42 protein-coding genes and 2 pseudogenes are annotated in these 41,479 nt (G+C 38.3%); 24 read left to right on the top strand and 20 right to left on the bottom strand.

Annotated elements, in window-relative coordinates:
• The first annotated feature begins 359 nt into the window (after window positions 1-359).
• From leuC to FJR38_RS14680, 6 genes are all read left to right on the top strand, one after another.
• Window positions 360-1,763: a 3-isopropylmalate dehydratase large subunit gene (gene leuC / locus FJR38_RS14705; RefSeq protein WP_168537874.1), complete on the top strand. Its 1,404-nt coding sequence runs from the start codon at window positions 360-362 to the stop codon at window positions 1,761-1,763.
• A gap of 106 nt (window positions 1,764-1,869) precedes the next feature.
• Window positions 1,870-2,619, top strand: a complete 750-nt coding sequence (locus FJR38_RS14700; RefSeq protein ID WP_168537872.1) for a hypothetical protein — start codon at window positions 1,870-1,872, stop codon at window positions 2,617-2,619.
• Between the two features lie 59 nt (window positions 2,620-2,678).
• The gene (gene leuD, locus FJR38_RS14695; protein ID WP_168537870.1) at window positions 2,679-3,287 is read left to right on the top strand and encodes a 3-isopropylmalate dehydratase small subunit; all 609 of its coding nucleotides are present in this window, start codon (window positions 2,679-2,681) and stop codon (window positions 3,285-3,287) included.
• Window positions 3,288-3,363: 76 nt separating this feature from the next.
• Entirely contained in the window at window positions 3,364-3,822 is a 459-nt protein-coding gene (locus FJR38_RS14690; RefSeq protein ID WP_168537868.1) for an EVE domain-containing protein, read from the top strand.
• A gap of 281 nt (window positions 3,823-4,103) precedes the next feature.
• Window positions 4,104-5,366 (top strand): YcjF family protein, encoded by a 1,263-nt coding sequence (locus FJR38_RS14685; protein ID WP_168537866.1) that lies wholly within the window; start codon window positions 4,104-4,106, stop codon window positions 5,364-5,366.
• A 118-nt stretch (window positions 5,367-5,484) separates the two neighbouring features.
• Window positions 5,485-5,934 carry a thioesterase family protein gene (locus FJR38_RS14680; RefSeq protein ID WP_168537864.1) on the top strand — a complete coding sequence of 150 codons (450 nt, stop codon included), beginning with the start codon at window positions 5,485-5,487 and terminating at the stop codon, window positions 5,932-5,934.
• A 182-nt stretch (window positions 5,935-6,116) separates the two neighbouring features.
• Here the strand turns inward: FJR38_RS14680 and FJR38_RS14675 are convergent, their stop codons facing one another.
• From FJR38_RS14675 to menA, 3 genes are read right to left on the bottom strand one after another with little or no spacing between them, the layout of a single operon-like run.
• The gene (locus tag FJR38_RS14675; protein WP_168537862.1) at window positions 6,117-7,442 is read right to left on the bottom strand and encodes a 2-succinylbenzoate--CoA ligase; all 1,326 of its coding nucleotides are present in this window, start codon (window positions 7,440-7,442) and stop codon (window positions 6,117-6,119) included.
• Complete coding sequence (locus FJR38_RS14670) at window positions 7,427-8,404, bottom strand: o-succinylbenzoate synthase (protein ID WP_168537860.1); 978 nt, start codon at window positions 8,402-8,404, stop codon at window positions 7,427-7,429. The genes FJR38_RS14675 and FJR38_RS14670 overlap by 16 nt, the downstream gene beginning before the upstream one ends.
• The gene (menA, locus tag FJR38_RS14665) at window positions 8,404-9,303 is read right to left on the bottom strand and encodes a 2-carboxy-1,4-naphthoquinone phytyltransferase (RefSeq protein ID WP_168537858.1); all 900 of its coding nucleotides are present in this window, start codon (window positions 9,301-9,303) and stop codon (window positions 8,404-8,406) included. Before menA ends, FJR38_RS14670 begins: the two co-directional genes overlap by 1 nt.
• 301 nt (window positions 9,304-9,604) lie before the next feature.
• Here menA and FJR38_RS14660 point away from each other — a divergent pair, with 301 nt between their 5' ends.
• From FJR38_RS14660 to patX, 3 genes are all read left to right on the top strand, one after another.
• Window positions 9,605-11,020, top strand: coding sequence for an isochorismate synthase MenF (locus tag FJR38_RS14660; RefSeq protein WP_168495304.1), 1,416 nt, complete (start codon window positions 9,605-9,607; stop codon window positions 11,018-11,020).
• A gap of 135 nt (window positions 11,021-11,155) precedes the next feature.
• Entirely contained in the window at window positions 11,156-12,904 is a 1,749-nt protein-coding gene (locus FJR38_RS14655) for an FAD-dependent oxidoreductase (protein WP_168495302.1), read from the top strand.
• A 101-nt stretch (window positions 12,905-13,005) separates the two neighbouring features.
• Window positions 13,006-13,233: a heterocyst-inhibiting protein PatX gene (gene patX / locus FJR38_RS14650; protein WP_168495300.1), complete on the top strand. Its 228-nt coding sequence runs from the start codon at window positions 13,006-13,008 to the stop codon at window positions 13,231-13,233.
• Between the two features lie 498 nt (window positions 13,234-13,731).
• Here the strand turns inward: patX and FJR38_RS14645 are convergent.
• Window positions 13,732-14,349: pseudogene (locus tag FJR38_RS14645) on the bottom strand (class I SAM-dependent methyltransferase); the annotation flags it as partial.
• Window positions 14,350-14,692: 343 nt separating this feature from the next.
• Complete coding sequence (locus FJR38_RS14640) at window positions 14,693-15,169, bottom strand: hypothetical protein (protein ID WP_371418216.1); 477 nt, start codon at window positions 15,167-15,169, stop codon at window positions 14,693-14,695.
• 134 nt (window positions 15,170-15,303) lie between these two features.
• Between FJR38_RS14640 and FJR38_RS14635 the strand changes: the two genes are divergently transcribed.
• The 3 genes from FJR38_RS14635 to hetR all read left to right on the top strand — a co-directional run bounded on the left by FJR38_RS14635 (window position 15,304) and on the right by hetR (window position 20,667).
• A complete protein-coding gene (locus tag FJR38_RS14635) occupies window positions 15,304-16,548 on the top strand; it encodes an inorganic phosphate transporter (RefSeq protein ID WP_168537856.1) in 1,245 nt (414 codons plus the stop codon).
• Between the two features lie 392 nt (window positions 16,549-16,940).
• Window positions 16,941-19,349: an EamA family transporter gene (locus FJR38_RS14630; RefSeq protein ID WP_168537854.1), complete on the top strand. Its 2,409-nt coding sequence runs from the start codon at window positions 16,941-16,943 to the stop codon at window positions 19,347-19,349.
• Between the two features lie 418 nt (window positions 19,350-19,767).
• Window positions 19,768-20,667 carry a heterocyst differentiation master regulator HetR gene (gene hetR / locus FJR38_RS14625; RefSeq protein WP_168495292.1) on the top strand — a complete coding sequence of 300 codons (900 nt, stop codon included), beginning with the start codon at window positions 19,768-19,770 and terminating at the stop codon, window positions 20,665-20,667.
• Between the two features lie 90 nt (window positions 20,668-20,757).
• Here hetR and FJR38_RS14620 read toward each other — a convergent pair whose 3' ends face one another.
• Window positions 20,758-21,186, bottom strand: coding sequence for a hypothetical protein (locus FJR38_RS14620; RefSeq protein WP_254449474.1), 429 nt, complete (start codon window positions 21,184-21,186; stop codon window positions 20,758-20,760).
• A gap of 419 nt (window positions 21,187-21,605) precedes the next feature.
• On the opposite strand from FJR38_RS14620, the gene rpsD reads away from it, so the two are divergent.
• Window positions 21,606-22,214, top strand: coding sequence for a 30S ribosomal protein S4 (gene rpsD / locus FJR38_RS14615; protein WP_168495288.1), 609 nt, complete (start codon window positions 21,606-21,608; stop codon window positions 22,212-22,214).
• A 67-nt stretch (window positions 22,215-22,281) separates the two neighbouring features.
• Here the strand turns inward: rpsD and moaA are convergent, their stop codons facing one another.
• Complete coding sequence (gene moaA / locus FJR38_RS14610; protein ID WP_168538248.1) at window positions 22,282-23,268, bottom strand: GTP 3',8-cyclase MoaA; 987 nt, start codon at window positions 23,266-23,268, stop codon at window positions 22,282-22,284.
• Between the two features lie 188 nt (window positions 23,269-23,456).
• On the opposite strand from moaA, the gene FJR38_RS14605 reads away from it, so the two are divergent.
• Window positions 23,457-23,690, top strand: a complete 234-nt coding sequence (locus FJR38_RS14605; protein WP_168537852.1) for a hypothetical protein — start codon at window positions 23,457-23,459, stop codon at window positions 23,688-23,690.
• A gap of 31 nt (window positions 23,691-23,721) precedes the next feature.
• Here FJR38_RS14605 and FJR38_RS14600 read toward each other — a convergent pair whose 3' ends face one another.
• The 3 genes from FJR38_RS14600 to rpe form a co-directional block, all read right to left on the bottom strand.
• Entirely contained in the window at window positions 23,722-23,940 is a 219-nt protein-coding gene (locus FJR38_RS14600) for a hypothetical protein (RefSeq protein ID WP_168537850.1), read from the bottom strand.
• Window positions 23,930-24,370 (bottom strand): PIN domain-containing protein, encoded by a 441-nt coding sequence (locus FJR38_RS14595; protein ID WP_168537848.1) that lies wholly within the window; start codon window positions 24,368-24,370, stop codon window positions 23,930-23,932. The genes FJR38_RS14600 and FJR38_RS14595 overlap by 11 nt, the downstream gene beginning before the upstream one ends.
• A gap of 209 nt (window positions 24,371-24,579) precedes the next feature.
• Window positions 24,580-25,287 carry a ribulose-phosphate 3-epimerase gene (rpe, locus tag FJR38_RS14590; protein ID WP_168537846.1) on the bottom strand — a complete coding sequence of 236 codons (708 nt, stop codon included), beginning with the start codon at window positions 25,285-25,287 and terminating at the stop codon, window positions 24,580-24,582.
• A gap of 107 nt (window positions 25,288-25,394) precedes the next feature.
• Here rpe and FJR38_RS14585 point away from each other — a divergent pair, with 107 nt between their 5' ends.
• Window positions 25,395-26,987 (top strand): S8 family serine peptidase, encoded by a 1,593-nt coding sequence (locus FJR38_RS14585; protein ID WP_168537844.1) that lies wholly within the window; start codon window positions 25,395-25,397, stop codon window positions 26,985-26,987.
• Window positions 26,988-27,010: 23 nt separating this feature from the next.
• Here the strand turns inward: FJR38_RS14585 and FJR38_RS14580 are convergent, their stop codons facing one another.
• From FJR38_RS14580 to acsF, 4 genes are all read right to left on the bottom strand, one after another.
• A complete protein-coding gene (locus FJR38_RS14580) occupies window positions 27,011-27,148 on the bottom strand; it encodes a hypothetical protein (protein ID WP_254449473.1) in 138 nt (45 codons plus the stop codon).
• Window positions 27,117-27,509, bottom strand: coding sequence for an addiction module protein (locus tag FJR38_RS14575; protein ID WP_168495272.1), 393 nt, complete (start codon window positions 27,507-27,509; stop codon window positions 27,117-27,119). The genes FJR38_RS14580 and FJR38_RS14575 overlap by 32 nt, the downstream gene beginning before the upstream one ends.
• 265 nt (window positions 27,510-27,774) lie before the next feature.
• Entirely contained in the window at window positions 27,775-28,239 is a 465-nt protein-coding gene (locus FJR38_RS14570) for a DUF29 domain-containing protein (RefSeq protein ID WP_168537842.1), read from the bottom strand.
• A 421-nt stretch (window positions 28,240-28,660) separates the two neighbouring features.
• The gene (gene acsF / locus FJR38_RS14565; RefSeq protein ID WP_168537840.1) at window positions 28,661-29,737 is read right to left on the bottom strand and encodes a magnesium-protoporphyrin IX monomethyl ester (oxidative) cyclase; all 1,077 of its coding nucleotides are present in this window, start codon (window positions 29,735-29,737) and stop codon (window positions 28,661-28,663) included.
• A gap of 182 nt (window positions 29,738-29,919) precedes the next feature.
• Here acsF and FJR38_RS14560 point away from each other — a divergent pair, with 182 nt between their 5' ends.
• The 3 genes from FJR38_RS14560 (at window position 29,920) to surE (ending at window position 31,114) form a co-directional block, all read left to right on the top strand.
• Window positions 29,920-30,066 (top strand): hypothetical protein, encoded by a 147-nt coding sequence (locus FJR38_RS14560; RefSeq protein ID WP_168537768.1) that lies wholly within the window; start codon window positions 29,920-29,922, stop codon window positions 30,064-30,066.
• Complete coding sequence (locus tag FJR38_RS14555) at window positions 30,063-30,317, top strand: hypothetical protein (protein ID WP_168495268.1); 255 nt, start codon at window positions 30,063-30,065, stop codon at window positions 30,315-30,317. Before FJR38_RS14560 ends, FJR38_RS14555 begins: the two co-directional genes overlap by 4 nt.
• 116 nt (window positions 30,318-30,433) lie before the next feature.
• Entirely contained in the window at window positions 30,434-31,114 is a 681-nt protein-coding gene (surE, locus tag FJR38_RS14550; RefSeq protein ID WP_168537838.1) for a 5'/3'-nucleotidase SurE, read from the top strand.
• Window positions 31,115-31,124: 10 nt separating this feature from the next.
• On the opposite strand, the gene FJR38_RS14545 is transcribed toward surE, so the two are convergent.
• From FJR38_RS14545 to FJR38_RS14530, 4 genes are all read right to left on the bottom strand, one after another.
• Window positions 31,125-31,418 carry a hypothetical protein gene (locus FJR38_RS14545; protein ID WP_174763543.1) on the bottom strand — a complete coding sequence of 98 codons (294 nt, stop codon included), beginning with the start codon at window positions 31,416-31,418 and terminating at the stop codon, window positions 31,125-31,127.
• A 222-nt stretch (window positions 31,419-31,640) separates the two neighbouring features.
• On the bottom strand, window positions 31,641-32,312 hold the full coding sequence (locus tag FJR38_RS14540) for a HupE/UreJ family protein (RefSeq protein ID WP_168537836.1): 672 nt from the start codon (window positions 32,310-32,312) through the stop codon (window positions 31,641-31,643).
• A gap of 76 nt (window positions 32,313-32,388) precedes the next feature.
• On the bottom strand, window positions 32,389-34,140 hold the full coding sequence (locus FJR38_RS14535) for an ABC transporter ATP-binding protein (RefSeq protein WP_168537834.1): 1,752 nt from the start codon (window positions 34,138-34,140) through the stop codon (window positions 32,389-32,391).
• Between the two features lie 224 nt (window positions 34,141-34,364).
• On the bottom strand, window positions 34,365-35,051 hold the full coding sequence (locus FJR38_RS14530) for a hypothetical protein (RefSeq protein ID WP_168495258.1): 687 nt from the start codon (window positions 35,049-35,051) through the stop codon (window positions 34,365-34,367).
• A gap of 546 nt (window positions 35,052-35,597) precedes the next feature.
• On the opposite strand from FJR38_RS14530, the gene FJR38_RS14525 reads away from it, so the two are divergent.
• The 5 genes from FJR38_RS14525 to FJR38_RS14505 all read left to right on the top strand — a co-directional run bounded on the left by FJR38_RS14525 (window position 35,598) and on the right by FJR38_RS14505 (window position 38,606).
• The gene (locus tag FJR38_RS14525; protein WP_168537832.1) at window positions 35,598-36,503 is read left to right on the top strand and encodes a DUF2382 domain-containing protein; all 906 of its coding nucleotides are present in this window, start codon (window positions 35,598-35,600) and stop codon (window positions 36,501-36,503) included.
• A gap of 94 nt (window positions 36,504-36,597) precedes the next feature.
• Window positions 36,598-36,780: a CsbD family protein gene (locus FJR38_RS14520; RefSeq protein ID WP_168495254.1), complete on the top strand. Its 183-nt coding sequence runs from the start codon at window positions 36,598-36,600 to the stop codon at window positions 36,778-36,780.
• Window positions 36,781-36,837: 57 nt separating this feature from the next.
• Window positions 36,838-37,479 carry a general stress protein gene (locus tag FJR38_RS14515; protein WP_168495252.1) on the top strand — a complete coding sequence of 214 codons (642 nt, stop codon included), beginning with the start codon at window positions 36,838-36,840 and terminating at the stop codon, window positions 37,477-37,479.
• A gap of 266 nt (window positions 37,480-37,745) precedes the next feature.
• Complete coding sequence (locus tag FJR38_RS14510) at window positions 37,746-38,216, top strand: BON domain-containing protein (protein WP_168495250.1); 471 nt, start codon at window positions 37,746-37,748, stop codon at window positions 38,214-38,216.
• A gap of 195 nt (window positions 38,217-38,411) precedes the next feature.
• Window positions 38,412-38,606, top strand: a complete 195-nt coding sequence (locus FJR38_RS14505; protein ID WP_168495248.1) for a heavy-metal-associated domain-containing protein — start codon at window positions 38,412-38,414, stop codon at window positions 38,604-38,606.
• A gap of 309 nt (window positions 38,607-38,915) precedes the next feature.
• Here FJR38_RS14505 and bchM read toward each other — a convergent pair whose 3' ends face one another.
• Together bchM and FJR38_RS14495 are read right to left on the bottom strand one after the other, a co-directional pair.
• The gene (gene bchM / locus FJR38_RS14500) at window positions 38,916-39,602 is read right to left on the bottom strand and encodes a magnesium protoporphyrin IX methyltransferase (protein ID WP_168537830.1); all 687 of its coding nucleotides are present in this window, start codon (window positions 39,600-39,602) and stop codon (window positions 38,916-38,918) included.
• Window positions 39,603-39,672: 70 nt separating this feature from the next.
• A complete protein-coding gene (locus tag FJR38_RS14495; RefSeq protein WP_168495244.1) occupies window positions 39,673-40,170 on the bottom strand; it encodes a DUF937 domain-containing protein in 498 nt (165 codons plus the stop codon).
• 648 nt (window positions 40,171-40,818) lie between these two features.
• On the opposite strand from FJR38_RS14495, the pseudogene FJR38_RS28560 reads away from it, so the two are divergent.
• Window positions 40,819-41,479 (top strand): annotated as a pseudogene (locus FJR38_RS28560) (SulP family inorganic anion transporter); the annotation flags it as partial.

The following is a 41,479-nucleotide window of genomic DNA, read 5'->3' as shown; positions in this document are numbered from 1 at the left end:
CCGTTCTCGCAGAAGTTGTGGACAAGCTGATTTTTAGTGAGAAATGTCAGGTAATTTTATTGTCTGAATCAAGATTTCGAGGATTTCAGCATTTTCAAGATGACAATGAATATTCATCAGGACTTACGCACAAGTCTCGAAGAAACGTTCGCAAAGCGTGTCGAAGACATACCACGAAGAAACGAACCACGAAGGAACGAAGGAAACGAAGGAAAGAGGGTTTCAGAGATATTTTGCGTAAGTCCTATTAATCAACAATTGTCATCTGCTTTTTTAACTTTTAATTACTAAATTTTGATTCACAAGTGCCATTTTCTGATAAGATCAAAAATCCGACTCCTTTAACATAGTATTGATATATGAGCAAGGGTACACTATTTGACAAAGTTTGGGACTTACACACCGTTGGTACACTGCCATCAGGATTAACACAACTATTTATTGGACTACATCTTATTCATGAAGTTACGAGTCCCCAAGCCTTTGCTATGCTCAAGGAACGGGATTTAAAAGTATTATTCCCAGAACGGACAATAGCCACAGTTGATCATATAGTCCCTACAGAAAACCAAGCCCGTCCCTTTGTGGATAGCATGGCTGAAGAAATGATCCAGGCATTAGAAAAGAGTTGTCAAGAAAATGACATAACTTTTTACAATATTGGTTCAGGAAATCAAGGTATAGTTCACGTCATCGCCCCCGAATTGGGACTAACTCAACCGGGGATGACGATCGCTTGTGGAGATAGCCATACATCAAGTCATGGTGCATTTGGAGCGATCGCCTTTGGTATCGGTACAAGCCAAGTTAGAGACGTACTCGCCTCTCAAACCCTATCATTATCTAAACTCAAAGTCCGCAAAATCGAAGTTAACGGTAACTTAAAACCCGGAGTTTACGCCAAAGACGTAATTTTGCATATTATCCGTACCCTGGGCGTAAAAGGTGGCGTAGGCTACGCTTACGAATTTGCAGGAACAACCTTTGCACAAATGAACATGGAAGAACGGATGACCGTTTGTAACATGGCCATAGAAGGTGGTGCAAGATGCGGATACGTCAACCCCGACCAAATTACCTACGACTACCTAAAAAATAGAGACTTTGCCCCCAAAGGTGCAGACTGGGAAAAAGCCCTTGCTTGGTGGGAATCTCTCAGTAGTCATACTGATGCCAAATATGATGACGTAGTAGTATTTAATGCCGAGAACATCCCCCCCACAGTCACATGGGGAATTACACCAGGACAAGGAATAGGCGTAGATGAAAAAGTCCCTACAGCCGCAGAACTCCTAGAAGAAGACCGCTTCATAGCCGAAGAAGCATATAGCTACATGGATCTATATCCAGGTCAACCCATTCAAGGTACAAAAATTGACGTTTGCTTCATCGGTAGCTGCACCAACGGACGCATAAGCGACCTTAGAGAAGCCGCCAAAATCGCCCAAGGTCGCCAAGTTGCAGCCGGAGTTAAAGCCTTCGTAGTCCCCGGTTCAGAAAGAGTTAAAAAAGAAGCCGAAGCCGAAGGACTAGATAAAATCTTCGTTGCAGCCGGCTTTGAGTGGAGAGAACCAGGATGTTCCATGTGTTTAGCCATGAACCCCGACAAACTCCAAGGAAGACAAATCAGCGCCTCCTCCTCCAACCGCAACTTCAAAGGAAGACAAGGATCATCCTCCGGTCGTACCCTCCTCATGAGTCCCGCAATGGTAGCCACAGCAGCCATAAAAGGCGAAATCGCCGACGTGAGAGAACTGCTGTAACCCCACCCCCAACCCCTCCCCGCAAGCGAGGAGGGGAGTGAAAAAAAGGCTAGGCTAGAAACCTGTCCCATAGGAAAAAAGCAAAAAACAAAGACAAATAAATCAAATGGTACCACCAGAATATGATTTTGATATTGCAAAATTTTGTGGTTTGAAGGGAGGAGAAATGTTGTCTCATGCCTACCAAGCAGTATGCGAAGGAAAACAACTCATTGAATATAATTACAACGCATTAGATTACCAAAGTGTTTCCATTGAATTGGCATCTAAACGTAAAAATGAGTTTCAATTTTGCATACAAGCTGTAATTTTATTTCAAGTAAGTATGGAAGCCATTATTAATCAAGTAATCCCTACACAACCAGACACCAAAGCATTTATAGAAGCTTCCTTGAAAAAGAAAAAGAAATGGTATAATGCGACATTTAAAGATAAATGGTGTAAAACACTTGAAAAACAAAAGATTGAATTAGAAAATTTTGAAAAATACCATGAAAATATTTATCAGACTTTAAGAAATAATGTAGTTCATCCCAGCCATAGATATTCAGGTGAAAAGCCTGAGGAACTTATTTCTTCAGATGAGAAATTTATTTTTTCTGCTGATAAATTTATTTTCTCAAATGTTTATTCTGGGTTTAAAAATGGATGGTTAGCATTTGCATCTTTATCTCAAGCAGTTGGATATCCGCATGATAATAACTCTTGGGATATTTATTGTGATATCTGTCATCTACCAAAATCAGTGGTTCCCGAAGAATATCCTAATTTGACCGAAAAATCAAACTTTTTTTTAAACGAATATATGAATCATATAGCAACGATAAATAATATCCGAACTGAAACCTTTTTGTAATCAATTTGGTAGGTTTTTAGAGTTAAAATGTCCTTCGTGTCCTTGGTGGTTTATTAATTATGGTAAGTGAAGTAAAACAAATATCTGGTAACGCCGTTCCCCTCATCGGTAACGACATAGATACCGACCGAATTATACCCGCCCGCTACTTAAAAGCAGTCACCTTTGACGGCTTAGGAGAAGGGGTATTTATTGACGACAGAAAAGCCTTAAACGGTCAACACCCATTTGACCAAATCCATTATCAAGGCGCGAAAATCCTCATAGCGAACCGTAATTTTGGCTGTGGTTCATCAAGAGAACACGCACCCCAAGCCCTAGCCAAATGGGGAATAAAAGCCCTGATTGGTGAAAGCTTCGCGGAAATATTCTTTGGTAACTGCGTCGCCATGGGGATACCATGCGTAACTGCTGACGCGGAAATAGTTAAACAACTGCAAGAAAGAGCGATCGCTAATCCCCAAGAACCCTTTACCATAAATTTGGAAAAATTGCAAGTGCAAATTGGTGATTTAACAGTCTCAGTTGTCATGAGTGAAGGGACAAGAAGCGCCTTTATTGCCGGAACTTGGGACGCTTGCGGACAGTTGGTAGCGAATGCAGAACAGGTAAAAGCAACAGCAGCGAAATTACCTTACATTGGTTGGGGTAATTTAGCCGCGATTTAGAGGATATCCCGTAAAAAAGTAGAGACGTTCCATGGAACGTCTTTACATTCATGAAATTAATTATTAGATAAAAATAATGAATTATTGGTTAATGAAGTCTGAACCATCAGTATATAGTATTACTGATTTAAAAAATCAAAATCAGACAATTTGGGATGGAATACGTAATTATCAAGCACGTAATTTTCTGAGACAAATGCAAATAGGAGATTTAGCATTTTTCTATCATTCCAATGCTGAACCTCCGGGTATTTTTGGCTTAATGCGGATAGTGGAAACAGGCATTGCTGACCCGACACAATTTGATATAAATAGTAAATATTATGATGCTAAATCAACTCCTGAATCCCCACGTTGGCAAACTGTAAAAGTGGAATTTTTGGAAGTTTTTAATAATCCCCTTTCACTATCAACACTCAAAGCAAAATTTAGTGATGATGAATTATTAGTAGTCAAAAAAGGTAATCGTTTATCAGTAACCCCTGTAATCGAATCAGTCGGAAGGAGGATTTTAGAAATCGCTAGAGATATTTAGAGATTGTAACTTAGAAAAGATGGTGTTGCTGATTAAGAGTATGATTTTGTTTCACGCAGAGGCGCAGAGTCTACAGAGAGTAAGAGTTTGAAATCATTGATTCTTGAATTTCATACCCTAATTCAGCAACGCCGAAACGATATATAGCAATACTAAAAAAAATATCTCATCCTTCTCCATCTCTGCGTTCTCTGCGCCTCTGCAGTTCGATAAAAAGGCAGTAAAATGGTATTATAAAAGCAATAAAAATATTCTCTATCAAATTGTAGGGAGTGCAGTTTATGGCTGAACAAAGTGATGATAATTCCTGGAAAACAAAGGTTACTGGGGTTTTTAATCAAGCCACTGGTAAATTAACCCAAATTTTACCTCTAGAACAAGTAACGCAAACAGTAGGACAATGGTTTAGTGTCAGTGATACTCAAGTTGCGGAAATTCTCGCAACTATTCGCGCTGAATTACCAACTACAGAAGCTTTACTTTTAGGAAAACCCCAAGCAGGAAAAAGTTCCATTGTTAGGGGTTTAACTGGAGTATCTGCGGAAATTATCGGCCAGGGTTTTCGTCCCCATACCCAAAATACCCAACGTTACGCATATCCCTCCAATGATTTACCATTACTGATTTTTACAGATACAGTCGGGTTAGGAGATGTTAGTCAAGATACTCAAGCAATTATTCAAGAATTAATAGGTGATTTACAACAGGAAACAAATAAAGCTAGAGTGCTGATTATCACTGTCAAAATTAATGATTTTGCAACTGATACTCTGCGGCAAATTACTCAAAAATTACGTCAACAATATCCAAATATTCCCTGTTTATTGGTAGTAACTTGCTTACATGAAGTTTATCCACCAGAAATTATAAATCATCCTGATTATCCTCCAAATTTCACAGAATTAAACCGCGCATTTATCGCTATCAAAGAAAACTTTGCAGGTTTATATAATAGTGCCGTTTTGATTGATTTTACTTTAGAAGAAGATGATTATAATCCTGTTTTTTACGGTTTAGAAGCATTACGAGATAATTTGGCTGAATTACTCCCGGAAGCAGAATCAAAGACAATTTATCAATTATTAGATCAACAAGCTGGAGAAAAATTAGGTAATATTTATCGAGATGCCGGCAGACGTTATATTTTGCCATTTTCGATTATGGCTGCGACTTTAGCCGCAGTTCCTTTACCTTTTGCCACTATGCCCGTTTTAACGGCATTGCAAGTGTCAATGGTGGGATTGTTGGGTAAATTATATGGACAAACATTAACACCATCTCAAGCTGGGGGTGTTGTGAGTGCGATCGCAGGTGGTTTTTTAGCCCAAGCCGTAGCACGGGAGTTAATTAAATTTATCCCTGGTTTTGGTAGCGTCATTGCAGCCTCTTGGGCAGGTGCTTACACATGGTCTTTAGGTGAAGCTGCTTGTGTCTATTTTGGTGATTTAATGGGTGGAAAAAAACCCGATCCTCAAAAAATTCAAACAGTGATGCAAGAAGCTTTTACAGAGGCAAAAGAACGGTTTAAGGGGATGAAAAATTAACTTATCTTACAATATGATTTTTATGCTAAAATAGTCTTTAAATAAACGACTAAAAGCTAAAGTTAGCTTTGTCCAACTGGGTGGAAAAATTGAACCAGTTTGAGAGGAATTTTAGCAAATGTGTTTTCATTATCATCGAACTGTCAGATTTCAAGATACTGATGCGGCTGGAGTAGTTTACTTTGCCAATGTTTTGGGAATATGCCATGAAGTCTATGAAGAATCATTAGCAAATTCAAACATTAATATCAAAGCTTTTTTTACTAATCCATCTATGGCTTTTCCTATCGTCCATGCAAGTGTTGATTTTTTACGTCCTATGTATTGTGGTGACAATTTAGTAATTAGTTTATCTCCACAAAAAATAGGTTTAGAGAAGTTTGAAATTACCTATAAAATTACCATAGATAAGGTGATAGTTGCAAAGGCAATTACTCGGCACGTTTGTATTGATGCAAGTAGTAGAACTAAGCAGGAATTACCCGATTATATGCACAATTGGTTGGAAACGAACCACAGAGACGCAGAGATCACAGAGAGAAGAAAGTCAAGGGAGGAGGTTATGTAATTTAGGCGTAGGGGCGAAGCATTCGGGCGACAAATTATCCATTTTTGTCCAAGGCTATTGTCCGAATGCTTCGCCCGTACAGTTCAGGAAGAAAGAATAATAATATGTAATGAAAAGTAAAATATCCCAAAATCTCTTCCTTGTTCCCTTGTTAGTAACGACAATTTTTAATGCCAACCTAATTAATTATTGATCAAAAAATCTTCAGCTATTTGTTGGAGTTGTTGACGGTTAATTTTACCTTGGGCGTTACGAGGTAAGGTTGGTAGGGAAATCCAATATTTGGGAATTTTGAATTTACTAAGTTGATTTTTTAGTTGAGTTTGAATTTCTAAGGAAGAAATATTTTTATTATTAGGAATATAAATAGCGGTTAATGCTTGTCCCCAATGTTTATCAGGTATTCCAATTACACAGATATCAATTACCATCTGAGTTTTTCTAATTGCTGTTTCAATTTCTGGGGGATAAACATTTTCACCACCTGTAATAATTTTATCGCTATTCCGTCCCACAATATGTAAATAGCCTTGATTGTCTAAAAAACCAATATCATCAACTGTAAAATTTTCTCCATTTTCCCACAGTTGGGGATAATAACCTAAAGCTAAAGATTGACTTTGGATATTTATATTTCCTGATTGATTATCAATCATAATTTGGGCGTGGGGAAGAATTTTTCCACTATTAAATTTACCTTGTAAAAATTCATCAGGTTTGAGGGTGGCAATTTGAGAAGCGGTTTCTGTCATTCCATAGGTAGGTGCTAATCTAATCTGATGAAATCTGGCTTTTTCTAATAATTCATCCCAAGGTGGCGCACCTCCTAAAAGAACAGTAGAAAACTTTGATAACCATTGGGTTAATTCGGGATTTTGGAGGATTATTTGTAATTGGGTAGGAACTAAAGATATAAAAAATTCGGCTGGATTAATATGGGATAATTGGGAAGATGCTAATGTTTTATATGAGGTAATTACTAATTTTCCACCTGTTGTTAAAGAACGCATAAATTGCATTAATCCACTTACATGATATAGCGGTAATACACAAAAAGAATTAACTGAATTTATCGAAAAATATTCTGTAAAACCTTGCACAGATGCGGTTAATGTTTGCCACGTATGAATAGCAAATTTAATCTTTCCTGATGAACCACCTGTAGGAATCATGATAGAGTTGGGAATTGTAGTTTGGGAATTGCTAATTGGTGATTTTGGCAAGTTATGACTAATTCCTAAAACTATATCTGGTTGAACTAAATTAAAAACTTGTTCCCATTCATCTTGACTCCAATCTGGGTTACATAAGAAAACTGGACATTTAGCTGCACAAGCAGCAATAAAACTTGCTAAAAATCTCACTTGTGATCTTTCCGCAATGATAATTTTTGGGTTTGATAATTGAGTGAAGTTTAAATATAATTCTATTGCTATTTGTGGTAATTCTTGGCTATAATCACAAATTAGCCAATCACGATTTTGTAAATTATTTAATAGGTTTTCCATAGATTTTCTAGCCAGTTTGATTCTTGCTGTTTAAATAAGTGGTTAATTCCAAAACCCATAGCGCGATTATTTGTAGATAGTTCTGCTGCTAGTTGTAGTGCTGCTTTTCTACCAATTTCGGTTTCAAATACAGATGAAAATACAACGTCAATTTGATGTTTTTTACAAAACTCTCTTAACCGAGATGGTGAACCCATTATTCCCGGTTTAATCACAAAAATTCCGCGCCAACCTTGCTGAAAACAGGTTTCTAATTGTTGGAGATTGGCGATCGCTTCATCTAAGGCTATTGGTGTAGAATAGGAATTACTTAGTTTCTGAATTTGTGTAAATTTGTCTGGAGGTAATGGTTGTTCGATAAATTCAATTTTGGGTAAAAATTGATCACACTTTTTTAACCATAATTCTGCTTCTTGATCACTAAGTCCACCATTAGCATCTAAACGTAATTTTGCTGATCCTGGTAAACTGGAAATTAATAAATCAAATATTTCTAATTCTTGATTTATATCATGAACACCAATTTTCCATTTAAATGTTTTATATCCTTGTTCCCATAAATTACTCCATTGATTTAACGCTGATTTTCCAGATGATAATAAGCCGCTGTAAGTATCTGGCGACTGTAAGTCACGGCTACACAAACAAAACCCACCTTCGTGGGTTGAAGAACTTTCTAAGGCTGATTCAAAAGCAAATTGACAAGCTGGTAATTTATCGGGAATTGTGAAAATTATCTCTTGGGTAATTGTTTCTGGGAGTTGATGACAAAAATCTAAAGCTTGTTGGATGGTTTCTGAACCAAACCAAGAAATAGGGGGAATTTCCCCCCAAGTAACGTTATTTTTGTCATCAATCAAGCGGATAATGATACTTTCTCTAAGTTCCCAAATACCATGATTAGTAATAATGGGATTGGTGAATTTTTGACTAAAGTAACGAAAAGAAAATTGATAACTCATTAACCCAAGATAAATCCTAAGCCTAAAAATAAGCAACTGAGAAAATGAACATTGATAGCGATGAATTTAGAATTACTTACTTTGTCTGGTAGGTTGTGATTTTCTAAGACATGACGACATAATTTAAAGGCAAAAGGTAAACTTAGGAAACTGAGTAAAGTCCAAATTGGGAAAATATTCAAAATTACAAATAGCAAAGTTAGGGGATAAATACTGATAGTAAACCCAACTAAAACTTTTGCCCCTGTACTTGTTCCTAAACGCACAATAGGCGATCGCTTTCCTGCCGCTATGTCATCTTCAACTTGATGAAAATGGGAGCAAAATAGCACTAAACTGGTAACAATGCCCAAAATTACCGAAGCTGCTAAATTAGTGATAGACCAAGTTTGAGTTTGGCTATAATAGGCTGCACCCATACCCAACGGTCCAAAGGCAAAAAAGCAGAGAATTTCCCCTAAACCCTGATATCCTAAACGGAAGGGAGGACCTTGGTACATATAGCCCAAACCGCAGCATAGTAAAATTATACCGATAACTGTAGGATCTTTTTGCAAAAAGGCGATCGCCATTATTCCCAGCAACCCTAAACCTAAACACAGGTTTCCTATCCAAAACATTAACTTTTTATTACCAGTTAAATTTACCAATGAATGATGTTTATTTTTATCAATTCCTGTTGCAGCATCAAACACATCATTGCTAATATTTTCCCAAGCTAAAATTAAAATCGCCGCAGCAATAAAAACTGAAAATATTGTTGTATTAAAAATCTTTGTTTCTGTAAATGCTACCGCAGAACCTACCCATATAGGCATAATAGCAACACTGTACATTGGCGGTTTAATAGCCGCTATCCATAATTTAGTTGTGGGTGGTGAAATCTGAGTTTGTGTCATCAGCCTTGATGAGTTAAATTAGCAGAACTTTAGTTATCAGTTAAATTTTATAATTTTCCGTGACACTTAATGATGGTAAATTACAAAAAAATTCCCATTTCGTCTTCTCCAGTTTGTCTCCTGATAATAACACCTCAAGGGACGGCCAAAACAGGATAAAGCTTCTCTATCCCCGGAGAAACCCAGAATTAAGACAAGTTTATGCTGGTGAATGGTGACTAAATTATGTTACCTATAGAAATATCACCATGACTTATTACATTTTAGGAAGATAACTTAAGAAAAATTAACTTATACATCCATGACAATTTCACCATGTCGCAGCCACACCTTTGTAGACTACAAATACCTCAATCAATTACTGTTAGAGGTTCAGGAAAATTGCCGCCGCAACAATAGCAGTCAAATTGTCAGTATCCCCTTGGAAATTGGCTTAATTGATCCTTTGTTGATTTTAGATAAATTCAATCAGGAAAATTCCCTAAACTTTTATTTTGAAAATAGAAGTAATGGTGAAGCAATAGCAGCAATGGGAACATTAGATAAATTAGAAATTTTTGGTCAAGACAGATTTATAAAATCAGAAGAGTTTATCAAAAATTGTCTCAATAACATTATTACTATTTCTCACCAAGATCAAATTTTTTCATCTCCGCGATTCTTTTGTACTTTCAGCTTTTTCGATCAACACAAAAAAGTCAATTATCCATTTCCCTGTGCCACAGTTTTTTTACCTTCTTGGCAAGTAACTCTCAAAAATAATTGTTGCACATTAGTAATGAACACAATTATCAATTCCACTATTAACATTACCAAAATATTAGATGATTTAGAACACCATTTAGAAATTATTAAATTCTTGAATAATTGTTCCCTAAATATTGATAATTTACCTTTAAATTTATATACAAAAATAACTAAAAATGCTGATAAATTCCCAGCTTCCGTTGCCTCAGTATTAGAAATAATCCAATCTAATTATCTGAGTAAAATTGTTTTAGCGGATACCTTAGATGTCAGTGGCAATCATGATTTTAATTTACTACAATCTTTAAATAACCTGCGGCAACTACATCCTAACTGCTATATATTTTCTACAAGTAACGGTAAAGGGCAAAACTTTATTGGCGCTAGTCCAGAACGGTTAATTAGTATTCACAAACAACATTTAATTACTGATGCTTTAGCAGGTTCAGCCCCCAGAGGTAAAACACCTAAAGAAGATGCCACAAATGCTAACAATTTAATAAACAATACTAAAGAAAAACATGAACATAAATTTGTCCTTGATTTTATTACTTACAATCTATCCCAACTAGGTTTATTACCCCAAGTTTTAGCCCCAAGACTACGACAATTATCTAACATCCAACATTTATGGACACCAATCAGTGCTGTAGTTCCTAACAACATTCACCCTTTACAAATTGTGGCTAAACTACATCCTACACCAGCAGTAGCAGGTGCAGCCAGAGATATTGCTTGTACAGAAATTCGCCGTTATGAAAATTTTGAAAGAGGTTTATATGCCGCACCGTTAGGTTGGGTAGACGGAGAAGGAAATTGTGAATTCATTGTCGGAATTCGTTCAGCTTTAATTAATGGTAATTATGCTAGACTTTATGCGGGCGCAGGCATTGTTGCTGGTTCAGATCCTCAAAAAGAATTTGCAGAAGTGCAACTTAAATTGCAAGCATTATTAAAAGCATTAGTTTAAATATAGTGATCCTATTTGAGTTGAGAACTTATCTGTAAGGGAATAGGGAATAGGGAATAGGGAATAGGGAATAGGGAATAGGGAATAGGGAACAGAAAGTATTGTATTCATTAATCATTTAGGATTGCTATTACGATGAATCAAATCTACACAACCGATGTCTTAGTTGTCGGTGGAGGCACTGGCGGAACTGCTGCGGCTATCCAAGCAGCGCGAAGGGGGGTAAAAACCGTCCTTGTGAGTGAATTTACCTGGCTAGGAGGAATGTTAACCTCTGCCGGCGTATCAGTACCAGACGGAAACGAATTACAAGCTTTTCAAACCGGGTTATGGGGTGCTTTTTTACAGGAATTGCAACGTAGACAACCAGGAGGATTAGATCATAGTTGGGTGAGCTTTTTCAGTTATGATCCGCGTATAGGCGCAGAAATATTTGCTGATTGGGTGAGAGAATTGCCTAATCTCCAATGGATTTCGGGAAAAGTACCTTTAGAGGTTTTACGAACACAAGACTGTATCACAGGTGTACGCTTTGCAGATTTCACAGTTAACGCCAAAATAATTCTTGATGGCACAGAATTAGGAGACTTATTAGCTTTAGGGGAAGTACCTTATCGTTGGGGCTGGGAATTACAGTCAGAATGGGGAGAACCCAGCGCCCCAGCACAGTTTAATGCCCTTACCCAAACATATCCAGTGCAAGCACCAACATGGGTAGTAGTAATGCAAGATTATGGGGAAAATATCGCCGCAGCCATTCCCCCAGCCCCCAACTACAATCCATCCCAGTTTACAGGAGCTTGGGATAACTATGGGACAGAAAAATTTTTGAACTATGGGCGCTTGCCAGCAGATAGATTTATGATTAACTGGCCTATAGCGGGCAACGATTACTGCCAAAATGCCAATCGGTTGGTAGAATCAGGGGTGAAAAAGCGCGAATTTGTGCAAGAATGTTGTTGGCACAGTCAGAACTTTGCCCATTACATTCAAACTCAGTTTGGTAGGCGTTATGGATTAGCAGAAAACCTTTTTCCTCATGCTAATACCGCTTTTGCCCTCCATCCCTATTATCGGGAAAGTCGCCGCCTAGTAGGTTTGAAAACTGTTTTTGAACAGGATATCTTGCTTTCAGCAAACAGTAACACAGCATCACCATTTCATGATGCAGTAGCTGTCGGAAACTATGCCAATGATCACCATTATCCTGGTGTTGAGTTTTCACTGCAACCAAAATCCATCCGTTGGGGTGGAAGATGGACAGGAACGCCCTTCACTATCCCTTATCGCTCATTGATTCCTGCCACTACAGATGGTTTGTTAGTCTGTGAGAAAAACATTTCCGTTTCCCACATTGCGAATGGGGCTACCAGACTTCAACCTGTAGTCATGGGAATTGGTCAAGCCGCAGGTATGGCAGCTTCTCTTTGTGTTGTGTTAGAATGTCAGCCCAGGGATTTGCCTGTAAAGACTTTGCAGGCTGCATTACTAACAGATGACTATGCACCCACGGCAATTGTTCCTCTGTTTAACTTATTAACTAATCATCCCGATTGGTTGCACTGGCAAACTTATTATTTAGACCACCCAGAAGCTTATCCAACTAGTGGTTATTGTCCTGGTATTTTGGTTGAGGAAGATAATAAATTAAACCTTAACTACTTTATTGGCAAATTTCAACGGCTGGATCAGCAAAACTACCAATTTAATATTATAGAAAACACCAATTTAACTAAGACAAATTGGCAGCTTGTAACGTTGCGATCGCATATAGATGAAGCACTACAAGCTTTTCCCCCAGAAACAATGCTCAAAATTTGGGGGCGGCCAAATCTGTCTGGAAATTGGTTACTTGTTGAGCATCTTGAAGAAGTATCAAATTAACTTTTATTCAGTAAAATACAATACTTTTTCGCAAATTTTCCGGACAGACATATCAAAGTTAAGTATTAGTGAAGTAGAGAGTTCTAAAATAGACATCTACTATGCGTGCTGCCATTTCACTTTTAGTATCGAGTCTGGTATTTGGCTCCTTAGCTTTTAACTGCGAAGCAGTACAGACTCGTTTTTCCCTGCTGTTGATGGCTAAGTCTGATTCCCAGCAACTACTCGCTGATAACCCGAAACCTAGCCCTAATCAACCAGAAAAGCCCAATCCTCATCGAGGTAGTGGTCGTAGAGGTTTGGATGGATATCTTGGTAATGCGGTTTAAGTTATTTAAACTTTGGAGGATCATTCCTACCAAGCCAAAAATGATATTACCGGATTATTGGATATTTCACATCCTAGATACCACTTCTTGAATCGAGACGACATAGACAGTTACAGCACTACACTTGTTTGATTCATCGTTCAAAAGTTTTCTTTCACTGACACTAGATATAGATAGTTACAGCACTATATCTCTGCTCAGTCCTATGGCTATTGCGTCACCACGCAAGCTATCAGTATTTCAATTTCTCTGCCACAAACATAAACAGTTACAGCACTTCATCTCTCGAAAATTGTTCAGTATTTCATCAAAACATCCGGTAATTATTCAAACTCTAAGTGTATTGGTGACTAGATCACTAATACACTTACTAAAAACCGCCTTTAGTAATCGCTTCTCGTATACATTAGGCATGAATCAGTAGGAATAATCACCGGAATTAAGGGAAAAGAGAACTTTTGTTTGAAGTTATTAACCTTCATTTTGAATTGTGAATTTCTAGTAACTGGGCTTGTGAGCAACCAAATATTTGCTCAGAAAGTGGACTTGGGTTTCTATCCGCTCAAATCCAGCCTTTTCTAACCGTTTTACCAAATCATCTGTACTGTAATGCTGGTAATAAGGTTCATGAAAAGTCTGAGAAAAGTTCTTGACTGCTAACTCCATTTCCGGCGCATCATTTACCTGAATAGAATCACAGATGATCAAAATTCCCTCTGGTTTTGTCACCCGAAAACATTCTTCCATAACAGTTTGACGAACTGGGGCTGGTAACTCATGAAAAAGGAAAACACAAGTCATAGCATGAAAATAATCATCTCGATAGGGCAATTCTTCCGCATTACCTTGGATGAGTTGCGGTAATTCTCCAGGAATTTGCAATAATAGTTCATTTGCTTTTCGCAAATAAGCCGGGGATAAATCTATACCAAACAAAGATACTTGAGGCAAAGCTGCTCTAATTAACTTCAGCGTTCGTCCAGTACCACAAGCAACATCTATGACTCGGAGTTGTCCTTGAGGAAGATGGTCAAAAGCTGCAAGTTGAGATTTGAGAGGAGAGAGAATGCGTCTTCGCATAGCATCAGTTGAGCCACCAAAGAGAATTTCTACCTTTGACACTCTCAGGGCTAAAGCCACTGAGATTCTTGGTTCAACGAGTCCACTTAACTTAGCACCCTTGCAGTATCTAAGCCAGAGGTGGTTCTCTCCCCAAGCGTTAACTTTCCCTCCGCCCGAAGGTAGTTGCATTACTGCAAATTTTGATTGAGTTTATAATTCTGTGTCGTGTTTCGACTACTTCGACTACGCTCAGTACAAGTTCGCTCAACACAAGTCTAGCTCCCATGAAGATTTTACCTATTCCTGGGCAGGAACTAGAACTATGGAATAGAACCCCATATCTTCAGTTGTCAAGGTACAGATTGCCGTTAGGCAGTTAGGTTTTTATACAGGTTGATTACCATTCCTGTTGTGAACAATATAACACCAGTAAGTCATATAAATTGGCTGACAGTTCACTCAAATAGCCATCTGTTTGGTAATGGAAATTCTGTAAATAGTAGTTGGGATAGATATCTGTGGCTATTTCCTGGGAAAAATCTTGATATCTACGGTTTTTAATTCGTTCCCAAATATTGGGTAGGTCTAACCATACTAATGGATAGTAGCGGAAGAAATCTTCCCAAGGATTATCAAATAATAAATTTTGGGGATATACACCTGTTTGAGCATCTTGCCAGTCTGTTTCCCATAACTGATTCAATCTGTCTTGGAGTTGTGTGATTAATTCCTTGGAAAGGGGGGCGACATCTGGCTGGAGTGATGGATAGAGCAGGTTTCTAATTTGTGTACTTAGGGTTTTGTGAGCAAAACCAAAGTAATTCTTACCTTGTTGAAAGGTTTGATAGCTTAACTTGGTGAAAATGTCAGACATAAATAAAATTAAGTTTTGTTAACCACTTTGTCGAGCTTACTAGCTTGCACTAATTTTTTGTAACCAAAAAAATGGAAAATAGAAAGCATTCATAGCAACTTTTACCTCTGGTAGAAGTATCAATGGTTTATTTGATGGAAATACAAACTGCGATAGTAGCCTTCTTAGCCTTCTATTTAGCCTGGAATTTGGGTGCAAATGATGTTGCTAATGCCATGGGAACTTCAGTCGGTTCTCAGGCGATTACCCTCAAGCAGGCAATCATTATGGCTGGGGTATTAGAGTTTCTGGGTGCTGTTTTGTTTGGGCAAGAGGTGACATCTACCATTGGCACAAAAATTGCTAACCCAGCTTTATTTGCGAATGCACCACAAACTTTAGTGATGGGGATGATTACGGTACTGCTGACGGGTGGGATATGGCTACAAATTGCCACATCCAGAGGTTTACCCATATCATCGTCTCATGCCATTGTGGGAGCGATCGCGGGCTTTAGTTGGGTAGCTTTAGGAATAGAAGCAATAGATTGGTCATCCATTGGTTTAATTACCATCGGTTGGATTTTAACACCATTAATTAGTGGGGCGATCGCTGCTGGTTTTTATAGTTTGATTCAACATTGGATTTTTAACCAACCTGATCCTCTATCACAGTTACAGGAATGGATTCCTTGGTTAAGTACATTACTATTAAGTGTATTTGGAATTATCGTTCTCCCAAAACTCACTCAACCTGTGAGCCAGTTTTTACTAGAACAGAGAAATTTTCCGCTTCCCTCCCATGACATTACCCTATTCATAGGGGGTATAGCCGCCATCAGCCTCACCTTGATTAGTTGGCGACAATTAGCAAATAGTCAAATTGAAAATCAAATTCAAGGTTTATTTGCTAAATTTCAAGTTCTGAGTGCAGGATTCGTGGCCTTTGCCCATGGTTCTAATGATGTTGGTAATGCGATCGCCCCCCTAGCAGTCATTTCCTACATCAATCAACAAGGTAAAGTCCCCAGTGATCAACTCACCATTCCCTTGTGGATTCTAGTTCTGGGTGCGATCGGAATTGTGGCAGGTTTGGCAGTTTGGGGTAAAAAGGTCATCGCTACCATTGGCGAAAATATTATTTCCTTAGAACCTAGTAGTGGATTTTGTGCCGAACTGGCCACCGCCAGCACAATTTTACTAGCTTCCCGTTTAGGTTTACCCGTTTCCACCTCTCACGCCCTTGTCGGTGGAGTTGTGGGTATTGGACTGGTACAAAATATGCGATCAATCCAATTTTCCACTATCCAAAATATCGCAGCCGCCTGGTTAATTACAGTCCCCATCAGTGCCGCTCTCAGTGCTGCCATTTTTAGCATCATGGCAATTGTTTGGCAATAAATGAATTAAATGCTTGAATTTTGTTATATCTTCTCTAGCCAGAGAGGATTTTTGCATAAATTCTGCCCATTAATTACAATGATCTATAGAAAGAGACATAATTGATAGTCTCTCATCATCATGACAACTATATAAGTAAGATACATTCCACACTGATTTGGTGCTTGTAGTTAGGTAGTCATCTATAAAGCTGTCACAATGATTATTCCCTAACGAAAAAATAGGTAATAGTTTTGTATAGGTTAATTAAATTTATAAGTTCGGTGAAATTGTGCAGTTTCCTGTCTTTTCTCAAGGAAACTTAGTATAAGTGTTGTTCGCGCAGCATACCGTAGACAATCCGGTATCCGGAGCAGCTACTTGATCATCAAGGTGTTAGAGGCTAGAAACTGATGGGGCGATTTGAGAAACGACCAGAAAACCCACGTATTAGAGGTGAGCTATCCAGAGCCGCTGAAAATGCCCTATGGGACGTTGTTGAGGATTTAGAAAATCTTCAACAAAATCTGTTGAGGTCGTTGCAGGAAGATGTCAAACGGCTCGAAACTGAAAAAAACCGATTATCTAACGACATTCAAAAGTTAATTGAGGAAAAGGAACAGTTACAGCAATCACGGCAAATCACGGAACAGCAAGTGTTAATCCGTCAATTAGCAGAAGTTTTAGCCAAGCATATATCTTCCCAATTACAGTCCTCACTAAAAACTTTAGCTACCCAAGCAGTAGAGCATGAACCGGCTGATCGAGTTGCGCTCAAAGATGCTCAATTAAGTAATAATGCGGCTCATGAAATCAATCAGAATGTCAATAACATGATAGACAGTCTGGATGATACTGTTACGGTTGCGTTTAGTTCACTATTACAAGAACTCAAAAACTATCAAGGTGATCTTTCTCAGCAGTTGTCGCGGATGTATAGCCAACAACAACAAGGGGAAGCGATATTAGCAGAGTTTGTAAATCGTCTGCGAGGTGAATTAGAAAAAAATAGAGACACAAACTCTCTGAAGGTAGTAACAGGTGGCGCACCTACAGTTTTACAACTGGCTGAAAGTCATCAAAATGGGACTGCGGACAAATCCCCCAACAAAATCGTTGTGGAATCGCTGTCTTTAGTTCCTCACGAATCACCACAGGCTGATTCTACATCGGTAACAACAGGAGTTATTTTTTCTTCACCGGAAAATAAAGCACCAGAACCCAGTTCGTTTATTAATCCTGATACTTCACCGGAAAATAAAGCACTAGAACCCAGTTCGTTTATTAATCCTGATACTTCACCGGAAAATAAAACACCAGAACCCAGTTCGTTTATTAATCCTGATACTTCACCGGAAAATAAAGCACCAGAACCTATTTCTGTTATTAATCCTGATCCTTCACCGGAAAATAAAGCACCAGAACCCAGTTCGTTTATTAATCCTGATCCTTCACCGGAAAATAAAGCACCAGAACCCAGTTCTGTTATTAATCCTGATACTTCACCGGAAAATAAAACACCAGAACCCAGTTCTGTTATTAATCCTGATACTCCACCAGAAAATAAAACACCAGAACCTAGTTCGGTCTTGACTTCTAACGTATTAACAGCACCATCTCTAGGAGAAACAACACCAGAACCACGTTCTGTTTTAACTCCTAATTTATCAACAGGACGACCTCCTTCACCAAAATTAAGACGAGAAACGACATCCAAGCAAAAAACAACAAATAACACCCAAACAACGCCTAAACAACAAACAACGCCTAGACAACAGAGATCCCGAACCTCTGCAAATTGGTCAGAGTTGCAAATAGGTTTCTTTTTGATTGCTTTATCTACAGTGGTTTCTTCCCTTTACAACGTGGCCATTAAAGCGATATTTTACACAGCTTCTAATTCCTTGGGAGGATTGTCAACACAGCAATTAATTTTGCCGACATTGGGTAATATTTTCTTGATTTTAATGCTCCGTTTATTAGTCGTTGTACCACTAATGTTACTTTTGTCACCAATATTACATCCTCCTATTTGGGAAGATTTAGAAAATTTATTTGCTTCATTACGGGCAAATGCAACTCCTAGCCAGAAAAAAACTAAACAGGTGTTATTTTTATCGGTAATCAGCGGTTGTTTCTTGTTTTTATCACAGGTACTTATTTATGTGGCTATTGGTGAAGTCACAACGGGAATGGCGATCGCTCTCTTCTTTATCTATCCAGTTTTGAGTGTGTTCCTGTCATGGTTTCTATTTCGAGAACGTCCTAATTTCTTAGTTACTGGTGCGATCGCGGCTATCTTTTGTGGTGAATTGTTGATTTTAGGTAGTGAGTCTGTAGGGGTGAAGAATACCTCTTTAGGAAGCACCACAGCACTGATGTCTGGGCTGGCATTTGCAATTTATGTCATTCTGACGAGAGTATGCGCCACTAAGCTGAAATTACATCCCGTCTCTTTGACTTTAATTAACTTCACTACCATGTTGTTATTAAGTTTTCTCTGCTTAATCATCCCTTTACCCAGTAATTCAGGTTTAGTCATTAATGCCTCCAATGCCCTAGAACTGGTTCTCAGTGCTTTTATCTTAGGTGTTTTAACTCTATGCGGGTACTTATTCAATAATTTTGGTATTCGTAAACTAGGCGCTCCTCTATCATCCATAATTGGGGCTACAGTACCAATTTTGACGGTAATTTTCGCTGGCTTAATGCTGCAAGAATCCCTGAATATGATCCAAATCATAGGAGTTCTATTTGTGACTGTTGGCGCAGCCAGTATTAGCTGGAAAAAAACGCCCCAGCCATCCCAGCCTTCTAAATAGAGACAAGACAAATCAACCTCTTACCTATTCCCTATTCTCTCCTGGTATTAAAAGTGATCTGAAATAAATCTGTAGAAAAAATTTTTGTAAAATATATAGATATTTCAGCAATAGAAAGTTATACTAGTTTCTTAGATACAAAATACGAATCACTCTACATTCCTCTGTCATCCCCTATACCCCTGCATCACAACACCCTGGACATCTAAAGTTTTCTAGTCACACCAGGGGGAGGGGTTAGTTAGTCTGACACGAGAAATTACCAATTTACACCCTAAACATTTACCACCTAAAAACTTCCGAGTCAACCAGTAATTTTAGGTTAAGAATTAAAAAATTTATCTCCAAATGGGTGTATAATTAGTAGTTTGATTTAAATATCACACTTGTAAACGAGCCATTCATCTGTCTGTAGAATATGACCAACGACATAGATCTGATCAAGCGTCTTGGCCCTAGTGCGATGGATCAGATCATGCTTTATTTAGCTTTTAGTGCCATGCGTACAAGTGGCCACAGGCATGGGGCGTTTTTAGATGCAGCCGCAACAGCAGCCAAGTGTGCAATTTACATGACCTATCTAGAGCAGGGGCAAAACCTGCGAATGACTGGACATTTGCATCACCTTGAGCCGAAACGAGTTAAAATTATTGTCGAAGAAGTAAGACTAGCTTTAACTGAAGGCAAACTTCTAAAAATGCTGGGTTCTCAAGAACCTCGCTATCTGATCCAACTTCCCTATGTCTGGATGGAAAAATATCCTTGGCAACCAGGAAGATCCCGTGTTCCCGGTACGAGTCTGACCAGTGAAGAGAAAAAGCAAATTGAGCAAAAGCTACCTAATAATCTTCCTGATGCCAAGTTAGTCACCTCATTTGAATTTATGGAGTTAATTGATTTTCTCCATAAGCGATCGCAGGAAGACTTACCCCCTAACCACCAGATGCCCTTGAGTGAAGCATTAGCAGAACATATCAAGCGCCGTCTACTTTATTCAGGAACGGTAACACGCATTGATTGTCCTTGGGGAATGCCCTTTTATGCTTTAACTCGTCCATTTTATGCTCCAGCCGATGATCAAGAGCGCACATACACAATGGTAGAAGATACGGCTCGGTATTTCCGCATGATGAAATATTGGGCAGATCGGAAACCAAACACTATGCGTGCGGTGGAAGAACTAGATATTCCCAACGAGCAGATTGAGCAAGCAATGGAAGACTTAGACGAAATCATTCGGGCTTGGGGGGATAAATATCACCAAGAGGGAGGAGTGCCAATTATCTTACAAATGGTTGTTGGCAATAAAGATGAATAGGAAACACAATTTTTACATTGTGTAGGGTGGCGTACTTACCAGCCCTACAGTTACGTCAAAGAGAATCAAAGATAAGGAGCAGTTATTAATCTATTTACTCATGGGAGTTGATGGGATTGGTGTCGTCTCTGAGTTGGGACTAAATTCCAAAGGCTTTGTAGACACTCCTCCAAAACCGCTAGATCCTTCACTGGCATCAATACAAGTATCTAATGCCTGAGTAGGACTCAAATCAATTTCCCGACGCAAGCCAACCACACACTCTGCAAAGGTTACTGGTAACAAACTGCGACCACAGGATGTTAAAGTAGCTGGGTTTGCTGACCCTTGATAACTTTTACTAATGCTAACTACACAGGTTGCTAGATCCTGTGGACGGCGAGCCTGCTGACAAGAATAAAGGGCATCCACAGGGGTGATTTGTGTAAGCTTATGAATTTTTGCTACACATGAGGATAACTCTCGTGGTCGAAGTGCAATGGCACAACTTTGAGCCGCTTGGTTTGCTGTAACACCCACACTCAATAGTTGAGCAGCACAAACCCGATAGTCGTTCCTATAGGAATCGGTAACAGCCAGAGTAGGTAAAATACTGGTTAGTAATCCACCTATAGTTATAAATGATGCTGTAAATGCCCTGAAGGAATAATTGGTTTTTTGTTCCCAAAGTTACTCATTTTTTTTCGCTTTTTAACATAACCGTTTTCGATTCAACCAAGGTTATGCTACCCTAGAATTTGATTCCCAATCTTCTACCATCAAGGAATGTCGGTGCAATCACCAGAAATCTACCGAAAATTGGTGAATTTAACTGATTGATTTCTCTGAAAATTAACGGTAAATAAAAGACAATTTAGCCGTAAATGTCTATCCTTTTGGGAACTATGCCATAATGGTAGGTCTGAATAAAATTTAAGAAGGATTAATTAAGGAAACTCATGTCCCGATATAGAGGACCCCGCCTCAGAATTGTCCGTCGTTTAGGCGAATTACCAGGCTTAACTCGAAAGAGTGCTAGACGTGCTTATCCCCCAGGACAGCATGGACAAAACCGTAAAAAGCGATCTGAGTATGCTATCCGTCTAGAGGAAAAGCAAAAGCTCCGCATGAATTACGGTTTAACCGAAAAACAAATGCTCCGCTATGTTCGTAAAGCTAGACGAGTATCTGGTTCTACTGGACAGGTGTTGCTGCAATTGTTAGAAATGCGCCTGGATAATACCGTTTTTCGGATGGGTATGGCTCCCACAATCCCAGCCGCCCGTCAATTGGTGAATCACGGTCACGTAACTGTTAATGGCCGAGTAGTAAATATTGCCAGCTATCAATGCCGTCCTGGTGAAGAAGTTGCTGTGAGAAATAAGGAAGCTTCTAAGAAGTTGGTGGAAGCTAACTTGCAATATCCTGGTTTAGCTAACCTTCCCAGTCATTTAGAGTTTGATAAAAACAAATTGGCTGGTAAAGTCAATAGTGTAATTGAACGGGAATGGGTAGCACTACAAGTTAATGAACTACTCGTGGTGGAATACTACTCACGTCAAGCGTAGTAGTCAGTGGTCAGTGGTCAGTGGTCAGTAGTCAGTGGTTATTAAACAACCAACAACTGACTAATGACTAACCACCAATCTGCGACATGGTACGGGTATATGTGCCGACAGTACCAGAGTCGCGTTGTTTAAAGTTTATTTCTGATTTAATATTTAAAATTTGTCTAACTTTTTCTTGGAGTTCGCTGGTGCTAATACCTGCTCGTAAAGCTGTTTTTAAGTCAATTTGACCTGTTTCGTTTAATAAACAGGGACGTAGCCAACCATCGGCGCTCAGACGCATTCGATTACAGCGATCGCAAAAACATTCTGACATCTGACTAATAAATCCTAGTGTTCCCTTCGCTCCAGGAATTTGAAATACATCAGCCGGTCCATTACCACGAATTTGGGATTCTGTCAAGCACCAACGTTCACGAATAGATTGACGCAAATCGGCTGAAGATATCCAACCGCGATCGCCAAATAGGTCTCCATTCCCAATCGGCATAAATTCAATAAATCGGACGTGCCATTGTTTATCAATAGTCAAAGCAGCTAAATCTAAAATTTCATGGTCATTAACGCCAGGAATTACCACTACATTTAACTTTAATGGGTCAAATCCCACATCATAAGCAGTCTGGATACCTTGCCATACTTGTTGCCATCGTCCACGTCCATGATTACCGATAATTTCTTCAAATATATGTGGATCTAGAGAATCTAAACTAATATTAATGCGTCGTAAACCTGCATCATAGAGATTTTGGGCAATGGGAGCGAGTAAAAACCCATTTGTAGTCATTGCTATATCTTCGGTTTGGGGAAGATGAGCAATTTTTTCAACTAAATCTACTACATGGGGACGGAGTAAAGGTTCACCACCAGTTAAGCGAAAGCGGGTAAAACCGACGGGGATAAATACTTCTTGAATAAGGGTAAGCAGTTCCTCATCCGTTAATAATTGCTGCTTGACGATATAATCAAGTTCTACACCTTCTGGCATACAGTATTGACAACGAAAATTGCAGCGATCAATTAAACTGATGCGGAGGTAGTCCACTTTGTTTATAGTTGCGCTAGTTGTCATATTTAAAGAAGGGGTGACAGATCAAACAATTCTATTATAGAATCTATGATTGCCGTAAGGGAGACAAAATTCAAAATTTAAAAGGCAAATTCCACAAGCATTTTAGAAATTTGTGAGAATATCTTGAGAAATCCGAGAATTGTAAACTTTATTTTACTGGATTTGAAGTTATGAATACCGAACAAATTTTATTAGAAAAATGGCGCATTTTACCTTCTGAAAAACAACTTCAGGTATTGAATTTGGTTAATACTCTTATTGAAGAAAATCAAGATCAGCTAACTCTATCTTCCTATCAACCTAAAACACCTTTAGGGGCAAAGTTGTTGGCAATTCGTAAAGAAATTATGCAAGAACAATCTCCGCTAGAATCTTGGGAAGAATTAGAACAAGAAATAGCGTAAATCTTTGTCAGATTTTTAATGGTTGCTTGACTTACGCTTTACCAGTAGACTCTTGATATTCTTGAATTTTGGCATATAAGCTATCAACTGTTTCTTCAGAAAATAGGCTTTCTTTAAGTTGTAAGTAATCCCCTTCACCTATTTTACAAGCTGCCCAAAACTTCATTACTTTTGCCGGTTCTAGGTGAGCAAGCAAAACCTGCATCACTTCTTGTAAATTTTGTTGTTCGTTAATAACTTTAATAGTCATCTTCCATCTCCAAAATCAAATCTGTTGGGTTAATTACTTTGAGTAATAAATCTTGACAACGATTAATTAATCTTCTGTCACAAGTGATGAAATAATTACTTTGAGATGCTTCTGCAATAGCTACATGAAGTGCATCAATAGGTTTAATGCCTTGTTTTTCTAATTGCTTGGCTCTAGTTCTAATATTTTCGTCTACTAATACTCTTAATGAGGCTATTTGTAAATATCGAGCCATTGATTGCTGATTAAGCGTAAAAGGGTTACGGCTATTTTCATATTCTAGAACTGAAGAACTTACTAATTCTAGTAATTGAACTTCTACCATTTGTAAAATTAAAATTACCGCCTGTGTTTCTAGAAATATTTTGGGCTGTGTTTGATCGTCAAATGGACGATTATAAATACTGGTATCTAGATAAACCCTGATCATATAACTATTTTTGCATATTTCTTTAGTGTACAGGTAAAATAGCCCTAGTACCGCAGGGCGGAATTAAAAATTAAAAAAGCATATTACACAAGCTTCTTGAGAATTCTTAATGGTTGGTTGACTTACGCCGTACTGTACTAGTCCCCAGTCACAAAAAAAGTAGAATGAATATTCATCACCCTACTTTTTTCTAAATCACAAGTATTAAATTAAACAGTAGCTAATTCTGGAGTCGGACGCTTACTGTTACGGATATTAGTAATCGCCTCAGCATAATCAGGAGCGTTGAATACAGCCGAACCCGCTACGATCGCATTAGCGCCAGCTTCCAAAACTTGCCAAGTATTATTAGCTTTTAGTCCACCGTCAACTTCAATCCAAGGATCTAAACCGCGTTCATCACACATTTGACGCAACTTGCGGATTTTAGGAACTACACTAGGAATGAAGCTTTGACCACCAAAACCGGGGTTAACGCTCATAATTAGCACTAAATCGCACAATTCTAGAACATATTCAATTAGTTCTAAAGGTGTACCAGGATTGAGTACAACTCCAGCTTTTTTACCGAGTTCTCTGATTTGTCCGAGAGTGCGGTGTAGGTGAGGAGATGCGTTGTGTTCTGCGTGTACGGAAATAATATCAGCACCAGCCTTAGCAAAACCTTCTACATACTTTTCTGGTTCCACAATCATCAAGTGGACATCCAGTGGTTTGGTTGTAACTGGACGAATCGCCTCCACAATCAGGGGACCTATTGTAATATTAGGGACAAAACGTCCATCCATTACATCAACGTGAATCCAGTCTGCTCCGGCTTTGTCTACGGCGCGAATATCGTCACCCAGACGACTAAAATCTGCTGATAGGATAGATGGAGCGATAACTATAGGCTTTTGAGATGAATTTTGGGTCATGGCTAGTGGGTTTTTAAGCGTCTTCGTCTGTAGGTATTGTAACAAAATATGGAGAAATCAATTCAAAATCGAAAAGAAAACTTGTTCTTCTTCCCTAACAACTAACTATGAACAAAAATTGGATAATTTTTTGGAGTTTAGGTTTTTCTGGTTTAACTTTACCAGTCTTAGCTGGTGTGAAGTTTGCCAATTCTTTAGGGACTAACGGTATTGATGCGCTGAAACTACATCAATCTCCTTATAATTTAACTGGGCGGAAAATTGCGATTGGTCAAGTAGAAATTGGTCGTCCGGGGATGTTTGGCTGGGATAAAGCTGTGTCTAAAAATCGGGCTATTTCTCCAGCGGCAGTGTTTTTACGCAATCTTCCCGCTAAGGCTAATATTGGCATTGATCCCCATGCGTATAATGTTGCTGGTGTAATGGTGAGTCAAGATAAGGCTTTTCCTGGTGTAGCGCCGAATGCGCGATTATATTCTTCTGCTGTTTTATCTACAAAAAGAATGGGTCAACCAGAGGAATGTTTGTCAGCACAACACATCGCTTTACAAAATGGTGGTGATGTTCGGGCTATTAATTTTAGTTTTGGTGAACCGCTAGATCGTGATCCCCGACCAGAAGCTATTTTAGATGGTAATGCTTTACTAACATTATGTATTGACTGGTCTAGCCGTGTTCATGATGTTGTGTATGCGATCGCCGGCAATCAAGGCAAAGGCGGGATTCCCATTCCTACAGACAATTTTAACGCAATTAATGTGGCTTTTTCCTCGGAAAGAGAGGGAATTTTTAATAAAGTTCATGTTTCTAATCTGGCTAGTATTAATCAAGGTATAGAAAATCGTTTAGATGGGAAAGAATTTAATATTGGTGGGAGAAGAGCGATTAGTTTAGTTGCACCTGGTACTAATATTCCTTTACTTAATCCTGATGGTAAGTTAAATAAATCTACAGGTACAAGTTTTGCTGCACCACAAGTTACAGGAACTATCGCATTATTACAGGAATTTGCAGATAGACAGTTACGAACTAAACAACCAAATTGGACTATTGATGCTCGTCGTCATCAAGTAATGAAAGCAATTTTACTCAATTCAGCGGACAAAATTCAAGATGCTGGTGATGGTTTACGGTTAGGAATGACGAGGACATTAGTTGATAAACAAAATCAAGATTGGTTAGTTTCTGATGCTTATAAAAATACAAAAATTCCCCTAGATGCTCAAATGGGAACAGGTCATTTAAATGCTTTTCGAGCTTATCAACAATTGAATGCTGGTCAATGGAAACCTGATGCACCAGTTCCGCCTATTGGTTGGGATTATGGTACTATTAATGCTAATTCTGTTCAGGAATATGGTTTACAAAAAACTTTAAAGGAAAATAGTTTTGTATCTATTACTTTAAATTGGGATCGTTTGGTGGAGTTGGATGATCAAAATAATAATCAGGAATATGATATGGATGAAACTTTTATAAATAAAGGATTAAATAATCTTGATGTCTATTTAATTAAGGAAAATGGGAAAAATAATGAAGTTGTTGTTTGTAATTCTGTGAGTGAGGTTGATAGTGTTGAACATATTTTTTGTCCAGTTCCCACTAATGGTAATTATAAAATTCGGGTGGAATTTAAGAAGCAGGTGAATGAAGCTACTCAAGCTTATGCTTTGGCTTGGTGGACTGTAGCTGAAAAGTGATAGATACAGACAAATTCAGCAAATTATCGTTTAATTTGTTTAAGAACGTCAGGAACTAACAAAGAGTTAGCTAATTCACCTTGATGATTATAGAATTTTATTTCACCTTGTTCATTACATAACCATACTTCAATTGCTTGAGCTTCTAAGCCAAAACTCATCAGGTAGTGGATCATCAAAGTTATCATCGAATATACAAGAATCTAAACCGAGTCCTGGCTGTCGTAATCTTTTATTTGGTATAGACTGAGGTTCTTTATTAATCTTTACTTCTAGCCATTGCAATAACTGTGTAGCCAAGCGATTCTTTAGTCTTTGCAATACTTCATCGGCTGGAATTGACGCGACTTGATCTTCATCTATTGCCTGTATGCGATTTGCAATTTCTGTTTCCCAAGCAGCCTCAACTTGAGGATTAATTTCATCAAGACTTTTGAGAAGATGTTCAGCAAGCATCGCTCTGTATAGAGGAGGTAAGGTTAATACTGCTCCAAAAATTTCATCGTAAGTAACGTTAGCCATACAGAAAACTCCTTACAGCGTCTGGTAATGGCATTTTAGCATAAATGCGCTTAACCTACCTTATAAAGATGGTTTAAGGATTTGATGTAGGGGTAGCGCCCCCGTGCCTACCCATAAGTTTAGGGCAACCACAGGGGGTTTGCCCCTACGTAATTCATTGGTTGAGGTATTTTCAAAATGTTTAATTAATTTTGCTCAGGTACTTATTTCCTTTCTTGCCTTTGAACGAGTTAAACGTAAAACCTACTTGATCATCTGTTCAAATTTAGGGTATAAAATCTGCATTGAGAACTTGAGCTAAAGAAAAAGGTGGTTCTTCTGGAAATAAGTTTGATGGCAGTTGGTATTTGTTAATTGTATCTTTTTTAGCGTCTTGATAACAGGGTAAAAATACATCATTTAAAATAGCTTTTAAAGTAGGACTATCTGCTAGAGTATAGGCTATTTGTCGTCTTTGTTCTACGACAGTATTACGCCAACCTCTGGCGTTATCATCTTTTTCTTCTATCCAATATTGTAATTTTAATAAATGTTCAATTAAGACAACTAAGCGAGTTTTTAGTTCTTTTTTTTCACTCCTTCCCATACTATCAATTTCTTCAATCAAGTTCTCAATATCTAACTGTTCTAGGTTTCTTTCTTGCAACTGTTGAATTGTGGTTTGTATCCACAGGTAAAAATCTTGATCATATAATGTTTTGTTATTATCAATGTAAGTAATGTTAGCCATACAGAAAACTCCTTACAGAGGATGGTAATGGTATTTTAGCATAAATGCGGTTAATTCATCTCATGGACTAGCGATAGCGAAGCGCTGCTGCAAGCAGATCGCTATTATTAAAGAAAATTAATTTCATTGTAAGTACAGTGAAATTTAATCTTATTTGAAATTTTCACCTTTGAGGATTTTCTCAATTAAAGATTTTCATGAATTTACAAAATAATTCATATTATATATTGGTATTTGTTAATTGTATCTTTTTTAGGTATCCCCTCAATACTTGGAGGAACCCCGAATTTCTCACAAGACTTAGAAAATAGGGGTCATAAACTGCCAAAATGTATATTGTAAAAGGATTCCATCAGTTTGAAGCATGACCCCCAATAAAAACGATTGTATACCGGAATAGTTCACATTTAAATAAGTGAATTCATGTCCAGTTGTTAGTATTATTTGATTTCATACACAATAGACTTATAAAAATAAATACAAGAGAAAAATAATGTGGAATTTTCCTAATTATTTGAAATAATTTATGCTGACTTGATACATTTATCCTCTCATTTTCTGCAATATGTAAAATGCAATTATCCAGTTTCTGAAAAAAATCCGGATTTTCAACATCAAGACTTATCGGCAAATCCTTTTTAATAGTTTTATTAAGTTTCTTTATTACGAGAATACTGTATTCGCGAGCATCTAAACCAAGCAACATATAGAATTCACTATGATGTTTATACTTTAAGTACATCATGCTGAAACTCAATAGCAAAAAGAACTTACAGGATAATCTTGCCTTTAAACCATCAGAAAGCTGTGATTGTGATTTTATGATTGCCCCGAAAAAGTCTCCATGCCTATTCTCATCTTCGCTCCATGCCTTATAAAATTTAAAAAGAGGATAGATAGAGTATTCAGGGTAGGCTTCTAGATGCTCGAAAACTGTTATGTAATAACAACTAGAAATTCTCTCAGATAAATAAGTAGTATAAATAAACCACGAAAATGGTAGTAAAGTATACTTTCTGTTTCCTTTTTTCAGGAAGTCTAAACAAGGTTTGATATGAAAATCGAGGAAAGCCTGATTCAGAAAACCAGCATGACGAGCTTCGTCTCTAGACATCAAGGAAAATCCCTCTGAAAGGATGCTGTTTGTCTCCTGAAGTTGATGGGATAGCTCTTTATATAATATGAAGCCAGAGTACTCAGAAGCACAAAATCTTTCTAGAAGCTCAATTATGAGGTTTCGGACTTCACCTGGAATTTGATCCCAAGACTGATTAAATTCTTCATTACGTATAAATTTCTTTTTACTATGATCGTTTTTTAATTCACCAATAACCGTATTAAATGCTTCCTGACACACTGAAATATCAATTTTGGACATTTTCCTAAGATTAGTTGTATAAAATCTTGGGAAAATGGAAGTTTCTTTCGCTAGAACCTTAGTGATAGGATCTGAAGCTTCAAAGTTAACCGTATTTATTTTCTTTGAAAGGTCTTTCATTTCAGGAAAAGATATATTTCTCTACATTCAATCATACTTGACCGATTTACTCATATTTTGTTACCTTGATCAAAGGTGAATCACCTGTAAATACTTCGATTCAAATTAGTCAATAAGGCTGATAATAACGATAATCTAGATAGAGTGATTCATTGCTATATATGCCTTCTAAAAAACCTCAAATGACGATCCGCATTGAAGAAGACGAGTATAAATACTTGCAAGATTGGGCATCTAAAGAATTTCTTTCAGTGCCTCAATTAACCAAAGTTATTGTCAAAAGAGCGATCGCCGAAAACAAACAAGCCAACCAACAAAAATCACAATGACAAACGACACAAGATTTGATGACATATACACACGGCTTAATGACCTTACCCACGATGTCACCAATCTCAAGATCCAAGCCGGGACTATCGGCACTTCTCAGGTTGCCATAGCCACAAATTTGACTCTCACAACTGGGTTAGCTTCTGACATGGGAGAAGTTAAAAGCGATATTCGCCAAATAAAATCAGATATTAGAAATCTGGAAGCTGGGATCACTGAAATTTTGCGGCTTTTGCGTAGTCAGAATTAGTTAAGGGTGATCGGATCGCATTGTTCAAAAGCCTCAGCGGAAAATGCACCTTTTTAACCTTCAAGTCAAAAAGACTTTCCATTACGTAGATTTAAAATCAAATATGAGTTATATATATGACTATAATTATCACCAATGACGACGGTATTGATGCTCCGGGTATTGCAGCTTTGTTTAAAGCAGTAAATGGTAAATCGGTAATAATTGCTGCACCTCAATCGCATCAATCTGGCTGTGGACATCAAGTTACTACCCATCAACCAATTAATCTGCAACGGCGTTCTGATTTTGAATATGCGATCGCTGGCACTCCTGCTGATTGTATCAGAGTTGCCATAGCACATATTGCTCAAGATATCAAATATGTGATTTCAGGTATTAATGCTGGTGGAAACTTGGGTGTTGATGCGTATATTTCTGGGACTGTAGCTGCTGTTAGAGAGGCTGCAATGCACGGAATTCCTGGAATTGCTGTTTCTCAATATCGTCAAGGTCAACGTGATTATGATTGGGATGCGTCCGTGAGATGGACATCTGCATTGCTCCCAAATTTAATTCACCTTCCCCTAGAATCTGGATGTTTTTGGAATGTCAACTTACCACATCTTTTACCACAAACCGCAGATCCAGAAGTGGTATTTTGTCAACCTTGTACTAAACCTTTACCTGTTAACTATCGAATAGAAGGTAATGATTTTTACTATACAGGAGAATATGGTAAACGAGAACGGACTCCTGATAGTGATGTTGATATATGTTTTTCTGGCAAAATTGCGGTGACAAAGTTAAGAGTATAAATTTTGGCAATTATTCATCTTGCAATAAAGATACAAGTCCATCTAAAGTTTGTGACAATTGAGTAATTTGTTGCATAGAATCCTGCTGAGAGTCAGCCAAACTTTGGACAGCATCACACAAAGCAAAAATTTGATACCCTTGCTGCTGTACTTGTTTTCCTTGGGCTTCTATTTGCAAACTCAGGGAATCTACTCTTTGAGCGAGGCGTTCAATTGTCTCAGTGGTAGAAAGTACAGCGTCTCCAATTTGTTCAACAATAGATTCTAACCGACTGATTTTCGCTTCTACTCCAGTTGCAATCATTTCTGGCCTGCTCCAATCTTGAGAAAAAATCATCACAGTAATATTCCTAAATATTCATTCAATAGTTTCCTAATCAGCATTATTTATTAATAAAGTAATTCGGAATCATGCCTCTAACAGGTTATACCAATACAATTCGTAATAATTTATCTGTTAAGCTGTGCGAATGTAATTTTTAATTCATAATCAACCAATCCCAATACCTATTCCCCAATCCCTAAATTAAATTACTGAGTAGCCCAAAAATACGATACCAATGGCACAGAATACTAAACCAGTAAACCGGATAATTTTAGGTAAGATTTGGTTAGCTTCATTGATGCCAAAATTTATACCTATTTCTCTGGCACTCATAATAATTGCTGTTTGGGTCAGGGTAACACCAATCACATAAGTAATTGCAGTGAATATTCCTGCACCAATGATGGATGTAGCATCAGCGTAACCTTGAAATATGCCAGCAGTAGCACTTAATAGGGCAATCGCTAACCAATTAATAGAAATTGGTGTAACTAACATCACACCCAAAGCGATAGTACAAGTAGCAATGGCTATGGTATGTCCTGGTAACATCACTGGAGACAAATTAATTAATTGTCCACAGATAGCCGCAATGATAAAAGTTGCATTGAACCAATAACCACGGACAAATTTGGCGGAGAATAAGCCCAGAGCCAAAATACCTGCAAATCGGTCTAAACTAATGACTGGATCTGCTATGCCCCAAATAAGCCCTTCCCAGGCGTTGGAAACAGTGTGTTCAATGGGCGATCCACCGGCTGAAGTTAGTAAACTAATGACCACTAAAACAGCTATCGCTCCTAAAAGACGCTGCTGTTTAGATGTGGGCAAATTACCGGACTCAGAAGATTCTGAACGTGAGCTTTTAAACATCTTTAGATTATGTCAAATTAGGCTGGTTGGTAATTAATATTACTGCTAATTATTACAAAAATTAATCCATTTTAGTTCAACGTAACAGTTCTTCTACTTGATGCTGATTCCACAAAGTTTTGTAAAGTCCAGGCTGTTGTACCAGTTCTGAATGATGACCAATTTGGACGATTTTCCCCTGATCTATCACTAAAATTCGGTCAGATGTGGCCGCAGCGGATAGTTGGTGAGTAATGAAAATTACGGTTTTCCTTTTTGTACCAGTAGAAAGATTAGTGAGAATTTGGGTAGCAGTTTGATTATCTACACTAGAAAGAGCATCATCTAAAAGCAAGATCGGAGCATCAATGAGCATTGCTCTAGCTAAGGCTGTCCGTTGTCGCTGTCCACCAGACAGAGTAATACCGCGCTCACCAACGAGAGTTTCATATTTTTGGGGAAAGTTGCGAATTTCCGCGTCAATTTGCGCCATTTTTCCGGCGTAAACTACATCTTCTTCTGAAGTAATCGGATCGCCATAACGGATATTATTTTTGACTGTGGTACTGAATAAAAAGCTATCTTGAGGGACGTAGGCGATCGCTCCCCGTAAATCACTCACAGCTAGTTTAGTAATATCCAAGCCATCTAAAAATAACTGTCCGGGCTGAATATCCAATAACCTGGGTAAAGCATTTGCTAGGGTTGATTTTCCTGAACCAATTGGACCCACAATGGCCACCACTTCCCCAGGAGCAATAGTAAAATTAATATCTTCTAAAGCTGGTATATTTGCGCCAGGGTAAGTGTAATTAAAGTTCACTGCTTTCAGTTCCCCTTTCAGCTTACTTACCTCAATATGCAGAGCATTTGGTGGATCTTGAATTTTGGGAGTCACACTGAGAATAGTTTCTAAGCGGTCAATGCTGACTTCACCCCGTTGATAAGCAGTAATGGTAAATCCTAACAAAGCGGTAGGGAAAACCAAACGCTCTACATAAATGAGCAGCGCCAGAAAATCGCCAATTGCTAGAGAACCAGCAGCTATCTGTGCCGTACCCATCCAAATAATGATCAAAGAACTGAGATTTGCTAACCCACCAATCATCGGAAAGAGGGTATTGCGGCTTTTAGCTAGTTGCAGGTTAGCAGCTAATAGTTGTTCATTTTTCCGATTAAAAGCTTGACGCTCATTTTCTTCTTGGGCATAAATTTTAATCAGAGCCATCCCGCTGATATCTTCTCGCACCAGTTCACTGATCTCGGAAAGTTGCTCTTGGACAACCGTTTGTTCATTCCGCAAGCGATCGCTAAATAAATGCACCAACAGAAACATCAACGGATAAACTGCGAGTGATGCTAATGTCAGATCCACACTCAGCGATAACATAACTGGTAATGTTAGGGTATAAGCAAACAAAGTATTTGCCAAACTCAAAACAGCAAAACCTAACAACCGCCGAATATTATCAACATCACTAGTAGCGCGACTAATTAAATCCCCTGGAGTATTAACCGCAAAATAAGATGGTTCTAATTTCAATAGATGTTCAAAAATCCGCTGTTTCAGGTCAAATTCTACCTGTCGTCCCACACCAAAGATCCAAATGCGGGAAGCCATCCGCATCATCCACATCGCGGAACTGAGTAGAACAATTATCACTACATAATGTATTACCTGATTAAAACTAAAACTTGTTGAAAGAGTATCTACTCCAGAACGAATCAACAAAGGAATATATACACCTAGACCATTGACAACTAATAAGGCAATTATACCTAAGATAGTTTCCCGCCAATAGGGACGTAAATAATCAGCGATTTTAGCAAGTCTGTGAGATTTGGCCATGCCAGCAATTGTCTAACTTTTTAGTAATGGATAATTAATATTTGTCTTAATTCTCCATTATCTACCTTACAGCCTTTATTCCCCAGTCCCCAAAGCAGTGCGGCAAAAATAACTAACAAGTGAGATTCAACTCAAAAGCTTGTGGAATTTGCTTTTTAAATTTTTAATTGTTAATTTTTAATTCCGCCCTGCGGTACTAGTCCCCAATCCCCATTTCACGATGATTACGTGCGACCACGCAAGAAAACATAAATCTGGTTGAGATAACTTTCCCATACTTGGGTAGTAAGTTGCAGTGTTTCTGCATTAGGAACAAAGTCTTCTACCCGTAATCCGCGTGTACTGATTGCTTGAGGATTTTGTAGTAGATAGGAGGGGATATTCACATTCAGACTATTGAAAGCTATGGTGGGAGAATTTATCTCTCCCATAGGTAGGATGAAATCTTCCTTGATATCTGAGATTGTAAAATCAGTATTGGTTGCTCCTAGAGCTACTAAAGTAGAAGGGGAAGTATTTTGATCGAGATTAATACCGCTAACCGTAGCGATTGGTGATCTAACTAAAAAGTAAGCGATCGCCGGCGTACTCGACAAAAGTAAAATTGTCAGCGCCCATCCCAATAAATAGCCCCCTGGCTTATCTATCCCACCTCCTTTAATTTTTTGAGCAGCCACAAACAACATTAAAACCGCAGCCCCTAACGGCTTCAGTGGAAAGGATATAAACCGCCACAAAGAAGATACTGCTGGTTCACTAGGATTGAGAAATGCCAAAGCTAAAATAACTATGACCAGCCCTAACAGGAATCTACCTACAAAAGTTCCTGATGGATAGAATCTTTGAAACAAAGAATAGGCCACAACACCGATGAGCAGCCATAGCAAAACCCGGCTTAACAACTGAAACATAGATTCACTCTCTAATTTTTTAAGGCGGTAAGCCTAGAGACAGCGGGAAATAGATTAATTTTATTGTCAAGCTGACTTAAAAATACCTCAAATCTCACACCCAAAGATTACCGTCGTAGTGATTTTAGTGCAATTTTTTGACACTGAGTGTATTATTTGCAATTTTCCAAAATAGTAATTTTTGCTTCTTTACGCATAAATAAATTTATACGGTTTCAAATAAAACCACAAAAACAGATTTGTCTAGAAACTCTGTCTAGTGGCATATAAGCATAATCAGCCCTTTGATGGAAGGTTTCAACCATAAAAATATCTAATGTATACATATTAGAACGAACAAATAAAAACTAAAAATTCAACTTTACCAGGTTCTAATTTTGAGAATAATTCATTGGGCTTAATCAGTGCTGTATGTTGGCAGTTGATACTACATCAGTTATAGCAACCGCCAAGGTAGTTAGGACATCAACTGATGAGAAAAGGCATACTGTCACCTATCACCTGTTATAGCTCTCACGTGCCGTATAAAGTGGAGGAAAAAAGAGTATGTCTCTTTTAAAGATTAAAGAATTTGATCCGAATTATCGTGAAAGTTTTGAAGGTAAAGACATCAAAGGTATGGATGTCTATGCAAATGCAAATGAAAAAATTGGTACAGTCAGTGATATTTTAGTAGATGAACAAGGACATTTCCGCTACTTTGTTGTTGACTTAGGCTTATGGATTTTCGGTAAAAAAGTATTATTACCTGTTGGTCGTTCGCGGGTAGATCATACCGCTGATCGGATTTATACAGTAGGAATGACCAAACAACAAGCGGAGAATTTACCTGAATTTCACGAACACAAAGAAATTGATTACAACTATGAAGAGCAAGTCAGGGGAGTATATCGTTCGGAAGGATTCTTAGAAGATTCTGGTTCTGTGGATACAGCCACATCTAGAGGTATGGGAACTGCTATTGCACCACCACCACCAATACCTGATCACCAAAAGAATAAAAATGTTTATGACTATCAACAAGAGCCTGCTCTATACGAGCTAAATGATGAAAATCATCAAACATTCAAACTCTATCAAGAACGACTGATAGCTAACAAAGTCCGTGAGAAAACAGGAGAAGTCATTGTTGGCAAACATACAGAAACAGAAACAGCGCGGGTTTCAGTCCCCATAGAAAAAGAACGAGTTGTCATTGAACGAGTAACTCCTCCAGATGCTGGAGAAGCAGTCCCACTAGGTAGCGACACCTTTAATTCAGGTGAAGTTGCTCATCTAGAAGTTTATGAAGAAAATGCTGACATTCACAAAGAAGTTTTCTTACGGGAAGAAGTCAAAGTTAATAAAGTTGTAGATCACGAAACGGTAGAAGGGGAAGAAGTTCTGCGTCGAGAAGAATTGGATGTTAATACCGAAGAACATCCAAATGTGGAAGGTCCCGTCAGAAAGTGACACTTTCTAAAAAAAGGTTTAGGGATAATTCATAAATTGTCCCTACAGAAAATTTCCAGCAAAATTTGTTTCCATGTTCAACTAGGAGGAGATTATGAGTTTAGAAAATAAAGCTAAGGCAACTGCTAAAAATATTGAAGGTAAAGTTCAAGAATCCGTAGGTGATGTAACTGGAGATCCTCAAACTCAAGCAGAAGGCAAAGGAAAACAAGCAGAAGCTAAAGTTCGCCACACAGTTGAAAATGTCAAAGATGAAGTTAAAGAAGATACTAAATAGTCCCAACTTCAAATCTAAAATGTCGGTGAATAACTTGCTTTTTAAAAGGAGAATAAAATGACTTTAATTCCCAATAAAAGAGCCGTAGGAGTGTTTTCTAGTCGCCGAGAAGTAGAGAACGCTCTGAATGAACTGCGAGATCACGGATTTGCCATGAATCATGTATCTGTGATTGCCAAAGATGCAGATACTCAAGACTTGAATCCCCAGGATCGGATTAGTGAGACACGAGTTAAATCAGATACTCAACATAGGACTAGTGAAAGACGAGATCAATCAGTTACCGACACAACCCATGTTGATGAAGGAGCAAAAACTGGTTTAGGGGCAGGAGGAGCAGTAGGGGGAATAACAGGATTGCTAGTGGGGTTAGGAACTCTAGCTATCCCTGGAGTCGGTCCAATTATGTTGGCAGGAGCTACGGCTACAGCGATCGCTACAACCCTAGCAGGTGGAGCTATTGGGGCAGCAGTTGGCGGTTTAATCGGCGGTTTAGTAGGTCTAGGCATTCCGGAAGAGCGGGCTAAAGTATATCAAGATCAGGTAGTTAGCGGTGATTATCTGGTGATTGTAGATGGGACAGAGGCCGAAATCCTCAGAGCTGAAAGAATTTTCAGGAGTAAAGGAGTACGTGAGTGGGACGTTTACAATCCCCCAGCAATTAAAAGTTATGCAGATCCCGCTGTTTCTCATTTGTAAAAAATATTCTTTTGTCTCTCAATAACAACCTACTGATCAATTGATGACAATTGACAATTGTTTCATTCAACATTTAAAACCTCTGCTTTCCAGGAGAAACAAAATTCCTCTTTCTCAATCCTCGCACTTCAAAATTGTCAATTGTCCATTGGGGAAAAACCGATTATGGGCGTTGTGGATTTTAGGGAAAAATTAAACCCCCAAAATCAAACATTAATTCAGCAACGCCTAATTACATAAGAGGTCTATTTTTAAGGATTTGAACCATGAATAAAATCACGCCTTTAGTCCTCAGCAGCTTTCTACTTCTGGGAACAGTCGCCTGTGAAGATGCCGCAAGAACTAGCCGCAATGCACCCGCTTCTACTGAGGAAACTGGTAAAGTTGTCACGGATAGAACAATCGAAGAAAATAAAGAAGATGCGACTAGCCAAGTTCGTCGTGATCAACTCGATGCAGATATTCGCGCCCGTGAAGAACGCGATCGCCTCACTGGGGGAACTGTCAATCGCGCTGATAGTGATCTAGCCAGTGAAGTTCGCTCTAAGCTAGAAGCCAATATTCCCAGAGGTCAATTAACGGTTACGGCTCAAGATGGGGCAATAGTCGTTTCGGGAACTGTACCAACTCAAGAAGAACTAAACAAAATTGATTCCCTTGCTAAAGAAATTAGGGGTGTTAAGAGTGTTCAAGTTTTAGCTCAAACTGCTCAACCTGTCCCAGAACAACCACAATAAAAGATTACGTTCAACAATTGACAATTGACAATTGTCAATTGTTGATAGCATTATTACCATAAAAATCAACAAATGTTCTACCTTAACTAATTAATATAGAGAATTTGGTATATACTATTTTTTAGGCATAATGCAGTTAGCTCAGGTGGATATCTTTGTTACTTTGAGCTAATTTTCCACTAATTTTTTTTACCTATGACAATCAAACTTATTGTTCCAGGAATGGCTTGTTCTGCTTGTGCTAACAATATCACCAATGCCGTGAAAGCTGTTGATGCTAATGCCATTGTAGACGCTGATCCCCAAACCAAATTTGTCAATGTAGATTCTCAAGTTTCAGAAACTACTATTAAAGAAGCTTTAATTGCTGCTGGTTATCCTCCTTCTTAAGATACAAGATAATCTTGAACAAAAGAAATAGGGGCGAAGCATTCGGTGTAAGGGCGTATCCCTGACGGGACTGGAAGCATCAGCATTCGGAAAACAAATTTGGGAAAAAACCGATAATTTATCGTCCGAATGCTTCGCCCCTACGACTCCTAAACCCTACAGAGGATTCTTTCCTGTTATTACTAAGCAGATGTAAGTAGGTGAACAGAAAAATTCAAAGGTATGTGAAGAAAAGTAAAATCGCCCAAAACTCTCTTCCTGTTCCCTGTTCCCTGTTCCCTTGCCCCAACGACAATTTTTAACGCCCACCTACTTACGAGTTGCTTCCAATAAACTAGAAAAGTAAAAGCGCGTCCGAGTCATAGCTTGTCGTTGGATCGAAAAGCCATTTTTTTGGAGAATTTTGATCACATCCGCCTCACGATGTAGATAAGCGCGAGTTGTTTTACTTGGACCAGGAAAGAAAGTACCGATTTTTTTGAGGATTGTCAGGAAGCAGGTTTTAGGTGCAAAGCTGAGAATAATCCGTGATTGTGATAAAGAACATAGGTGAGAAATCATCTCATCAGCTTTGTCTTGGGGGTAGTGAATCAGAACATCTAAACAGATAACAGTGTGATAATTACCAGTCAAAGATTCTAAATCCTGTACTGCAAAGGTCGGATTTATGGTATTTGAAAAAGCTTTTACAGCCCTATCTTGGGCTTCGGATACCATTTTGGCAGAAATATCACTAGCATAGACTTTAGCACCGTCCACAGCCAGAGGAATACTCAGACTACCCACACCACAGCCAGCATCACAAATTGATAATTCTGATAAATTGTTGTCAGCTTTCAACCAGCCCAGGACATTATCTACAGTTTGCTGATGTCCCGTGCGAATGTCTAACTGGACTTTGTTAACTTCACCATCACCATAGATGCGTTGCCACCGATCAAAACCTGTGGAATTGAAGTATTCACGGACTATTGTTTTATCGTCGGCTACGTTCATAAACTCAATTGTTAACGGTTCACAATTCTTAAAATTATCATTGGTGAGTAGATTCTTTCCTGAAATTTTTTTAAATTCTTAAAAACCGACTAGCTAATTTAATCGCGTCAGCAATATCCACATCACCATCACCGTCAGCATCTAGAAATTTATTTAGTAATGGATTACCACCAGATTGTAAGAAACTCAAGAGTAAAGGGACTAAAGTTGGTAATAATTGTTGAATTGTATTCACATCTAAGCTAGTACCCTGAGCGGCATTTTCGGCTACTTTTGCTTGGATATCTGGAGAAAATAGGCTATCTACGGCTTGGGAATCGGCAGAAGTGCCTGCAAATTGATTGACTAAATTTTCGACGGCTTCACTTCCGTCGGTGGCTTGTTTTGTTTGCAAAGATGATTGTACTTGTTTACCAACTACGGATAAAATTGATTGCATGGTGGAAGAGTCTGCACCAACACCATTACCTAATTGTTTAACTGTCATGGCAATATTTACCAATTTATCCAAACCACCTGGTTGATTGGAATTATTAACAGCGCCAAGAATTTGATCAAATAGTCCCATTAATTTGTTCTCTATTGTTTTTATGTCTTCAATGATCAATATTACAGCAGAATTGAGAGGGGAGTAAGCTGTTATTCCCTGTTTTGTGTTCCCTATTCTCTGTTAATTTGATACTTTTCCAAAGTCTCATAATTAAAGGAGTTCGCAATTTTAAAAAATGTGCTTTTCAGGAAGATCGTCTTTTCCTGCCCACAAATCAATTTCTGGTATAAAAATTAACATCTAATTTTTGTAATAACTTTTACCTATATTATTAATTATTGTTATCAAAGTTAGTCCACAGGTATAGCTTATTATCTATGAAAGTAATTTAATATTTATTTAATATTGAGGCTTGTAAATGAATAATATTGACGATATGGCTGTAAGCTATTGTTAAGCTCATGAAATTTGGCAATAAATGAAACTTGAATTGATGTAAGTTTCACCAGTTAAATTTTTGAAATGTCTTTTACATAAGGCTTCTCTATTGGAGATTCGTTAAATACGACTCGCCATGTAGAAAGGCAATATATCCTGCTGCTTTGCAAAGAGCTAAATTTTTCTTTGCTGAGTTTTTTCTGTCTATAAAGCCTGAAACTTACACAAAGTCGCTGGCAATTTTCACGGATTAAAATTTACTTTGCTGTTTTTTACCACAACCCTACTATGTCATTGACTAATAATATCCATTTTAGAAACTTACGAGGCGATTTATTTGGTGGTGTCACTGCGGCGATCGTTTCCTTACCTCTAGCACTGGCATTTGGTGTTGCTTCTGGTATGGGTCCTGTCGCCGGTCTTTATGGTGCAGTTTGTGTTGGCTTTTTTGCCGCCTTATTTGGTGGGACACCTACGTTAATTTCTGAGCCAACAGGTCCAATGACCGTCGTTATGACGACAATTGTCGCTTCGATGACCGCAGCTAATCCTGAAAATGGATTAGCAATGGCATTTACTGTCGTGATGTTAGCGGGAATATTTCAAATATTTTTTGGAATATTTAAGTTGGGTAAATATATCACCCTGATGCCTTACAGTGTGATTTCTGGCTTTATGTCGGGGATTGGGGTGATTTTGATTATTTTGCAGATTGCTCCTTTTGTAGGACAGGCAAATCCTAAAGGTGGCGTACTGGGGATGGTGCAAAATCTGCCGGATTTATTAACTAAGGTTAATCCTGCCGAAACAATATTAGGTGTACTGACACTGGCAATTATTTTCTTGATGCCAGCTAAATTCAAGCGGATTGTTCCCCCGCAACTGGTAGCCTTGATTGTCGGAACTATAGTTTCTCTAACCATTTTCAGTGATGTGGAGATCAGACGAA

Origin of the sequence: Anabaena sp. UHCC 0253, assembly GCF_009712085.1 — a bacterium.
Taxonomy (GTDB): Bacteria; Cyanobacteriota; Cyanobacteriia; order Cyanobacteriales; family Nostocaceae; genus Dolichospermum.
Note: the sequence above shows the minus strand (reverse complement) of the source record. Positions and strands in the feature narration are given on the sequence as shown.

Coding starts and splice junctions, on each gene's coding strand:
- FJR38_RS14515 (WP_168495252.1), top strand. CDS start 36,838: ATGACTTTAATTCCCAATAAAAGAGCCGTAGGAGTGTTTTCTAGTCGC.
- FJR38_RS14660 (WP_168495304.1), top strand. CDS start 9,605: ATGACAATTTCACCATGTCGCAGCCACACCTTTGTAGACTACAAATAC.
- FJR38_RS14700 (WP_168537872.1), top strand. CDS start 1,870: ATGGTACCACCAGAATATGATTTTGATATTGCAAAATTTTGTGGTTTG.
- FJR38_RS14545 (WP_174763543.1), bottom strand. CDS start 31,418: ATGATTGCAACTGGAGTAGAAGCGAAAATCAGTCGGTTAGAATCTATT.
- FJR38_RS14680 (WP_168537864.1), top strand. CDS start 5,485: ATGTGTTTTCATTATCATCGAACTGTCAGATTTCAAGATACTGATGCG.
- FJR38_RS14635 (WP_168537856.1), top strand. CDS start 15,304: ATGGAAATACAAACTGCGATAGTAGCCTTCTTAGCCTTCTATTTAGCC.
- FJR38_RS14640 (WP_371418216.1), bottom strand. CDS start 15,169: ATGTCTGACATTTTCACCAAGTTAAGCTATCAAACCTTTCAACAAGGT.
- FJR38_RS14600 (WP_168537850.1), bottom strand. CDS start 23,940: ATGACTATTAAAGTTATTAACGAACAACAAAATTTACAAGAAGTGATG.
- FJR38_RS14525 (WP_168537832.1), top strand. CDS start 35,598: ATGTCTCTTTTAAAGATTAAAGAATTTGATCCGAATTATCGTGAAAGT.
- FJR38_RS14670 (WP_168537860.1), bottom strand. CDS start 8,404: ATGAGTTATCAATTTTCTTTTCGTTACTTTAGTCAAAAATTCACCAAT.
- leuC (WP_168537874.1), top strand. CDS start 360: ATGAGCAAGGGTACACTATTTGACAAAGTTTGGGACTTACACACCGTT.
- FJR38_RS14530 (WP_168495258.1), bottom strand. CDS start 35,051: ATGTTTCAGTTGTTAAGCCGGGTTTTGCTATGGCTGCTCATCGGTGTT.
- patX (WP_168495300.1), top strand. CDS start 13,006: ATGCGTGCTGCCATTTCACTTTTAGTATCGAGTCTGGTATTTGGCTCC.
- FJR38_RS14630 (WP_168537854.1), top strand. CDS start 16,941: ATGGGGCGATTTGAGAAACGACCAGAAAACCCACGTATTAGAGGTGAG.
- FJR38_RS14605 (WP_168537852.1), top strand. CDS start 23,457: ATGAATACCGAACAAATTTTATTAGAAAAATGGCGCATTTTACCTTCT.
- FJR38_RS14585 (WP_168537844.1), top strand. CDS start 25,395: ATGAACAAAAATTGGATAATTTTTTGGAGTTTAGGTTTTTCTGGTTTA.
- FJR38_RS14510 (WP_168495250.1), top strand. CDS start 37,746: ATGAATAAAATCACGCCTTTAGTCCTCAGCAGCTTTCTACTTCTGGGA.
- bchM (WP_168537830.1), bottom strand. CDS start 39,602: ATGAACGTAGCCGACGATAAAACAATAGTCCGTGAATACTTCAATTCC.
- FJR38_RS14570 (WP_168537842.1), bottom strand. CDS start 28,239: ATGGCTAACATTACTTACATTGATAATAACAAAACATTATATGATCAA.
- FJR38_RS14685 (WP_168537866.1), top strand. CDS start 4,104: ATGGCTGAACAAAGTGATGATAATTCCTGGAAAACAAAGGTTACTGGG.
- hetR (WP_168495292.1), top strand. CDS start 19,768: ATGACCAACGACATAGATCTGATCAAGCGTCTTGGCCCTAGTGCGATG.
- FJR38_RS14505 (WP_168495248.1), top strand. CDS start 38,412: ATGACAATCAAACTTATTGTTCCAGGAATGGCTTGTTCTGCTTGTGCT.
- leuD (WP_168537870.1), top strand. CDS start 2,679: ATGGTAAGTGAAGTAAAACAAATATCTGGTAACGCCGTTCCCCTCATC.
- rpe (WP_168537846.1), bottom strand. CDS start 25,287: ATGACCCAAAATTCATCTCAAAAGCCTATAGTTATCGCTCCATCTATC.
- FJR38_RS14495 (WP_168495244.1), bottom strand. CDS start 40,170: ATGGGACTATTTGATCAAATTCTTGGCGCTGTTAATAATTCCAATCAA.
- FJR38_RS14555 (WP_168495268.1), top strand. CDS start 30,063: ATGACAAACGACACAAGATTTGATGACATATACACACGGCTTAATGAC.
- menA (WP_168537858.1), bottom strand. CDS start 9,303: ATGACACAAACTCAGATTTCACCACCCACAACTAAATTATGGATAGCG.
- FJR38_RS14535 (WP_168537834.1), bottom strand. CDS start 34,140: ATGGCCAAATCTCACAGACTTGCTAAAATCGCTGATTATTTACGTCCC.
- FJR38_RS14560 (WP_168537768.1), top strand. CDS start 29,920: ATGACGATCCGCATTGAAGAAGACGAGTATAAATACTTGCAAGATTGG.
- surE (WP_168537838.1), top strand. CDS start 30,434: ATGACTATAATTATCACCAATGACGACGGTATTGATGCTCCGGGTATT.
- acsF (WP_168537840.1), bottom strand. CDS start 29,737: ATGAAAGACCTTTCAAAGAAAATAAATACGGTTAACTTTGAAGCTTCA.
- rpsD (WP_168495288.1), top strand. CDS start 21,606: ATGTCCCGATATAGAGGACCCCGCCTCAGAATTGTCCGTCGTTTAGGC.
- FJR38_RS14690 (WP_168537868.1), top strand. CDS start 3,364: ATGAATTATTGGTTAATGAAGTCTGAACCATCAGTATATAGTATTACT.
- FJR38_RS14520 (WP_168495254.1), top strand. CDS start 36,598: ATGAGTTTAGAAAATAAAGCTAAGGCAACTGCTAAAAATATTGAAGGT.
- FJR38_RS14540 (WP_168537836.1), bottom strand. CDS start 32,312: ATGTTTAAAAGCTCACGTTCAGAATCTTCTGAGTCCGGTAATTTGCCC.
- FJR38_RS14655 (WP_168495302.1), top strand. CDS start 11,156: ATGAATCAAATCTACACAACCGATGTCTTAGTTGTCGGTGGAGGCACT.
- FJR38_RS14675 (WP_168537862.1), bottom strand. CDS start 7,442: ATGGAAAACCTATTAAATAATTTACAAAATCGTGATTGGCTAATTTGT.
- FJR38_RS14595 (WP_168537848.1), bottom strand. CDS start 24,370: ATGATCAGGGTTTATCTAGATACCAGTATTTATAATCGTCCATTTGAC.
- FJR38_RS14575 (WP_168495272.1), bottom strand. CDS start 27,509: ATGGCTAACGTTACTTACGATGAAATTTTTGGAGCAGTATTAACCTTA.
- FJR38_RS14580 (WP_254449473.1), bottom strand. CDS start 27,148: ATGAGTTTTGGCTTAGAAGCTCAAGCAATTGAAGTATGGTTATGTAAT.